Annotated in this window: 50 protein-coding genes (2 of these 50 only partly in view); 34 read left to right on the top strand and 16 right to left on the bottom strand. The window is 71.8% G+C overall.

Annotation, left to right across the window (positions count from 1 at the left end; genetic code table 11):
* The 7 genes from BUE44_RS10230 to BUE44_RS10205 all read left to right on the top strand — a co-directional run.
* Positions 1-1,207, top strand: partial view of a tryptophanase gene (locus BUE44_RS10230; RefSeq protein ID WP_073496405.1) — the 3' portion only. 167 nt of this gene lie to the left of the window's left edge; 1,207 of the gene's 1,374 nt are visible here — the last part of the coding sequence; the start codon falls outside the window, past its left edge; the stop codon is at positions 1,205-1,207.
* 243 nt (positions 1,208-1,450) lie between these two features.
* Complete coding sequence (locus BUE44_RS10225) at positions 1,451-2,416, top strand: NAD(P)H-quinone oxidoreductase (RefSeq protein WP_073496403.1); 966 nt, start codon at positions 1,451-1,453, stop codon at positions 2,414-2,416.
* Positions 2,417-3,293: 877 nt separating this feature from the next.
* A complete protein-coding gene (locus BUE44_RS37415) occupies positions 3,294-3,533 on the top strand; it encodes a hypothetical protein (protein WP_159450240.1) in 240 nt (79 codons plus the stop codon).
* 259 nt (positions 3,534-3,792) lie between these two features.
* On the top strand, positions 3,793-4,497 hold the full coding sequence (locus tag BUE44_RS10220) for a PadR family transcriptional regulator (RefSeq protein WP_073496401.1): 705 nt from the start codon (positions 3,793-3,795) through the stop codon (positions 4,495-4,497).
* Positions 4,498-4,756: 259 nt separating this feature from the next.
* A complete protein-coding gene (locus BUE44_RS10215) occupies positions 4,757-5,596 on the top strand; it encodes an ABC transporter ATP-binding protein (RefSeq protein ID WP_079189639.1) in 840 nt (279 codons plus the stop codon).
* Positions 5,593-8,514 carry an FtsX-like permease family protein gene (locus BUE44_RS10210; protein ID WP_073496399.1) on the top strand — a complete coding sequence of 974 codons (2,922 nt, stop codon included), beginning with the start codon at positions 5,593-5,595 and terminating at the stop codon, positions 8,512-8,514. The genes BUE44_RS10215 and BUE44_RS10210 overlap by 4 nt, the downstream gene beginning before the upstream one ends.
* Before the next feature lie 45 nt (positions 8,515-8,559).
* Positions 8,560-9,120 (top strand): bacterial proteasome activator family protein, encoded by a 561-nt coding sequence (locus tag BUE44_RS10205; protein ID WP_073496397.1) that lies wholly within the window; start codon positions 8,560-8,562, stop codon positions 9,118-9,120.
* 186 nt (positions 9,121-9,306) lie between these two features.
* On the opposite strand, the gene BUE44_RS10200 is transcribed toward BUE44_RS10205, so the two are convergent.
* Positions 9,307-11,019 carry a Stk1 family PASTA domain-containing Ser/Thr kinase gene (locus BUE44_RS10200; RefSeq protein ID WP_073496395.1) on the bottom strand — a complete coding sequence of 571 codons (1,713 nt, stop codon included), beginning with the start codon at positions 11,017-11,019 and terminating at the stop codon, positions 9,307-9,309.
* Positions 11,020-11,294: 275 nt separating this feature from the next.
* On the opposite strand from BUE44_RS10200, the gene BUE44_RS10195 reads away from it, so the two are divergent.
* Entirely contained in the window at positions 11,295-12,890 is a 1,596-nt protein-coding gene (locus BUE44_RS10195) for a protein kinase domain-containing protein (protein ID WP_079189638.1), read from the top strand.
* A 7-nt stretch (positions 12,891-12,897) separates the two neighbouring features.
* On the opposite strand, the gene BUE44_RS10190 is transcribed toward BUE44_RS10195, so the two are convergent.
* Both BUE44_RS10190 and BUE44_RS10185 read right to left on the bottom strand, forming a co-directional pair.
* Positions 12,898-13,932 carry a phosphotransferase gene (locus BUE44_RS10190; protein ID WP_073496393.1) on the bottom strand — a complete coding sequence of 345 codons (1,035 nt, stop codon included), beginning with the start codon at positions 13,930-13,932 and terminating at the stop codon, positions 12,898-12,900.
* 211 nt (positions 13,933-14,143) lie between these two features.
* Positions 14,144-14,806, bottom strand: a complete 663-nt coding sequence (locus tag BUE44_RS10185) for a response regulator transcription factor (protein ID WP_073496391.1) — start codon at positions 14,804-14,806, stop codon at positions 14,144-14,146.
* 429 nt (positions 14,807-15,235) lie between these two features.
* Here BUE44_RS10185 and pdhA point away from each other — a divergent pair, with 429 nt between their 5' ends.
* From pdhA to BUE44_RS10150, 7 genes are all read left to right on the top strand, one after another.
* On the top strand, positions 15,236-16,420 hold the full coding sequence (pdhA, locus tag BUE44_RS10180) for a pyruvate dehydrogenase (acetyl-transferring) E1 component subunit alpha (protein WP_073496389.1): 1,185 nt from the start codon (positions 15,236-15,238) through the stop codon (positions 16,418-16,420).
* 2 nt (positions 16,421-16,422) lie between these two features.
* The gene (locus tag BUE44_RS10175; protein WP_073496387.1) at positions 16,423-17,400 is read left to right on the top strand and encodes an alpha-ketoacid dehydrogenase subunit beta; all 978 of its coding nucleotides are present in this window, start codon (positions 16,423-16,425) and stop codon (positions 17,398-17,400) included.
* A gap of 20 nt (positions 17,401-17,420) precedes the next feature.
* Positions 17,421-18,827, top strand: coding sequence for a dihydrolipoamide acetyltransferase family protein (locus tag BUE44_RS10170; protein WP_073496385.1), 1,407 nt, complete (start codon positions 17,421-17,423; stop codon positions 18,825-18,827).
* Positions 18,828-18,969: 142 nt separating this feature from the next.
* Positions 18,970-19,164 carry a hypothetical protein gene (locus BUE44_RS10165; RefSeq protein WP_073496382.1) on the top strand — a complete coding sequence of 65 codons (195 nt, stop codon included), beginning with the start codon at positions 18,970-18,972 and terminating at the stop codon, positions 19,162-19,164.
* A 36-nt stretch (positions 19,165-19,200) separates the two neighbouring features.
* A complete protein-coding gene (locus tag BUE44_RS10160) occupies positions 19,201-19,740 on the top strand; it encodes a GNAT family N-acetyltransferase (RefSeq protein WP_073496380.1) in 540 nt (179 codons plus the stop codon).
* A gap of 85 nt (positions 19,741-19,825) precedes the next feature.
* Positions 19,826-20,497 (top strand): GntR family transcriptional regulator, encoded by a 672-nt coding sequence (locus BUE44_RS10155; RefSeq protein ID WP_073496378.1) that lies wholly within the window; start codon positions 19,826-19,828, stop codon positions 20,495-20,497.
* Positions 20,494-21,810, top strand: a complete 1,317-nt coding sequence (locus tag BUE44_RS10150; RefSeq protein ID WP_073496375.1) for an MFS transporter — start codon at positions 20,494-20,496, stop codon at positions 21,808-21,810. The genes BUE44_RS10155 and BUE44_RS10150 overlap by 4 nt, the downstream gene beginning before the upstream one ends.
* A gap of 181 nt (positions 21,811-21,991) precedes the next feature.
* On the opposite strand, the gene BUE44_RS10145 is transcribed toward BUE44_RS10150, so the two are convergent.
* Positions 21,992-22,816 carry a maleylpyruvate isomerase family mycothiol-dependent enzyme gene (locus tag BUE44_RS10145; RefSeq protein WP_073496373.1) on the bottom strand — a complete coding sequence of 275 codons (825 nt, stop codon included), beginning with the start codon at positions 22,814-22,816 and terminating at the stop codon, positions 21,992-21,994.
* Between the two features lie 134 nt (positions 22,817-22,950).
* On the opposite strand from BUE44_RS10145, the gene BUE44_RS10140 reads away from it, so the two are divergent.
* A complete protein-coding gene (locus BUE44_RS10140) occupies positions 22,951-23,748 on the top strand; it encodes a carbon-nitrogen family hydrolase (protein ID WP_073496838.1) in 798 nt (265 codons plus the stop codon).
* 9 nt (positions 23,749-23,757) lie between these two features.
* Here the strand turns inward: BUE44_RS10140 and BUE44_RS10135 are convergent, their stop codons facing one another.
* The gene (locus BUE44_RS10135; RefSeq protein WP_073496371.1) at positions 23,758-24,237 is read right to left on the bottom strand and encodes an LURP-one-related/scramblase family protein; all 480 of its coding nucleotides are present in this window, start codon (positions 24,235-24,237) and stop codon (positions 23,758-23,760) included.
* A gap of 40 nt (positions 24,238-24,277) precedes the next feature.
* Here BUE44_RS10135 and BUE44_RS10130 point away from each other — a divergent pair, with 40 nt between their 5' ends.
* Positions 24,278-26,113, top strand: a complete 1,836-nt coding sequence (locus BUE44_RS10130; protein WP_073496369.1) for an NHL domain-containing thioredoxin family protein — start codon at positions 24,278-24,280, stop codon at positions 26,111-26,113.
* 40 nt (positions 26,114-26,153) lie between these two features.
* Here BUE44_RS10130 and BUE44_RS10125 read toward each other — a convergent pair whose 3' ends face one another.
* From BUE44_RS10125 to BUE44_RS10110, 4 genes are all read right to left on the bottom strand, one after another.
* Complete coding sequence (locus BUE44_RS10125; RefSeq protein ID WP_073496367.1) at positions 26,154-26,390, bottom strand: hypothetical protein; 237 nt, start codon at positions 26,388-26,390, stop codon at positions 26,154-26,156.
* Between the two features lie 45 nt (positions 26,391-26,435).
* A complete protein-coding gene (locus BUE44_RS10120) occupies positions 26,436-27,419 on the bottom strand; it encodes an AraC-like ligand-binding domain-containing protein (protein WP_073496836.1) in 984 nt (327 codons plus the stop codon).
* A 51-nt stretch (positions 27,420-27,470) separates the two neighbouring features.
* Complete coding sequence (locus BUE44_RS10115; protein WP_073496833.1) at positions 27,471-28,766, bottom strand: M18 family aminopeptidase; 1,296 nt, start codon at positions 28,764-28,766, stop codon at positions 27,471-27,473.
* Between the two features lie 100 nt (positions 28,767-28,866).
* Positions 28,867-30,693, bottom strand: coding sequence for an acyl-CoA dehydrogenase (locus tag BUE44_RS10110; protein ID WP_073496365.1), 1,827 nt, complete (start codon positions 30,691-30,693; stop codon positions 28,867-28,869).
* A gap of 187 nt (positions 30,694-30,880) precedes the next feature.
* On the opposite strand from BUE44_RS10110, the gene BUE44_RS10105 reads away from it, so the two are divergent.
* Both BUE44_RS10105 and BUE44_RS10100 read left to right on the top strand, forming a co-directional pair.
* The gene (locus tag BUE44_RS10105) at positions 30,881-31,324 is read left to right on the top strand and encodes an SseB family protein (RefSeq protein WP_073496363.1); all 444 of its coding nucleotides are present in this window, start codon (positions 30,881-30,883) and stop codon (positions 31,322-31,324) included.
* A gap of 126 nt (positions 31,325-31,450) precedes the next feature.
* On the top strand, positions 31,451-32,413 hold the full coding sequence (locus BUE44_RS10100; protein ID WP_073496361.1) for a pirin family protein: 963 nt from the start codon (positions 31,451-31,453) through the stop codon (positions 32,411-32,413).
* Positions 32,414-32,520: 107 nt separating this feature from the next.
* Here the strand turns inward: BUE44_RS10100 and BUE44_RS10095 are convergent, their stop codons facing one another.
* Entirely contained in the window at positions 32,521-34,941 is a 2,421-nt protein-coding gene (locus BUE44_RS10095; RefSeq protein ID WP_073496358.1) for a tetratricopeptide repeat protein, read from the bottom strand.
* Between the two features lie 174 nt (positions 34,942-35,115).
* On the opposite strand from BUE44_RS10095, the gene BUE44_RS10090 reads away from it, so the two are divergent.
* The gene (locus tag BUE44_RS10090) at positions 35,116-35,655 is read left to right on the top strand and encodes a CYTH domain-containing protein (protein WP_073496356.1); all 540 of its coding nucleotides are present in this window, start codon (positions 35,116-35,118) and stop codon (positions 35,653-35,655) included.
* Between the two features lie 26 nt (positions 35,656-35,681).
* Here BUE44_RS10090 and BUE44_RS10085 read toward each other — a convergent pair whose 3' ends face one another.
* Entirely contained in the window at positions 35,682-35,873 is a 192-nt protein-coding gene (locus tag BUE44_RS10085; RefSeq protein WP_073496354.1) for a hypothetical protein, read from the bottom strand.
* 11 nt (positions 35,874-35,884) lie between these two features.
* A complete protein-coding gene (locus tag BUE44_RS10080) occupies positions 35,885-36,736 on the bottom strand; it encodes a helix-turn-helix domain-containing protein (protein ID WP_073496352.1) in 852 nt (283 codons plus the stop codon).
* A gap of 243 nt (positions 36,737-36,979) precedes the next feature.
* On the opposite strand from BUE44_RS10080, the gene BUE44_RS10075 reads away from it, so the two are divergent.
* On the top strand, positions 36,980-37,396 hold the full coding sequence (locus BUE44_RS10075) for an ATP-binding protein (protein ID WP_073496350.1): 417 nt from the start codon (positions 36,980-36,982) through the stop codon (positions 37,394-37,396).
* Positions 37,397-37,432: 36 nt separating this feature from the next.
* Here BUE44_RS10075 and BUE44_RS10070 read toward each other — a convergent pair whose 3' ends face one another.
* Positions 37,433-39,484 carry a SpoIIE family protein phosphatase gene (locus BUE44_RS10070; RefSeq protein WP_073496348.1) on the bottom strand — a complete coding sequence of 684 codons (2,052 nt, stop codon included), beginning with the start codon at positions 39,482-39,484 and terminating at the stop codon, positions 37,433-37,435.
* A 149-nt stretch (positions 39,485-39,633) separates the two neighbouring features.
* Between BUE44_RS10070 and aspS the strand changes: the two genes are divergently transcribed.
* From aspS to BUE44_RS10055, 3 genes are all read left to right on the top strand, one after another.
* Positions 39,634-41,388 (top strand): aspartate--tRNA ligase, encoded by a 1,755-nt coding sequence (gene aspS, locus BUE44_RS10065; RefSeq protein ID WP_073496831.1) that lies wholly within the window; start codon positions 39,634-39,636, stop codon positions 41,386-41,388.
* A gap of 460 nt (positions 41,389-41,848) precedes the next feature.
* Positions 41,849-42,373 carry a SigE family RNA polymerase sigma factor gene (locus BUE44_RS10060; protein ID WP_073496346.1) on the top strand — a complete coding sequence of 175 codons (525 nt, stop codon included), beginning with the start codon at positions 41,849-41,851 and terminating at the stop codon, positions 42,371-42,373.
* Positions 42,370-43,113, top strand: coding sequence for a hypothetical protein (locus BUE44_RS10055; protein ID WP_073496344.1), 744 nt, complete (start codon positions 42,370-42,372; stop codon positions 43,111-43,113). The genes BUE44_RS10060 and BUE44_RS10055 overlap by 4 nt, the downstream gene beginning before the upstream one ends.
* A gap of 174 nt (positions 43,114-43,287) precedes the next feature.
* Here the strand turns inward: BUE44_RS10055 and metG are convergent, their stop codons facing one another.
* Complete coding sequence (metG, locus tag BUE44_RS10050; protein ID WP_073496342.1) at positions 43,288-45,018, bottom strand: methionine--tRNA ligase; 1,731 nt, start codon at positions 45,016-45,018, stop codon at positions 43,288-43,290.
* Positions 45,019-45,251: 233 nt separating this feature from the next.
* On the opposite strand from metG, the gene BUE44_RS10045 reads away from it, so the two are divergent.
* A complete protein-coding gene (locus BUE44_RS10045; protein WP_073496340.1) occupies positions 45,252-45,503 on the top strand; it encodes a DUF397 domain-containing protein in 252 nt (83 codons plus the stop codon).
* Between the two features lie 20 nt (positions 45,504-45,523).
* Here BUE44_RS10045 and BUE44_RS10040 read toward each other — a convergent pair whose 3' ends face one another.
* Positions 45,524-46,006 carry an ATP-binding protein gene (locus tag BUE44_RS10040; RefSeq protein ID WP_107415668.1) on the bottom strand — a complete coding sequence of 161 codons (483 nt, stop codon included), beginning with the start codon at positions 46,004-46,006 and terminating at the stop codon, positions 45,524-45,526.
* Between the two features lie 180 nt (positions 46,007-46,186).
* Between BUE44_RS10040 and BUE44_RS10035 the strand changes: the two genes are divergently transcribed.
* From BUE44_RS10035 to BUE44_RS10025, 3 genes are all read left to right on the top strand, one after another.
* On the top strand, positions 46,187-47,053 hold the full coding sequence (locus BUE44_RS10035; RefSeq protein ID WP_073496336.1) for a helix-turn-helix domain-containing protein: 867 nt from the start codon (positions 46,187-46,189) through the stop codon (positions 47,051-47,053).
* A 133-nt stretch (positions 47,054-47,186) separates the two neighbouring features.
* Positions 47,187-47,615, top strand: coding sequence for an anti-sigma factor antagonist (locus BUE44_RS10030; RefSeq protein ID WP_235002008.1), 429 nt, complete (start codon positions 47,187-47,189; stop codon positions 47,613-47,615).
* A 246-nt stretch (positions 47,616-47,861) separates the two neighbouring features.
* The gene (locus BUE44_RS10025) at positions 47,862-49,349 is read left to right on the top strand and encodes an LCP family protein (RefSeq protein WP_073496334.1); all 1,488 of its coding nucleotides are present in this window, start codon (positions 47,862-47,864) and stop codon (positions 49,347-49,349) included.
* Positions 49,350-49,735: 386 nt separating this feature from the next.
* On the opposite strand, the gene BUE44_RS37410 is transcribed toward BUE44_RS10025, so the two are convergent.
* The gene (locus BUE44_RS37410; RefSeq protein WP_073496332.1) at positions 49,736-50,362 is read right to left on the bottom strand and encodes a hypothetical protein; all 627 of its coding nucleotides are present in this window, start codon (positions 50,360-50,362) and stop codon (positions 49,736-49,738) included.
* A 302-nt stretch (positions 50,363-50,664) separates the two neighbouring features.
* Between BUE44_RS37410 and BUE44_RS10015 the strand changes: the two genes are divergently transcribed.
* From BUE44_RS10015 to BUE44_RS09990, 6 genes are all read left to right on the top strand, one after another.
* Complete coding sequence (locus BUE44_RS10015; protein ID WP_073496827.1) at positions 50,665-52,026, top strand: efflux RND transporter periplasmic adaptor subunit; 1,362 nt, start codon at positions 50,665-50,667, stop codon at positions 52,024-52,026.
* Complete coding sequence (locus BUE44_RS10010) at positions 52,023-52,919, top strand: ABC transporter ATP-binding protein (RefSeq protein WP_079189635.1); 897 nt, start codon at positions 52,023-52,025, stop codon at positions 52,917-52,919. Before BUE44_RS10015 ends, BUE44_RS10010 begins: the two co-directional genes overlap by 4 nt.
* Entirely contained in the window at positions 52,916-54,142 is a 1,227-nt protein-coding gene (locus BUE44_RS10005; protein ID WP_073496330.1) for an ABC transporter permease, read from the top strand. The genes BUE44_RS10010 and BUE44_RS10005 overlap by 4 nt, the downstream gene beginning before the upstream one ends.
* A gap of 32 nt (positions 54,143-54,174) precedes the next feature.
* Positions 54,175-54,936 (top strand): hypothetical protein, encoded by a 762-nt coding sequence (locus BUE44_RS10000; protein ID WP_073496327.1) that lies wholly within the window; start codon positions 54,175-54,177, stop codon positions 54,934-54,936.
* 95 nt (positions 54,937-55,031) lie between these two features.
* On the top strand, positions 55,032-55,763 hold the full coding sequence (locus BUE44_RS09995) for a response regulator transcription factor (RefSeq protein ID WP_073496325.1): 732 nt from the start codon (positions 55,032-55,034) through the stop codon (positions 55,761-55,763).
* A gap of 9 nt (positions 55,764-55,772) precedes the next feature.
* Positions 55,773-56,737, top strand: partial view of a sensor histidine kinase gene (locus BUE44_RS09990; RefSeq protein WP_073496322.1) — the 5' portion only. The gene runs 514 nt beyond the window's last position; the window shows 965 of its 1,479 coding nt (coding positions 1-965); the start codon lies at positions 55,773-55,775; its stop codon lies off the right edge, out of view.

The raw sequence follows: 56,737 nt of genomic DNA, 5'->3' as shown, positions 1-56,737 counted from the left end.
ACTCGCCGCAGGCATGGCGGGCGACGAGTCCTACTCCGGCTCCCGCTCCTTCTACCGCTTCCACGAGACCGTGACCGAGCTGACCGGATACGCGCATATCCTGCCGGCCCACCAGGGGCGCGCCGCCGAACGCATCCTCTTCAACACCCTGCTGGAACCCGGCCGCCTCGTGCTGGCCAACACGCACTTCGACACCACCCGGGCGAACGTCGAACTGTCCGGTGCCGAGGCACGCGACCTCCCCTGCGCCGAGGCCAGGAACCTGGACAGCACCGAGCCCTTCAAGGGCAACATAGACCTGGAGGAGCTCAGCCGGACGCTGACCGGCCCCGACGGCTCGCGGGTCGCCATGGTGGTCATGACCATCACCAACAACGGCGGCGGCGGCCAGCCCGTCTCCATGGACAACCTCAAGCGGACCTCCGCCCTCTGCCGCGAGCACGGCGTCCCCTTCTTCCTGGACGCCGCCCGCTTCGCCGAGAACGCCTGGCTGGTCACCCGGCACGAGGCCGCCTACCGCGACCGCACCCCCCGCCAGGTCGCCGAGGAGGCCTTCCGGCTGGCGGACGGCTGCATGATGAGCGCCAAGAAGGACGGCATCGTCCACATCGGCGGATTCATCGGGCTCAACGACGGCGAACTCGCCCAGCGCTGCGAGCTGCTGCTCATCGCCACCGAGGGCTTCGCCACCTACGGCGGCCTGGCCGGGCGCGACCTCGACATGATGGCCCAGGGCCTGAAGGAGGTCACCGAGCCGGCCTACCTCGCCGAGCGGGCCGACGTCGCCGCCCACCTCGCCCACCGGGTGCGCTCGGCCGGGGTCGACATCATCGAACCGCCCGGCATGCACGCCCTCTACCTCAACGCCGGCCGCCTGCTGCCGCACATACCGCCCCACCACTTCCCCGGCCACGCCCTCGCCTGCCAGCTCTACCTGGAGGGAGGCATCCGCTCGGCCGAACTGGGCTCCCTCTACCTCGGCGAGGAGGACGAGCAGGGGAACCCGATCAAGAGCGCGCCCTACGAGCTGGTCAGGCTCGCGCTGCCGCGCCGGGTCTACACCCGCAGCCACTACGACCACGTCGGCGACACCCTGGCGAAGATCGCCAAGCGGGCGGACAGCGTCTACGGCTTCCGCATCGTGGACCAGTCGCCGATCCTGCGCCACTTCCGCGCCACGCTGGAACCGGTGCCCGTCGAGGGGTGACCGTCCCGTGCGGCGTCCCGCCCTCGCCGCCCCGGCCGGCGGGGAGGGCGGGACGCCGCGCCACCACGGCGGGATGTCCCGCGACCGGACGTCCCGCGACGGGACGACCCACGGCGGGATGTCCCGCGACCGGACGTCCCGCGGAAACCGGGCGCACCGCGTGACCTCGCCACCTCGCGCACTCCGGTGGTGTGAGCGCATGGCGACGCGGGCCCCTACGAGCGCGTCCCATAAGGTCGTGCCATGCGTGCGATCACCATTGCCGAACCGGGCGGCCCGGATGCGCTGGTCCTGGCCGACGTCCCCGATCCCGTGCCGGGCGCGGGTGAAGTGCTGGTCGAGGTCGTCGCCTCGGCCGTGAACCGCGCCGACGTTCTCCAGCGGCAGGGCTTCTACGAGCCGCCGCCCGACGCCTCCCGCTATCCCGGGCTCGAATGCTCCGGACGGATCGCGGCCCTCGGCCCCGGCGTGACCGGTTGGGCGGTGGGCGACGAGGTCTGCGCGCTGCTCGTCGGCGGCGGTTACGCGGAGAAGGTCGCCGTCCCCGTCGGCCAACTCCTTCCCGTGCCCAAGGGCGTCGACCTCGTGACGGCCGCGGCACTGCCCGAGGTGACCGCCACCGTGTGGTCCAACGTCTTCCAGATCGCCCACCTGCGGCCGGCCGAGACGCTTCTGGTGCACGGCGGGTCCAGCGGCATCGGGACCATGGCCATCCAGCTCGGCAAGGCGGTCGGCGCGAGGGTGGTGACGACCGCGGGCAGCGCGCAGAAGCTGGCGGCCTGCCGTGACCTGGGTGCCGACGTCCTGGTCAACTACCGGGAGCAGGACTTCGTCGCGGAGCTGGGCGACCACGGCGCGGACGTCATCCTCGACGTGGTCGGCGCCGCCTACCTGGCCCGCAACGTCGACGCCCTGGCCGTCAACGGCCGGCTCGTCATCATCGGCATGCAGGGCGGAGCGAAGGCCGAACTCAACCTCGGCCGGCTGCTCGCCAAGCGCGGCGCCGTCATCGCGACCACCCTGCGGGCCCGGCCGACGGAGGAGAAGGCGGCGATCATCGCCGCTGTCCGCGAACACGTCTGGCCGCTGATCGAGGCCGGCACCGTCCGCCCGGTCGTGGACCGTACGCTGCCGCTGGCGTCGGCCCCGGAAGCCCACCGCCTGATGGAGAGCAGCGAGCACATCGGCAAGATCCTGCTCACGATCTGACCATTCCGGCTTTCCCGCGGGATGCGGCGGCGGATCACTCCGCTCCCGTGTCCGGCGGGGCGCCGCCAGGGCGTCCGCTTCCGGTTCGCGCGGCCGGGCGGGCCCATTACCCGTGACGCAGGCGGCCGCCGCATCGGCGTGCCATCTGCCAGGATGCCGGAAATGTCGCTTCATGTGACGCTGAAACCACCGAGAGTCCGGCGGAGAGGCGGCACGGATGAGGTGGGAATCCGACAGGTGGGCCAGACTGCGGGCCGCCGCACATCCGAGCCGACCGACCCTCATCGCGACCGCCGCCAACCGCGCCGCGGCCACCCTGCTCCTCGCGGCGGCACTGCTCGCGCCGGCCGGTCCCGCCGGAGCGGCCGAGCCGCCCGCCGCTCCGGCCGCGTCCATACCGCGGGCGGCCGCCGGCGCTCCTGCCCCCGGCGAGGCCGCCGCTCCCGGCGCGGCCCGGCCGCCGCAACCCCCGCCGGGGCGTGACCCCCAGCCCGGCGGCCCGTTGCCACCCGGGCCGGGAGCCGTGATCCCGCCAGGGCCCGACCGGCCGGGCGGACCCGCGGGATCCCTACCGCCCAAGCCGTCCGCTACCGCGCCCGCCGCCCCTGCCGTGCCCCGTTCACCTGTCGTCCCCGGCATGCCTGCCATGCCGTCACCTCCCTCGTCGCATTCGCCTGTTTCTTCCCGGCCGCCCGTCCAGAAGCCGGCCGACCCCGCGCGGCCGGCCGCACCGACCCGGGACCCGGACCGTCCGGCGTCCGGGCCTGCGCCGTCCGCCTCCGCGAACTCGCCGCTGCGCCCGCCGGCCCGCCCGACCGCGACGCCGACCGCCGGCAGCGGGCACCCCTCCGGGCACGCCTTCTCGCAGCGGCGCCCCGTGCGCCACCACGGCCGCGACTACCCCGACCGGGCACCCTCGTTGTTGCCCGACGCCGAGGAGACGGGACCGACCCCGGCGCCGTCGGCATCTGTCGCCCCCGGGGTGGGACAGCAGGAGCCGTCGGCCTCCTCCTTCGCGTCCGGCCGACGCGTGGTCAGAGTGCTGCCGCTCGGTGCGGGGATGCTGATGGTCGGCCTGGGACTCGGCTTTCTCGGCCTGCGCCTCCGCCGCCCCTGACCGCCGCTCCGCCCCCGCACCCCTTCTTCTGCGCGCTCGCCCGCGCTCACGCGCGTCGCGCCCGTGGGCACCCGCACGCACGCGCGAGGTGACCTCTCGCGGTCTCTGTAACTCTCAGTGACTGCCTTATGGACATGATTGCCTGCCGCGAGCCGGATCGAACCTGAAAGACGAATCGACCACCCGTTCGAGTGAAGTAGTCCGCGATCCCGCCGATCGGCCTTGCGGTGCCCGACCTTACTGGGTATACATACTGAGTATGTCAATCCGTCACGGCCTGCTGGCCCTCCTCGAACGGGGTCCGCGCTACGGCTATCAGCTGCGCACCGAGTTCGAGTCGCGCACCGGTTCCACCTGGCCGCTCAACGTCGGGCAGGTCTATACGACCGTCGCCCGGCTGGAGCGGGACGGCCTGGTCGTCCCCGCGGGTGAGGACGAAGCGGGCCACGCCCTCTACGCCATCACCGAGGACGGGAGGGACGAGCTGCGGCAGTGGTTCACCACCCCTGTCGACCGGGCCAACCCGCCGCGGAACGAACTGGCCATCAAGCTCGCGATGGCGGTCGGTTCACCCGAGGTCGACGTGCGTGCGGTCATCCAGGCCCAGCGCGCCCACACCATCCGGGCGATGCAGGACTACACGAGGTTGAAGGGACAGGCCCTGGAGGCGGCATCCCGTCGGCCGGGGGTGTTCGACCCGGACGACGTGGCGTGGCAGCTGGTCATCGACCAGTTGATCTTCCAGGCGGAGGCGGAAGCGCGCTGGCTCGACCACTGCGAGACCAGGCTCGTGCGGCTGGCCCCGCAGGCCGCGGCCGCCGCCCCCGCGGTCGTCCCGGCCGACCCGACCGACCCGGCCGAGTCAGCCGAGCCGGCCGAGTCGGCCGACCGCGGACAGCAGCCAGGTGCCGCGCAGGACGGGGGGCTGCGCGGCGCCATCAGACGGACCCGGCCTCGGCGCTGACCTGCCGGGGCCGGCCATCCCGGCTTGTTCGCCCGAGCGGTACGGGCCCGCACCGCCCGCACCGCCCGCACGAGAAGAAGACGAAAGAGCGCACCGCTGAATCCGCCGGAACGCCGGAATCCAGCACGCACAGCACGAGCAGCACGAGCAGCGACACCTAACAGATCAACACGAACAACACGAACAACACGAGCCGCACGAGCAGCGAGGACAGCCCGGACCGATCGGCCTGGGCCTGAATCAGGGGGAAGCAGTTCCGATGTCCAGTCAGCCCACACCACCGGCCGAGCCGCGCGACCCGTCGCACCCGGCCGCCGGCGGCCCCAGCACCACCGGGCCCACCGCGAGCACCGCGTCCACAGCGCCCGACCGCGCTGTCGAACCCGTCCTCAGTCTTCAGGAGTTGACCCGGGTCCACGGCACGGGCGCGGCCCAGGTGCACGCGTTGCGCGGTATCGACCTGGACGTGTATCCGGGTGAGCTTGTCGCGGTGATGGGACCGTCGGGGTCGGGGAAGTCCACTCTGCTGACCATCGCCGGCGGCCTCGACCTGCCGACGTCGGGGCGGGTCGTGGTCGAGGGCACCGATCTGACCATGGCGAGGCGCAAGGACATAGCGGCATTGCGTCGGCGGAGCATCGGCTATGTCTTCCAGGACTACAACCTGATCCCGGCACTCACCGCGGCGGAGAACGTCGCACTCCCCCGCGAGCTGGACGGCGTCAGCAGCCGGCGGGGGCGCAAGGAAGCGCTTGCCGCACTGGAGGAGTTCGGGTTGCAGGAGCTGGCGGACCGCTTCCCCGACGAGATGTCGGGCGGCCAGCAGCAGCGGGTGGCGATCGCCCGGGCACTGGTCGGCGACCGCCGCCTGGTGCTCGCCGACGAGCCGACCGGTGCGCTGGACTCGGAGACCGGTGACGCGGTGCTCGCCCTGCTGCGGTCCCGCTGCGACGCGGGGGCGGCCGGCATTCTGGTCACCCATGAGCCGCGGTTCGCGGCCTGGGCGGACCGGGTGGTCTTCCTGCGGGACGGCTCGGTGGTCGACATGACGCTGCGCTCCTCCGCGGAGTCGCTGCTCGCGGGCGGAGCGGCCCAATGACCGGGCGGGCGCAGGCCGGTGTGCCCGGCGTCGGGCGCCTGCACACCTGGCGCGCGGCGATCAGGATCGCCCGCAGGGACGCCATGCGCTTCAAGGGCCGCAGCCTGCTGGTGCTGGCGATGATCGCGTTGCCGATCATGGGCGTGAGCGCGGTCGATGTGACCATCCGCAGCTCGCAGTTGACGACCGCTGAGACGGCCACCAGGGAACTGGGTGCCGCCGACGCCCGGATCAGTGACGCGGGGCACGGGCCGCAGCCGGTCTACCAGGAGGCGGTGCCCGGCGGTGTCGTGCCGGTGCAGCAGAATCCCGGGGGGAAGGCGGCTGCCAAGGAGGTCACCGTCACGGAACCCGACGGCTCGGTGGCCGTGGCCGGCGAGATCACTCCGCCGGTCGATCCGCTGGTCGCACTGCCGGCCGGGGCGCACCGGTTGAGCGACGCGTTCATCTACGCGCCGGTCAGGACGAGGTTCGGGCTGCTGAACGTCGAGATAAGAGAGTTGAAGGCGGCTGACCCGATCGCCGCGGGTATCGCCGAGTTGGACCGGGGCCGGTTCCCCGCGGCGGCGGACGAGATGGCGGCGACCAACGGGTTCCTCAAGTCCAGCGGACTGCATGTGGGTTCACAGGTCAGGGTGCGCGGACTCGACCGGTCCTATCGGATCGTGGGTGCCTACGACCTGCCGAGCCAGTTGGACGCCGAGCAGCTCAACGCGCTGCCGGGGGCCTTCATCCCGCCCTACGAGGCGACGCGGAGCACGGCGGAAAGAGCGATGGATCCGAGCGGTGTGCCGACCTATCTGGTCTCGGTGCGGGGCGACTTCACCTGGGACATGGTCAAGCGCGCCAACACCCTGGGCGTCCAGGTCGATTCGCGGGCGGTGCGGCTGCACCCGCCGGCCAGGGCGGATGTCCCGATCTACCGGACCGACTTCGGCGACCCGGTGCTGTACGACTCGGGGGACGTCCGGCCCAAGGCCGTCGCCGCGGGGGTGACGATAGCGGGGCTGAGCATGCTGGAGATCTGCCTGCTGGCCGGCCCGGCGTTCGCGGTCGGGGCCCGTCGTTCGCGGCGCCAGTTGGGTCTGGTGGGCGCCAACGGCGGCGACCGCAGGCACATCAGGGCGATCGTGCTCTCCAGCGGGCTGGTGCTCGGCGCGGCGGCAGCCGTGGTGGGCACGCTGCTCGGCGTGGTCGCCACCATGCTGCTGCGCGGGACGCTGGAGGGCTATGTCGGGCAGCGGTTCGGAGGGCTGACCTTGCGGCCGACGGAGTTGGCGGGGGTCGGCGGGCTCGCGGTGCTCACCGGGCTGCTGGCGTCGGTGGTGCCCGCGGTCGGCGCCGCACGGCAGAGCGTGCTGGCCTCGCTCACCGGTCGGCGCGGCGTGCGGCGGGCCAATCGCTTCCTGCCGGTCGCGGGCCTGCTCCTGCTGGGCCTCGGCGTGGCCGTGGTCTTCTGCGCGACGATGCTCACCGACAGCACGTACTCGGCGGTGCTCGGCGCGGCGCTGGCGGAGGCCGGGCTGGTGATGCTGACCTCGGCGATCATCGGGGCCTTCGGCAGGCTCGGCCGGTGGCTGCCGCTGGCACCGCGGCTGGCGCTGCGGGACGCGGTGCGCAACCGCGGGCGGACGGCTCCGGCGGTGGCGGCGGTGCTTGCCGCGGTGGCCGGGTCCGTGGCCGTCGCGTCCTACGCGGCCAGCCAGGCGCAGGAGGATCGGCAGGCGTATGTGGCGCGGTTGCCGCACGGGGAGGTTGCGGTCGGGGCGAACGGCGAGGCGGCCGGCGATCTGGCGCAGGTGCGTGCCGCGGTCGAGAAGAACTATCCGGTCACGGGCCGGGTGGACGTGTCCCGGGTGTACGTGGGGGGCGCGTCCTGCCTCAAGGACGAGGGTCTGCCCGGGTGCGGCAGGATCGAGATGCGCATGCCGCCGGCCAACGTGTGCCCGTCGTCGGGGCCGACGGGTGCCCACCGGCTGACCGTGGCGCAGCGCGAGGCTCTGGTTCACGACTGGCGGTGCGCCCTCCGATGGGGGCCGTCGGCGATCTCGGCCTCCGACGGTGTGCTGGTGGGCGGACCCGCGGTGCTGCATGCGCTCGGGGTGCGCGACGGTGCCGCAGAGCAGGCGCTGGCGCGCGGCGAGACGGTGCTGTTCGACCGGGCGTATGCCGATCACGGCAGCGTGAAGTTCACGGTGATAGCCGATGTGACGAAGGAGTCGCAGGACGGCACGGAGCCGGCCGGGGCGGTGAAGTCGCTGCCGGTGCACCTGGCTGCCGAGGAGGAGCCGTACGGAGTGGTGGCCGTCGTGCCGCGGCGGGCGGCGGACGCGGCGGGCTTCACGACCACACCGCTGGGTTCCTACTACACGACGTCGCAGATGCCGAGCGGGGCGCAGCGGCAGGCGCTGAACAGCGACGTGGCCAAGATCGGCACGCGCGCGGAGGTGTACCTGGAGCGCGGCTACATCGGCCACGGCAATCTGGTGCTGGTGGCGCTGACGCTGTTCGCGGGGGTGATCACGATCGGTGCCGCCGGGATAGCGACGGGGCTGGCGCAGACCGACGCGGAGCCGGACCTCAGGACTCTGGCGGCGATCGGTGCGCCAGGTCAGGTGCGGCGTACATTGACCGGTTTCCAGTGCGGGGTCGTCGCGGTGATGGGAGTGGTGCTGGGCTCGGCGGCGGGGGTGCTGCCCGCGATCGCGCTGCGGCGCGGCGACCAGCACCGGCGCTGGGACGAATACCGCCGGGAGCTCGACGAGGGCTGGGGTGCGGTGACCCCGCCGAAGGTGCCGTTGGTGGTGCCCTGGGCGACCCTGGCACTGCTGGTCGTGGTGGTGCCGCTGGGTGCGGGACTGCTGGCGGCGCTGGTCACCAGGTCCCGTCCCGACCTGGGTCGGCGGGCCGAGGGATGAGGGGGCACGGGCCCGCCCGGCGCGGGGGTGCGGGACAATGGACACATGGAGATGCCGAGGAACGAACGGTCGCCGGATAGCTCGCAGAATCAGCAGGTCCTGGTCGTCGGACCGGACGGATTGACCCTGGGAGGGTCACCCGGCGGTGATGGTAACGAGGGCCGCGAGATTCCGGTGACGGAGATGGTCGAGCAGCCGGCGAAGGTGATGCGGATCGGCAGCATGATCAAGCAGCTCCTGGAGGAAGTGCGGGCGGCACCTCTCGACGAGGCCAGCCGGGTGCGGCTCAAGGAGATCCACGCCAGTTCGGTGAAGGAGCTGGAGGCGGGTCTCGCGCCGGAGCTGGTCGAGGAGCTGGATCGGCTGTCGCTGCCGTTCACCGACGACAGTGTGCCGAGCGAGGCGGAGCTGCGTATTGCCCAGGCGCAGCTGGTGGGCTGGCTGGAAGGGCTCTTCCACGGGATCCAGACCGCGCTGTTCGCCCAGCAGATGGCGGCTCGCGCCCAGCTCGAGCAGATGCGGCGGGCGCTTCCGCCGGGGGCGCTCGGCAATGACGAGGAGCAGGAGGCGGGCCACCCGGGTTCCCGCTCGGGCCCGTATCTGTAGATCAGACCGTCTGTGGACCGGACCGGACCGGACCGGACCGGATCGGACCATCTGTAGACCGGACCATCCGCAGGTGGTGACCATCCCCAGGTCACCATCCGCAGATCAGAACACGCGGGTCAGGACCTGCGGGTCACGTGAACGCGGGGTCGGCCGCCACCCGGCGGCCGCCCGCGGCACGGTCGCTCAGCTGGCGCCCTTGCCGGTGGAGACCCAGATGGTGATCTTCTGGCCGGACTTGACGTCGAAGTCATCGAGGGACTTGGGCGACTGGTTGGTGATGGTGCCCTTGCCCCACTGCTGCTCGTCCATGTCCTTGATCTCGTAGGGCCAGTTGGCGGCCTTCATGCAGGCCACCGCGGAGTCCACGTAGATCGAGGTGAAGTCGGGCATCGTCATGAGGTTGGGCTTGCCGGGGTTGATCAGCTCGTTGTGCGCCTTGGTGCACTCGGTCGACTCGATGGTGCGGCTCTGGTCGCCCTGGATGACGGAGTCGGTAGCGCTGGCGGTGGCAGTGGGGGAGCCGGAGCCGGACGCGGTGACGCTCGTGCTGGCGGTCGGGTCGGAGGCCGGGTCGCCGCTACCGCCGGACATCGCGATGAGGACGGAGACGATGACGATCACGGCCACCGCGGCGACCGCGGCGCCGATGATCAGCGGGGTGTTGCGCTTGCGGCCGCCGCCTCCGCCGGGGCCCGCGCCCGTGCCGCCGCCGGGCGGTCGGCCGCCCATGTGCTGGTGCGGCACGGACTGCAGGGAGGGGGGCGCGCTCATGCCGTACGCGGGGCTGGGCGGCGGGGTCGAGGCGGGGCCCTGCTGCGGGTAGCCGTAGGCGGAGGGCGGCGGGGTGGACGGGCCGAAACCCTGCGGCTGCGGTGTCGGGGCGTACGGGGTGTGCAGCTGCGGCGGCGAGGTGTGGACCGGGCCCTGCGCGGACGGGAAGACGGAGGCGGCGATGCCTTCGCCGCGGTTGCCGGCTGCCGGGCCGCCGGCGATCAGCGGCATCGTGTTGCGGGCGGTGGCGGCGAGCACCCGGTCGGCCTCGTCGTGCATGGTGTCGGCGGTCGGGAAGCGCTCGGCCGGGTTCTTGCGCAGGGCGCGGGCGATCAGGGCGTCGACGGCCGGGGTGAGGGCGCGGTTGAAGGAGGACGGCGCCGGGGGCGTCTCCTGCACGTGCTGATACGCCATCGCCAGCGGCGAGTCGGCGTCGAAGGGCAGCCGCCCGGTGAGCAGTTCGAAGAGCATGCAGCCGACCGAGTAGAGGTCGGAGCGCTCGTCGACGCCCCGCCCCAGGGCCTGCTCGGGCGACAGGTACTGGGGGGTGCCGACGACCATGCCGGTCTGGGTCATCGAGGTGACCCCGGACTGCATGGCGCGCGCGATGCCGAAGTCCATGACCTTGACGACGCCGCGCCGGGTGATCATCACGTTGCCGGGCTTGATGTCCCGGTGGACCAGGCCCATCTCGTGGCTGACGGCGAGTGCCGCCAGCACGTCGCCGACGATTTTCAGCGCCCGGTCGGCCTGCATCGCGCCGTACTGGGCGATGTCGGCGGCCAGGACGTCGCCGAGCGGTTTGCCCTCGACGTACTCCATGACGATGTAGGGGACGACCTGGCCGTCGATCGTGTCCTCGCCGGAGTCGAAGACGGACACGATGTTGGTGTGGTTGAGCTTGGCGACGGACTGGGCCTCGCGGCGGAAGCGCTCCCGGAAGGACTGCTCGTGGCCGAGATTGGTATGGAGGGTCTTGACGGCCACCGGACGGTCGAGCACGGTGTCGTGTGCCAGGTGCACCGACGCCATGCCACCCTGGCCGAGCAGGTCGCGCAGTACGTACCGGCCCCCGCCGACCGAGCGCCCCGTGTACCCGCCGCCCTGCGTGGCGTCCCCGCTCATCAGTACCGCTACCCCCATGAAGGTCCAACGGGAAGCCACTTGTCCCCGGGCTTGCCCGCCAAGTCTGGCCGATCGCGCGTGCACGTCAAGCTCGTTGACCATCTCGTCACCTGACGCCCATCGGGCGCGCACACAACCCGGAAGTTCGGCAAGTATCGGGGTCGGCCCGTCAAAGCCGGGTAAGCGGTGGACGGACGCCGTGGACGACGGCCGAAAAGCGGTACGGTGGCGCACCAGACGAAGCACGAAGCGATGGCGAACGACGGCGAGGACTGATGGTCGACCCGAACGAGACGGCCGACGGCAGCAAGGCGTCCACCGGTGCACGGGAGGCGTCAGGCGAGTCCTCGGGACAGTGGGGCATCGGCTCCTTCGTCGGCGAGGGCCGCTACCGGCTGACCGGGCGGCTGGGCCGTGGCGGCATGGCCGAGGTCTTCGCTGCCGAGGACGTGCGGCTGGGCCGGATCGTGGCGGTGAAGCTGCTGCGCGGCGACCTCGCCGAGGACCCGGTCTCCAAGGCCCGCTTCGCCCGCGAGGCGCAGGCCGTCGCGGGCCTGAACCACCATGCCGTGGTGGCCGTCTACGACTCCGGTGAGGACAGCACGCCGACCGGCACCGTCCCCTACATCGTGATGGAGCTGGTCGAGGGCCACACGATCAAGGACCTGCTGACCGGCCCGACCCCGCCGCCGGTCGACCAGGCGCTGCTGATCGTCTCGGGTGTGCTGGACGCGCTCGCGTACAGCCACCAGCACGGGATCGTGCACCGGGACATCAAACCGGCCAATGTGATCATCACCACGGGCGGCGCGGTCAAGGTCATGGACTTCGGCATCGCGCGCGCCCTGCACGGCGCCGCCAGCACCATGACGCAGACCGGCATGGTCATGGGCACCCCGCAGTACCTGTCGCCCGAGCAGGCGCTCGGCAAGTCCGTCGACCACCGCAGCGACCTCTACGCCACCGGCTGCCTGCTCTACGAGCTGCTGGCGCTGCGGCCGCCCTTCGTCGGCGAGACCCCGCTGTCGGTGGTCTACCAGCACGTGCAGGACGAGCCGCGGGTCCCCTCGCAGGTCAGCGACCGGGTGCCGCCCGAGCTCGACGGCATGGTGCTGCGCGCGCTGGCCAAGCAGCCGGAGGACCGCTTCCAGAGCGCCGAGGAGATGCGCGGCGTCGTCGGCTACGCGCACCAGGCGCTGACCCAGCAGGGCGGCTGGACCGGCGGCATGTGGAACACCGGCGCGGTGACCGCGGTGCTCCCGCAGCGCTCGGGCGGCGCGGCGGGCGGCACCTACCACCCCGACGGTCGCAGCGGCAGCACCGCCGAGCTGGGACTGCCCCTGGTCCCCGGCGTCGTCGGCGGGAAGGACGGCAGAGGCAGCGGTTACGAGGACGCCGGCTACGACGGCGGGAGCGGTTCTGGTGGCGGCCAGGGCGGCAACCGCTGGCTCAAGCCGGTGCTCTTCGCGGTCGCCGCGGTGCTGGCCGTCGTGCTCGGCGTCTACCTGGCGACCCAGAGTTCGAGCGGCGGCGGTGGCGACAACCCCGCCGGCACCAAGCCGTCCGCCTCCGTGGGACAGTCCGACCAGCCGTCGGCCGAGCAGCCGCCGTCGCAGGACCCGACGACCGACTCGTCGGGCGCCGGCGAGCCGAACACCGGGCCGGCCAAGCCGTCGACCACCCCGACGTCCAGCACGCCGACGCCGACCCAGACGTCCGGCACGCCGTCGCCGACCGCGACCAAGCCGACGCCGTCGGCGACCGCGAGCAAGCCGACGCCGTCGGCGACGGTGCCCAAGCCGACGACGACGCCGCCGACGGTCGATCCGACCGACACCAGCTCTCCCGGCACGACCGACGGAACCGGCTGACCGGCCGCTAACCCGCGAAGGCGTCGAGCACCGACTCGTACTCCCCCGTCCACCACACGGCCAGCGCCGAGGCGGCGGGGAAGAGCGGGTCGGAGCGGGGGTCGCGGCGCTCGTAGCGCCAGTGCAGCATCCAGAAGTCGTTGAGCCGCTCCCACCACACCCGGTGGACGGCGGCGGCGATCTCCGCCTCGCCGACGCCCGAGGCGAGCCGGTACGCCCGTGCGTAGGCCCGTACCTTGCGCAGGTCGAGGCGGCCGTCGACCGGGTGGACGAAGAAGATGGCGGCGGCCCTGACCGCCTCCTCGGCGCGCGGCTGGACGCCGAGCCGGTCCCAGTCGACGATCGCGGCGGGTTCGTCGCCGCGGTAGAGCAGGTTCAGCGGGTGGAAGTCGCCGTGCACCCAGCCCTGGGCGCGGCCGTCGGGCGCCGGGTCGGGCGGGCGGCGGTGGGCGTGCCGCCGCAGCAGGTCGCTGCGCTCGACCAGCCGGTGTTCCGCGAGGCCGTCGAAGTCGTCGTAGGGGCGGTGGGCGCGGACCAGGGTGAGCAGCCGGGCGATGTCGGCGTGGGTGCGGCCCGGGTCGGCGCTGGGCTGCGGGCCGGCGGCGGGCGGCGGCTGGACGCGGGCCAGGCCGGTGTGGACGCGGCCGAGCAGGGTGCCGAGCCGCCGGGACTGCCCGGCGGTCAGTTCGGTGCCCTCGCGGTGGGTGCCGTCGATCCACGGGAAGAGCGCGTAGCCGTCGCCGCCGAGCAGCGCGACGGTGCGGCCGTCGGCGTCGGGGAGCGGGGCCGCGGCGGGTAAGCCGAGCCGGGCCAGTCCCCGGGTGGCGCGGTGCTGGCGCGCGATGAGCGCGGGCTCGGCGGTGTCGGCGGCGACGTACTGCTTGAGGAAGTAGCGGCCCGTGGTGGTGGTCACCCGCCACCCGCGGTTGAGCAGTCCCCGGGGGACGGCCTCGCAGGTCAGCGGCTCGCCCGCCTCCTCGTACCGGTGCAGCAGGGCGGTCAGCGAAGCCCGCGCGTGCGGCTCCGTCGCCGTGCCTTTCACGAGCCACAGCGTAGATCACCAAAGGGGGCCGTCCGGGCGGGGTGGCGCCACCCCGCCCGGACCTGCTAAGGGCCCCTCACCCGACCTGCCAACGGCCCCCTCACCCCGGGCCGGTCGAGGCCACCCTCACCCCGGGCCGGTCGAGGCCACCCTCACCCCGGGCCGGTCGAGGCCACCCTCACCCCGGGCCGGTCGAGGGCAGGCCGTGACGCTACGGGAGCGGCCTGGTCAGCCGTGCCGCGTACGCCTCGGCCTGCGTCCGCCGCTCCATGCCCAGCTTGGCGAGCATCCCTGTCACGTGCTTCCTGACGGTCTTCTCGCCGAGCCCGGTGTGCTCGCCGATCTGCCGGTTGGTGAGGCCTTCGCCGATCAGGTCGAGCAGCCGCCGCTCCTGGTCGGTCAGCTCGCCGAGGCGCTCCTCGTGCTCGCTGCGGGCGCCACCCTCCTTGAGGCGTTCGATCACCTGGGCGGTGGCGGCCGGGTCGAGCAGCGAGTGGCCGGCGGCGACCTCGCGTACCGCGCTGATCAGGTCGTCGCCCCTGATGACCTTGGGGACGTAGCCGGCGGCGCCGGCCATGACGGCGTCGAAGAGGGCTTCGTCGTCCGCGAAGGAGGTGAGCATCAGGCACCTCACCGACTGGTCCTGGGAGCGGATCTCCCGGCAGGCCTCGACGCCGCTGCCGTCCGGCAGCCTGACGTCCAGGACGGCGACGTCCGGGTGCGCCGCGGGCACCCGGTCCATGGCCTCGCTCGCGCTGGCGGCCTCCCCGACGATCTCGATTGAGGGATCCACCGAGAGCAGGTCGTTGACGCCGCGCCGGACCACTTCGTGGTCATCAAGTACGAATACCCGTATATGCCCGTTTTCGCTCACGTGCCCAGCGTCGCACCCCGCGCACGCTTCTGCCTCCCGCGTTCCCGCCGAACCCCCGGGCGGCCCCTTACGTATGTCCGGCATTCGAGATACGGTGCCGTTGTCCCGGTGGCCTGCGACAACAGGCGACAGCACAGACCCGGCAGGGCGACGAACGGCCGCCTCGGCCGCCCGGAAAGCGCCGCGCCCGCGCACTTACTAGGAAATCCAAGCAAAACCGCAGGTCGGACGGCTTCGCGCGAATGCGGGACTTCTGGGTAACGTCTGTATTGCAGGCCACTCGCCGGGACACTGTCACGCCTGGCTCGGCCATGCCGCACACACCCCGTGCGTCCCGCCGGACCAGGTGCGCCGCCCCTCGAACACGTGGGGGCGGCCCGATCCTGCTCCCCGGCAGATCCCGGGGGCCGGACAGACGGAGGAGCGAACGTGAGCGTGAAGAGCACTGCCGCTGGGGGTCCCCCCGCCAAAGGCAGGGGGCGGACGAGCCCCCGCGGCCACGCGGCGAAGCCCCGTACCGGCGAACCCGGGCTCGTACAGCTGCTGACCCCCGAGGGTGAACGGGTCGAGCACGCGGACTACGCGATCGACCTGACGCCGGAAGAGCTGCGCGGCCTGTACCGCGACATGGTGCTGACCCGCCGTTTCGACGCCGAGGCGATCACCTTGCAGCGGCAGGGCGAGCTGGGCCTGTGGGCCTCGCTGCTCGGCCAGGAGGCCGCCCAGATCGGCTCGGGCCGGGCCACCCGCCCCGACGACTACGTCTTCCCGACGTATCGCGAGCACGGCGTGGCGTGGACGCGGGACGTGGACCCGCTCAACCTGCTGGGGATGTTCCGCGGCGTGAACCACGGCGGCTGGGACCCCAACGAGAACAACTTCCAGCTCTACACCATCGTGATCGGCTCGCAGACGCTGCACGCCACGGGTTACGCCATGGGGGTGGCCAAGGACGGCGCCGACGCGGCCGTCATCGCCTACTTCGGCGACGGGGCCTCCAGCCAGGGCGACGTCGCCGAGGCCTTCACCTTCGCCGCGGTCTACAACGCGCCGGTCGTCTTCTTCTGCCAGAACAACCAGTGGGCCATCTCCGAGCCGACCGAGAAGCAGTCCCGGGTACCGATCTACCAGCGCGCCGCCGGCTACGGCTTCCCCGGCGTCCGGGTCGACGGCAACGACGTGCTCGCGGTGCTCGCCGTCACCAGGGCCGCCCTGGAGCACGCCCGCAGCGGGCAGGGGCCGATGCTGGTCGAGGCGTTCACCTACCGGATGGGCGCGCACACCACGACCGACGACCCGACGCGCTACCGGCGCGACGAGGAGCGCGAGGAGTGGGCGTCCAAGGACCCCATCGCCCGCCTGAAGACCTACCTGGAGCGCGAGGGCTTCGCCGACGAGGACTTCTACGCCGGGATCGACGCGGAGAGCGACGCGCTCGCCAAGCGGGTGCGCGAGGGCGTACGGAACATGCCGAACCCCGGCACCATGGCGATCTTCGAGAACGTCTACGCGGACGGCAGCGCGCTCGTCGACGAGGAGCGCGCGCAGTTCGCCGCATACCAGGCGTCCTTCGAGGACGCCGCAGCAGGCAGCAGCGCGGGAACGGGGCACTGATCATGACGCAGACGATGGCAGTGGCCAAGGCGCTCAACGAGTCCCTGCGCAAGGCGCTGGAGAACGACCCCAAGGTCCTCATCATGGGTGAGGACGTCGGCAAGCTCGGCGGTGTCTTCCGCATCACCGACGGCCTGCACAAGGACTTCGGTGAGGGGCGGGTCATCGACACCCCGCTCGCCGAGTCCGGCATCGTCGGCACCGCGATCGGGCTGGCGCTGCGCGGCTACCGGCCGGTGGTGGAGATCCAGTTCGACGGTTTCGTCTTCCCCGCCTACGACCAGATCGTCACCCAGCTGGCCAAGATGCACGCCCGCGCGCTCGGCAAGATCAAGCTGCCGGTCGTCATCCGCATCCCCTACGGCGGCGGCATCGGCGCGGTCGAGCACCACAGCGAGTCGCCCGAGGCGCTGTTCGCGCACATCCCCGGGCTCAAGGTGGTCTCGCCGTCCAACCCCTCCGACGCGTACTGGATGCTCCAGCAGGCCATCGAGTGCGACGACCCGGTGATCTTCTTCGAGCCGAAGCGGCGCTACTGGGACAAGGGCGAGGTCGACGTCTCGGCGCTGCCCGGCGACCTGCACCGGGCGGTCGTCGCCCAGCAGGGCACGGACATCACGCTCGCCGCCTACGGGCCGATGGTGAAGGTGTGCCTGGAGGCGGCCGCGGCGGCCGCGAACGAGGGCCGTAGCCTTGAGGTCGTGGACCTGCGCTCGCTCTCACCGATCGACTTCGACACGATCCAGGCGTCGGTGGAGCGCACCGGCCGGCTGGTCGTCGTCCACGAGGCCCCGGTCTTCTACGGAGCCGGCGCCGAGATCGCCGCCCGGATCACCGAGCGCTGCTTCTACCACCTCGAGGCGCCCGTGCTGCGGGTCGGCGGCTTCCACGCCCCCTACCCGCCGGCCCGCCTGGAGGAGGAGTACCTGCCGGGCCTGGACCGCGTACTCGACGCCGTCGACCGCGCACTGGCGTTCTGAGGGAGAGGGTTGTGACGACGATGACGCCACAGGCACAGCGCTTCCGGGAATTCCGGATGCCGGACGTCGGCGAAGGCCTCACGGAGGCCGAGATCCTCAAGTGGTACGTGGCGGTGGGCGACACCGTCACCGACGGCCAGGTGGTCTGCGAGGTCGAGACGGCGAAGGCGGCCGTCGAACTGCCCATCCCCTACGACGGGGTGGTCAGCGAGATCCGCTTCGACGAGGGCTCGACGGTGGATGTCGGTACGCCGATCATCGTGGTCGACGCCGGGTCCTCGGGAGAGGCGGACGGCGGGGTGGAGACCGCCGCGGCGGCCGCGCCCGCCGCGGTCGAGGAGCCGAAGCCGGCCAAGCGCGAGGCGGTGCTGGTGGGTTACGGGGTCGCCCCGTCCTCGACCTCCCGCCGGCCGCGCAAGCCGGCGTCCACGGCTCCGCTGAACGGTACGAGTACGGCTCCGGCCGCACCCCCGGCCCCGGTCTCGGTCCCGGCCCCCGCGCCCGCCGAGCGGTCGGAGCGGCCGCTGGCCAAGCCGCCGGTGCGCAAGCTCGCCAAGGACCTCGGCATCGACCTGGCCACCGTGGTGCCGACGGGCGCGAACGGTGTCGTGACCCGGGAGGACATCCGGGCCGCGGCGGCGCCCCCCGCGACCCTCCCGCGGGCCGCCGCGCAGGTCCCGGCGCCCGGTTCCGCATCCGGCTCCGCGCCCGCCTTCGCACCCGGCGAGCGGGAGACCCGCACCCCCATCAAGGGCGTGCGCAAGGCCACCGCACAGGCCATGGTGGCGAGCGCCTTCACGGCCCCGCACGTCACGGAGTTCGTGACCTTCGACATCACCAGGACCATGAAGCTGGTCCAGGAGCTGAAGGAGGACCGCGCCTTCACCGGTCTCAAGGTCAGCCCGCTGCTGCTGGTCGCCAAGGCCCTGCTGGTCGCGATCCGGCGCCACCCCCAGGTGAACGCGGCCTGGGACGAGGCGGCGCAGGAGATCGTCCACAAGTCCTACGTCAACCTGGGCATCGCCGCGGCCACCCCGCGCGGCCTGATCGTGCCCAACATCAAGGACGCGCAGGACAAGACGCTGCCCGAACTGGCGTCCGCGCTGGGCGACCTGGTCGCGACCGCCCGCGAGGGCAGGACGTCACCGGCCGACATGCAGGCGGGGACGGTGACCATCACCAATGTCGGCGTCTTCGGCGTGGACACCGGCACGCCCATCCTGAACCCCGGGGAGTCGGCGATCCTCGCCTTCGGCGCGGTCAGGCTCCAGCCGTGGGTCCACAAGGGCAAGGTCAAGCCGCGCCATGTCACCACGCTGGCGCTGTCCTTCGACCACCGGCTGGTCGACGGCGAGCTGGGCTCGAAGGTCCTGGCGGACGTGGCCGCGATCCTGGAGCAGCCCAAGCGGCTGATCACCTGGGCGTAGCCCGTACGGGCGGCCCGCGGACCCGGCGAGCACCGGGCGCAGCAGGTACACCCAGCGGAGGTTCCCGGCGGACAAACGTCCGGGAGCCTCCGCTTCCGCGTGTTGACCGCACACTGCGGGTGAATTGTGCTGCTATCACCGTATGGTCGTCTCTGTCTCCGTCGTCCTGCTGCTGTTCGTCATCGCGGCACTCCTGATGCGCAGCAAGAACCTCAAGGTCAGCCACGCGCTCGTGTGCGGCCTGCTCGGCTTCTTCCTGGCCGGTTCCAGCCTGGCGCCCACCATCCAGTCCACCGTGGCCTCGACCGCCGACCTGGTCAGCACGATCCGCCCGTAGCGCCGGTCCCGCAGAGTCGGTCGTTACGATGATCGGATGAGCGACGTCGACGATGTGCTGTTGCGGCCGGTAGGCGAGGGTGACCTCCCGACGCTGACCGGCATGCTGAACAGCCCCGAGGCCAGGGCGCCCTTCCAGTGGTTCGGCTGGCTGGACCCGGCCAGAACGGCCCGCGGCTGGGCGGAGAACGGCCTGCTCGGCCCGGACAACGGCCTGCTCATGGTGGCCACCGCCACCGAGCCACTCGGCTTCGTGTCCTGGCGGAAGATCGACGCCTCGGGCTACTCCTACTTCTGGAACATCGGCATCCTGCTGCTCCCCGACGCCCGCGGCCGCGGTGTCGGCACCCGCGCCCAGCGCCTGCTGGTCGACTACCTCTTCGCCCACACCCCCGTGGTCCGGATCGAGGCGGACACCGAGGCGACCAACTTCCCCGAGCAGCGCGCCCTGGAGAAGGCCGGGTTCACCCGCGAGGGCGTCCTGCGCAGCGTCGTCTTCCGCGACGGGCGGTGGCGCGACGCCATGCTCTACAGCATCATCCGCGACGACGTCGACGTCGCTGCCGCCGGAGCCTAGGCCGGGGGGCCGGGGGCGGGGCGGATCGTCCGGATCGCGGACGACGTCACGGGTGGCGGCCTGTTGTATCTATGATGTGCGCATCATGGATGCAGCAACCGTCACGACCCCGGTCGCCGTCAAGTCGCCGCCCGCCGCCGAGCGGGTGTATCTGCACGTCAAGGCAGGAGTGCTGGACCGCAGCTACGAAGGGGGGACGCTGCTGACCGAGGGCGACCTCGCCGAGGCCGTCGGGGTGTCGCGCACCCCGGTGCGGGAGGCGCTGCTGCGGCTGGAGGCGGAGGGGCTGCTCAAGCTCTATCCGAAGAAGGGCGCCCTGGTGCTGCCGGTCTCCGCGCAGGAGATCGCCGACGTCGTCGAGACCCGGCTGCTGGTCGAGCAGCACGCGGTCGCCAAGCTGGTGGGCGCGCTGCCGGAGCGGCTGGTCGCGCGTCTGGAGGAGCTGCTGGCCGAGCAGCGCCGGCACGCGGCCGCCGGCGACCTGGCGGCCTTCGCGGTCGCCGACCGCTGCTTCCACGCGGAGATCGTGCGCGCGGCCGGCAACCGTATCCTCGCCCAGCTCTACGACCAGCTGCGGGACCGCCAGTTGCGGATGGGGGTGGCCACGATGCACGCCGAGCCCAGCCGGGTCGCGAAGAACATCGAGGAGCACACCGAGATCCTGGACGCGCTGCGCCACGGCGGCGCGCGGCAGGCGGAGGGCGCCGTCCGCCGGCACCTGTCGCGGGTCAACACCCTGGCCCGGGGCGAGTCGTGACCGCGAAAACCCTGCCGGGCGACCCACCGGGCGGCCGGCGTGCCGTCCTGGTCTGGGGAGTCGGCACCCTGGTCTACCTGGTCGCGGTGGTGCACCGCACCAGCCTCGGCGTGGCCGGCATCGACGCCGCCGACCGCTTCCACATCGGCGCGTCCGCGCTGTCGTCCTTCTCGATACTCCAGGTCCTGGTCTACGCCGGCATGCAGATACCCGTCGGCCTGATGGTGGACCGTCTCGGCACCAAGCGGGTGCTGATGCTGGGCGCGGTGCTCTTCACCAGCGGCCAGCTGGCCTTCGCGCTGTCGCACTCGTACGGCATGGCGCTGGCCGCCCGCGCGGTGCTGGGCTGCGGTGACGCGATGACCTTCGTGAGCGTGCTGCGGCTCGGCTCGCGCTGGTTCCCGGCCCGCCGCGGGCCGATGATCGCGCAGGGCGCGGCCCTCTTCGGGGTGGCGGGCAACCTGGTCTCGACGGTCGCGCTGTCCCGGCTGCTGCACTCGGCGGGCTGGACGCCGACCTTCCTGGGCACGGCGATCGGCGGCGCCTTCGTGCTGCTGCTGGTGGCGCTCTTCCTGCAGGACCACCCCGAGGGCCACGAGCCCGCGCCGGCCGAACACGCGGGACCGGCGTACGTACGGCGGCAGATCGCGGCGTCCTGGGCGGAGCCGGGCACCCGGCTGGGGATGTGGACGCACTTCACCACGCAGTTCTCCGGCATGGTCTTCCTGCTGCTGTGGGGCCTGCCCTTCCTGGTCGAGGACCAGGGCCTGTCCCGCGGCACGGCGGGCAGCCTGCTGACCTTGGTGGTGCTGTCCAACATGGTCTTCGGGATGGTCTTCGGCCAGCTGATCTCCCGCCACCACGGGGCCAGGATGCCGCTGACGCTGGGCGTCATCGCGGCGACCGCGGGGGCCTGGGCGGCGGTTCTGGGCTGGCCCGGCGGGCAGGACCCGATGTGGCTGCTGGCGCTGCTGTGTGTGGTGCTGGGCGCCTGCGGTCCCGGCTCGATGATCGGCTTCGACTTCGCGCGCCCCGCCAACCCGCCGGAGCGCTTCGGCACGGCGTCGGGCATCGTCAACATCGGCGGCTTCACGGCGTCGATGCTGACCCTGCTGGCCATCGGCGTGCTGCTGGACGCCACCGGCGACAACTACCGGGTGGCCTGGAGCAGCGTCTTCGTCCTGCAGGCGATCGGCACCACCCAGATCCTGCGGCTGCACCGGCACAGCGAGCGCCTGGAGCGCGAGCGGATCGCCGTCAGCCGGGTGGAGAGCGTCCACCGCTCGTCGGCCGCCGCGGTCCGCGGGGAGTGAGCAGCCGCCCGCGCTCTGCCCATCGGGGCTCCGACTCGCTGATCCGACCGGTCGGTCGACCGGTCGGTTGACTCGGTCGGCTCCGTTGACGTCCCGCGAGGGGGCGGAAGTCTGTGCAAAGGGGCCGGTGCCGACGGGTGGGAACCCGTCGGTACCGGCCCCTGCGGGGTCCGGGAGCGTCTCAGCGCGTCACGGCGATGTGCTGCAGGATCGCCTCGGCCAGCGCCGTGTCACCCTCGATCTTCAGCCGGTCGGCGACCACGGCGGGCCGCACCCGGCCGGTCAGCAGCCGCAGGAAGGTCTCCCAGTCCAGCGCGAAGGTCACCGCGGGGCCGAGCGAGACCGCCGAGTCGATGGACCCGCGGCCCTCCGCGTTCACCCGCACCGTCCGCATGAACTCCAGCGGCCCGTGCACGTCGAAGACCACCGCGGACCCGGGCTTGGCGCCCGCGTCGTGCGCGACCAGCTTCGGCAGCGCCCGCAGCACGTAGTCGCGGGCCAGCACCGCCGCAGCCGAGGCGAGGTTGCCCGGGGTGTTCAGCGCCCTGCGCAGGTCCTGCTCGTGGGCCCACACGTCGAAGACGCGGCTCCACAGCTGCTCCTCCAGGGTGATCTCGCCGCCGCCGATCGCCCGTACCTCCTGGTCGGGCTGCCGCGACTCGTTGCGCAGCTGCCGCGACCTGCGGATGATCGTGTACTCCAGTTCGGAGGTCATCTCGGGGGCCGTGTGGTGCCGCCGGATGTCGACCGGCACCTCCGTGTAGCGGGCGGCCTCGCTGGTGATGTGCCGCAGGTCGCTGGGAAGGGTGTGGATCGGGCGCGGATCGCCGAGCAGTTCGCACTCGAAGCCGATGACGTGCGAGACGATGTCGCGCACCGACCAGTAGGGGCACTCCGTGGCGCGGTTCCACTCCCCCTCGGCCAGTGGGGACACCAGTTCGTTGATGGATTCTATGGAGTGGGTCCAGGCGTCGATGTACGGCTGGAGCTTGCTGTGGACGGTCACGGGACCCCTCGACGGATCGGTGCGCGGTCGTGGTGGTTGGCGCCTAAGTTACGCTGCGCGCGGGCGCCCACGCAGTGCTTTCGAGTGACGATGGTAGGCCCGGCTTGACGACCCAACGTATGGGCGGTGTCCAGGTGCGCGCAACGCTTCTCCAGATCGAGGTCGACCCGGCCGAGACGGCCGCCGACCGGCGGCGCCGTGCGGCCGCCCTCGTCCGCGCCCAGGCGGGCGCGGATCTTGTCGTGCTGCCCGAATTGTGGCCCGTCGGGGCCTTCGCCTCCGACGACTTCGCGGCCGGCGCCGAGCGCCTCGACGGCGGGCCCACCGCCGAGGCGATGAGCGCCGCCGCGCGGGACGCCGGGGTGTGGCTGCACGCCGGCTCCGTCGTCGAGCGCGACCCGTGGCCCGACGGGCCGCTCTACAACACCTCGCTGCTCTTCGCGCCCGACGGCACGCTGCACACCGCCTACCGCAAGATCCACCGCTTCGGCTTCGACCGGGGCGAGGCGGTGCTGATGGCGGGTGGCTCGCGGATCGTCACCGCCGCCCTCCCGCAGGGCGTGCTCGGGCTGGCCACCTGCTACGACCTGCGCTTCCCGGAGCAGTTCCGGCTGCTGGTGGACGCCGGCGCCGAGATGCTGGTCATCCCGGCGGGGTGGCCCGCCCGGCGCCTCGCGCACTGGCGGGTCCTCCTGCAGGCCCGGGCCATCGAGAACCAGGTCTTCGTCCTGGCCTGCGGCACTGCCGGTACGCACGCGGACGTGCCGCAGGCCGGCCACAGCATGGTCATCGACCCGTGGGGGGCCGTGCTGGCCGAGGCCGGCGCCGCCGAGGAGGTCCTCACCGTCGAGCTGGACCCCTCCCGGGTCGCGGCCACCCGCTCCGACTTCCCGGTCCTGCGCGACCGCGTCCTCGGGGCGCCGCCCCGGTAGCCGGGCGGGCTACTCCTTGGTGACCATGCGGTCGACGCAGACGGCCACGGCGATCAGCATCGCCGCGTCCGCGTCGTCGCGCTCCACGTCGATCGCGTAGCTGTCCCGGAGCGAGAACCAGCGGCGGGAGACGCGGGCGAGGCGCTCGCCCTCGTACTCGATGTCGAACTCCTTGCCGATGAGGTCGCCGCGGATCTCCAGTTCCTCCCCGGAGGCGAGGTCGGCGCGGTAGACCTCGTGCAGCAGGGCGTGCTTCTTGCGGACGGTGACCAGGACGTCGCCGTCGCGCTCGATGGTCATCGCGTCCCGCAGGGAGACCAGCTTCTTGTGGATGACGGCGACCACCGCGCCGGAGGGGTCCTGGAGCTCCAGGGTCTCCCTGATCCTGAGGACCTTGCCGTCGACGTAGAAGGCCCTGCGGCCGTTCTCGTCCTCGATCCAGTAGTCGTCGCCGATGGCGAACATCTTCTCCTGCACCACGTATTTCATGCGGGAATGCCTACCCCCCGTGATGCTGTTGGATGGGTGCATGACTGCACGTGCACGCGTCCGGGCGCCCGAGCTGGTCGGCAAGGGCGGCTGGCTGAATACGGGCGAGGCCACCCCCACCCTCGCCGACCTGCGCGGATCCATCGTGATCCTGGATTTCTGGACCTTCTGCTGCGTCAACTGCCTGCATGTCCTCGATGAGCTGCGGGCGCTGGAGGAGCGGCACCGTGACACCGTGGTGATCGTCGGTGTGCACTCTCCGAAGTTCGTGCACGAGGCGGAGCACCAGGCCGTGGTGGACGCCGTCGAGCGGTACGAGGTGCACCACCCGGTGCTCGACGACCCGGAGCTGGCGACGTGGCGGCAGTACGCGGTCCGCGCGTGGCCGACGCTGGTGGTGATCGACCCGGAGGGCTACGTGGTCGCGCAGCACGCCGGCGAGGGCCACGCCCACGCGCTGGAGCAGCTGGTCACGGAGCTGGAGGTCGAGCACGGGGCGAAGGGCACCCTGCGGCGCGGCGACGGCGTGTACGTGCCGCCGGAGCCGGTGGCCACCGACCTGCGCTTTCCGGGGAAGATGCTGGCGCTGCCCGGCTCGGGGCACTACCTGGTGTCGGACTCGACGCGGCATGCCCTGGTGGAGCTGGCGGCGGACGGCGAGAGCGTCGTACGCCGGATCGGCACCGGTGAGCGCGGCTTCGCCGACGGGGACGCGGCGACCGCGCGGTTCAGCGAGCCGCAGGGACTGGCGATGCTGCCCGACGGCGGCGTGATCGTGGCGGACACCGTCAACCACGCGCTGCGGCGGCTCGACCTGGAGAGCGGCCGGGTCACGACGGTGGCCGGCACCGGGCGCCAGTGGTGGCAGGGTTCGCCGACCAGTGGCAAGGCGCGCGAGGTGGACCTGTCGTCACCGTGGGACGTGGCCTGGTTCGAGGACCGGGTGTGGATCGCGATGGCCGGTGTGCACCAGCTGTGGGCGTACGACCCGGCGACCGGCCGGGTCGAGGTCGCGGCGGGCACAACCAACGAGGGCCTGGTCGACGGCCGCGCCGCCGACGCCTGGTTCGCGCAGCCGTCGGGGCTGGCGGCGGCCGGGGCCCGGCTGTGGGTCGCGGACTCGGAGACGTCGGCACTGCGCTGGGTGGAACGGGCCACCGACGGCGAGGGGTACGTCATCCGTACGGCCGTCGGCACCGGCCTGTTCGACTTCGGCCACCGCGACGGCCCGGCCGGGCAGGCGCTGCTCCAGCACCCGCTCGGGGTGACCGGGCTGCCCGACGGCTCGGTCGCGATCAGCGACACGTACAACAACGCGCTGCGCCGCTACGACCCGGACAGCGGCGAGGTCAGCACGCTGGCGACCGACCTGCGCGAGCCGTCGGACGCCGCCGTGGTGGACGGGGACATCGTGGTGGTGGAGTCGGCCCGGCACCGGCTGACCCGGATGCGCCTGCCGGAAGAGGCGGTACGGGTCGAGGCGGTCGCCCACCGCACGCAGCGGGCCGCCACCGATGTCGCAGCCGGGCCTTTCCGCCTCGACGTGGTCTTCTCGGCGCCCGCCGGCCAGAAGCTGGACGAGCGCTACGGCCCCTCGACCCGGCTGCTGGTCAGCGCGACCCCGCCGGAACTGCTCGCGGACGGTGCGGGCAAGGGCACGGATCTCTTCCGTGACCTGGTGCTCGACCCGTCCGTGAGCGAGGGGGTCCTGCATGTCTCGGCCATGGCGGCGTCCTGCGACGACGACCCGGCCAACGAATACCCGGCCTGCCATGTGCACCAGCAGGACTGGGGTGTCCCGGTCCGGCTGACCGACACCGGCGGGAGCCGGCTCGCACTGGTCCTGGCAGGGATGGACGCGCCGTCCGACCAGTAGTGCCGGTCGTGCCGGTCGTGCCGGTCGTGCCCGTCAGCGCTCAGTAGCGCCGGTCGGTGTAGTAGCGCTCCTCGACCACGGGCGGCACGTCGCCGTCCGCGGTCGGCGGGATCCTGCGCCGCTTGAAGATGCTCACATAGGCGGCCATACCGATCACGCCGACGGCCATCATGATCAGGCCGAGCAGGTCCATGTTGACGCCCTTGGCGTGCCAGTCCGTCGCGAAGGTGATGATCGCACCTATCGCGATCAGGATGATGCACCCTCCGATACCCACGATGTCCGCCTCCAGAGGTGGAGTTGAATGCTCCTCAGGAGCCGCCTACCCCGCGTCGAGCGCTGAAACGTCGGCCCCGTGGCGGTAGTCGGTGGGAGCGGCGCCGTAGGCGGCGCGGAAGGCGCGGGTGAAGGTGGCGTGGTCCCTGAAGCCCCAGCGGACCGCGATGACGTGCACCGGTGTGGCCGCCAGCGCCGGGTCGCCGAGGTCGCGCAGGGCGGACCGGAGCCGCTGGGCGCGGATGAAGGCGGCCACGGTGGTGCCCTCGGTCCTGAAGAGCCGGTGCAGGTGGCTGCGGGAGATGTAGTGCGCGGCGGCGATGCAGCCGGGGTTCAGGTCGGGGTCGTTCAGGTGCTCGCGGATGAAGGCCTGCACGGCGAGCAGCAGGGTGCGGTGGCGGGTCTCCGGCTGGAGGGCGGCGTCCGCCTCCGCCACGTGCGCGAACATCGCGGTGACCAGGTCGCACAGGACCCCGCCGAGGCGGTGGGCGTCGGCCGGCCCGTAGGCACCGCTGTCGGAGGAGACCTGGGTGGCGAACTGCGCCACCAGCGCGCCGATCCCCTCCCGCCCCGAGATCGGGCGGCCGATGGCCTGCCGGGCCTTGTCCCACGGCAAGCCCAGCCGCGCTTTGGGCACCTCGATGCCGATCGAGGTGATCGGCCCGGCGCCGGTCGCGATCTCGTAGGGCACCGAGGTGTCGTTGGTGAAGATGTCGTACGTGCCGTACTCGGCCTCCGCCTTGCCCCAGGTCACCACCGCGTCGCCGCGCAGGACGAGCGAGAGGTGGCAGTGCTCCGGGTCGGACTGCCGGATCAGCCTCGGGGTGCGCAGGAAGACCAGCTGCTGGTAGGTGGCCGGCCAGAGCGTCACCTCGCCGAGGGTGATCAGCCGCAAGTGCGCCTGGTAGTCGGCCGCGTGATCGCTGGTGAGGTGCATGGGCGAGTTGGTCCGGCTCATCACCGCCTCCCAGGCGTCGAATCTCTCCGACGCCGGCAGGTCGTCGCTCCGGAAGATCGTCTCGCTCAGCATCTCGCCCACCCCGGGGGACTCGGCCGTCAGATGGTCGTGGCCGCTACGTGGTCATGCGGTCAGGAAGGCGGTCAGCGCGGCCGCCAGGTATGCCGGGTCGTCCGCGCCGCACAGCTCGCGGGCGGAGTGCATCGACAGGATCGGCACACCGATGTCGACCGTCTTGATGCCGTGGCGGGCCGCGGTGATGGGGCCGATCGTCGTCCCGCACGGCATCGCGTTGTGGGACACGAAGTGCTGAAAGGGTACGCCCGCGGCCTCGCACGCCGCCGCGAAGACGGCGCGGCCGACGCCGTCGGTGGAGTAGCGCTGGTTGACGTTGGTCTTGAGGATCGGGCCGCCGTTGGCGCGGGGGTGGTGCGTCGGGTCGTGCTTCTCGGCGTAGTTGGGGTGCACGGCGTGGCCGACGTCGGAGGAGACGTGGACGGTGCCGGCCAGCGCCCGCAGCCGGTCCTCGTAGGCGCCGCCGCGGGCGTGGACCGAGCGCTTCATGACGTTGCCGAGCAGCGGCCCCTGCGCGCCGGTGTCGGACCCGCTGCCGTTCTCCTCGTGGTCGAACGCGGCGAGCACCGGGATGAAGTCGAGGTCGCCGGACTCGACGGCGGCCAGCAGCGCCGCGGTGCAGGCGTGCACGGACAGCTGGTTGTCCAGCCGCGGGCAGGCGAGCAGTTCGCGGTCGCGGCCCAGGTAGGCGGGGGGCTGCACGTCGTAGGCCATGAGGTCCCAGCCCGCGACGTCGTCGGCGTCCAGGCCCGCCTCGGCGGCGAGGAAGTCGATGAGGTCGCCGTCGTGCGCGTCGCCGAGGCCCCACAGCGGCTGGAGGTGCCGCTGGCGGTCGAGGTTGAGCCCGGTGTCGTTGACGCCGCGGTCGAGGTGCACGGCGAGCTGGGCGACCCGCAGCAGCGGGCGGTCGACGTCGACCAGGGCGGTGGAGCCGTCGCGCAGCGACAGCCGGCCGGCCAGGCCCAGGTCGCGGTCCAGCCAGCTGTTGAGCAGCGGGCCGCCGTAGATCTCGACGGCGACCTGCCGCCAGCCGGCCGTGCCCATGTCGGGGCGCGGCTTGACCCGCAGGTTGGGGGAGTCGGTGTGGGCGCCGATCACCCGGAAGGGCGTCTCGGGGGGCGCGCCCTCGGGGACGTACCAGGCGATGACGGCGCCGCCGCGCAGCACGTACTTCCCGCCGGCCTCCGCGTCCCAGGCGTCGGTCTCGGTGACCCGGCGGAATCCGGCCTTCTCCAGCCGGGCCGCGACCGCGGCGACCACGTGGTACGGGGACGGTGCCGCCTGGACGAACGCGGCGAGGTCGTCGGTGTGGGTGCGGTCGAAAGTGCGCGGTGGCTTGCTCATACCGGCCAGCATAGGAAACGCCGGGCGCCGTCACCTCGTCGGTGGCGGCACCCGGCGCGAAGCCGGTACGAACCCGGTACGGGCCCGGTACGGGCCTTGGTCAGAAGGCCTCTTCCGGCAGGTCCATCACGTCGAGCGTGACGGCCTCCGCCATCGCGCGCTGCACCCCGACGCCCGGCAGGATGTTCGTCGCGAAGAACTTCGCCGCGGCGACCTTGCCGGTGTAGAAGGCGGTGTCCTTCTGCGACGCGGACGGCAGCTTGTCCAGCGCCACCCCCGCGCCCCGCAGCAGCAGGTAGGCAACCACTACGTCACCGGAGGCCAGCAGCAGCCGGGTGGTGTTCAGGCCGACCTTGTAGATCGAGCGGACGTCCTGCTCGGTGGCCGCCAGGTCGGCCAGCATGGTGCCGACGATGGCCTCCAGGTCGGCGGCGGCCTTCGCGAGCTGGTCGCGCGCGTCGGCCAGCTCCGCCCCGCCGGTGGCCTCGGCCAGGAACTTCTTGATCTCCTCGCTCAGCGCGGTCAGCGCCTGCCCCTGGTCGCGGACGATCTTCCGGAAGAAGTAGTCCTGGCCCTGGATCGCGGTGGTGCCCTCGTAGAGGGTGTCGATCTTGGCGTCCCTGATGTACTGCTCGACCGGGTACTCCTGGAGGTAGCCGGAGCCGCCGTAGGTCTGCAGGGACTGGGCGAGCTGCTCGTAGGACTTCTCCGAGCCGTAGCCCTTGACGATCGGCAGCAGCAGGTCGTTCAGCCCGTTCAGCTGCTTGGTGTCGGCGCCGGTGGCCTCGGCGACCTGGATCGCGTCCTGGACGGAGGCGGTGTAGAGGACCAGGGCGCGCATGCCCTCGGCGTACGCCTTCTGCGTCATCAGCGAGCGGCGCACGTCGGGGTGGTGGGTGATGGTGACCTTGGGCGCGGTCTTGTCCATGAACTGCGCCAGGTCGGGGCCCTGGACCCGCTCCTTGGCATACTCCAGCGCGTTCAGATACCCGGTCGACAGGGTGGCTATGGCCTTCGTGCCGACCATCATCCGGGCGAACTCGATGATCCGGAACATCTGCCGGATGCCGTCGTGCTTGTCGCCGATCAGCCAGCCCTTGGCGGGGTGCTTGTCGCCGAAGGTCATCTCGCAGGTGTTGGACGCCTTCAGGCCCATCTTGTGCTCGACGTTGGTGGCGTAGACGCCGTTGCGCGCGCCCAGCTCGCCGGTCTCCGGGTCGAACTCGTACTTCGGGACCATGAACAGCGACAGGCCCTTGGTGCCCGGTCCCGCGCCCTCGGGGCGCGCCAGCACGTAGTGGATGATGTTCTCGGACATGTCGTGCTCGCCCGAGGTGATAAAGCGCTTGACGCCCTCGATGTGCCAGCTGCCGTCGTCCTGCTTGACGGCCTTCGTACGGCCCGCGCCGACGTCGGAGCCCGCGTCGGGCTCGGTGAGGACCATGGTCGAGCCCCACTGCTTCTCGACCGCGAGGGCGGCGATCTTCTTCTGCTCCTCGGTGCCCTCGTCGTAGAGGATGCCGGCGAAGGCCGGGCCGGACGAATACATCCAGATCGCCGGGTTCGAGCCGAGCACCAGCTCGGCGTACGACCAGATCAGGGAGCGGGGCGCGGTGGTGCCGCCGATCTCCTCGGGCAGGCCGAGCCGCCAGTATTCGGCGTCCATGAAGGCCGCGTAGCTCTTCTTGAACGTGTCGGGTATCGGCGCGGTGTTGGTGTCGGGGTCGAAGACCGGCGGATTGCGGTCGGTGTCCGCGAAGGACTCGGCCAGCTCGTTCTCCGCCAGCCGGGTCAGCTCGGCCAGCACGTCCCTGGCCGTGTCGGCGTCCATGTCGGCGAAGGGACCCGTGCCGTAGAGCTGGTCGCGGCCGAGCACCTCGAAGAGGTTGAACTCGATGTCGCGGAGGTTCGACTTGTAGTGGCCCATGACGACGGCTCCGTATCGCTGCTGCAGGCACTCTGCTGATGTCACAAAAGCTGTATCCACATGATGCTACCCGTCAGTAATAAGAAGCAACCCCCGACGGGTGGATGTGACGGGTTCCTCGTTCCCCGGCGGCCGGTTCGCGACCGTTCCCCGATAGGCCCCGCCTGTCCCCGTTACGCTAGGGCCCGTGTACGGCTACGACCAGAGCGTGAATCCCGGCCAAGGCGCGGCCCCCGGCGGACCTGCGCCCATGTCCGGCTACCCTGAGCCCTCGCCGCCGTCCCTGGCCGACGCCGTACGCGCCTTCACTACCGGCTCGCTGTCCGCCGAGGACTTCCAGGCGATCTTCGCCACCTCCAAGGTCTACTGCCCGCGCGGCGAGAACCCCGGCTTCCTGGCGCTGCACGACACGCAGCAGCCGGTGATCCCGATGTTCAGCTCCCTCAAGGAGCTGCGGCGCTACGCCGGCAAGGAGTCGAAGTATTTCGTGATCACCGGCGCCGAGGTGCTCGACCTGCTGCCGACCGGCTACGGCTTCGTGCTCGACATCGACGGCCAGCACCGGATGGTCTTCGACGCGAAGGCGGTCGAGCAGATGGTCGACTTCACCATGCGCCGGATGTACGGCTAGGTACGCTTTCCTCCCCGTTCGTCCATCTCTTCGCATCTCCCTGACGGGTGAGGGAATGGTCACGCGTTGCTAGATGTTCAGTCTTCAACTACATTGGATGCGGAACATCCCCCCAAGGAGGCCCCCATGCCCGCCGTGACCGTTGAGAACCCGTTGACCCTGCCGCGCGTCACCGCCCCCGCCGACGGCCGGCCCCGCCAGGCCCTCGCCGTCAGCACCGCGCCCAGCGGGCTCGAAGGGGAGGGCTTCCCGGTCCGCCGCGCCTTCGCCGGCATCGACTACCGCCAGCTCGACCCGTTCATCATGATGGACCAGATGGGCGAGGTGGATTACGCGGCCGGCGAGCCCAAGGGCACCCCCTGGCACCCGCACCGCGGCTTCGAGACCGTCACCTACATCATGGACGGCACCTTCATCCACCAGGACTCGCACGGCGGTGGCGGCACCATCACCAACGGCGACACCCAGTGGATGACCGCCGGGTCCGGGCTGCTGCACATCGAGACCCCGCCGGAGTCGCTCGTCCTCAGCGGCGGGCTCTTCCACGGCCTCCAGCTGTGGGTGAACCTCCCGAAGGCCGACAAGATGATGCCCCCGAAGTACCAGGACATCAGGGCCGGCGGCCTGAAGCTGCTCACCTCCGCGGACGGCGGCGCCCTCATCCGGCTGATCGCCGGCGACATCGGCGGCCACACGGGACCCGGCTCCACCCACACGCCGATCACCATGACCCACGTGTCCCTCAACGCCGGTGCCTCGGTCACCCTCCCGTGGCGCCCCGACTTCAACGCCCTCGCCTACGGCCTGGCCGGCACCGGTTTCGCCGGCCCGCAGGGCCGCCCCTTCGCCATGGGGCAGGCGGTCGTCTTCGGCCCCGGCGACACGCTGACCGTGCGCGCCGCCGAGACCCAGGACTCCCGCTCGGCGAACTTCGAGTTCGTCCTGCTCGGCGGGCTCCCCATCCGCGAGCCGATGATGCAGTACGGCCCGTTCGTGATGAACACCCACGCCGAGCTGGCGCAGGCTTTCGACGACTTCCAGGCCGGGCGCCTCGGCACGATCCCGGCGGACTCGCCCTACGGGCGGTGAGTTTCCGGGGGCTCGGCCGTCGGGGGCTCAGCCTTCTGGGCTGAGCCCCCGGGCTGCGCTTCCCGGGCTCGGGGTGAGCTTTCGCGGTACGACGGCCAGGCGGCTTGCTACGCCTGGCCGTCGTGCTGCTGCTGCCGTACCTCTTCGAGGATGGCCAGCGTCTCGTCCGCCTTCCGGGGATCGTCGGTCTGGCGGAAGATGTCGGCGGCGACGGTGAAGGCGGTGACGGCTTCGTCGAACCGGCGTAGCTCTTGGAGGATGAGGCCCAGGTTTTTCAGGGCTTGGCCCTCGCCGTAGCGGTTGTCGGTCTCCCGGCAGATTTCCAGGTCCTGCTGGAGGGCGATGATGGCTTCGTCGTACCTGTCGAGTAAGCGTAGGGCGAGGCCGAGGTTGTTGAGGGCTGTGCCTTCGTGGTGGCGATCGCCGGTCCGGTGGAACGCGTCCGCCGCCTGGGCGGCGAGGACGGACCAGTCGTCGAAGTGGCGGCGGAAGTTGAGGTAACGCGCGAGGGCGAAGCTCAGTGCGGTGTGGGCTTCGTGGTCGGCCGGTCCGGCGGTGGCCGCCGCGGTGAGGTTGGTGCGCTCCGCGTCCAGCCACGCCAAGGCCTGCTCGCGCCCGGTGAACAGGTCGGAGACGGGCTCGCCGGCGCGGGTCTCCATATAGGTGTCGGCCGCCTGGGCGGTGCTGAGGTAGTGGTCCAGCAGGCGGCCGAGCGCCGCCTCGCGGTCGTCGTCCGCCGCATGGCGCCGGCCGTGCTCGTCGGCGTGCAGCCGCAGCAGGTCGTGGAAGCGCCAGCGGCCCCAGACCGGGGCGGGCTCGATGAGATGGGCCGCCGCCAGGTCGCTGAGCAGGTGCTCGGTGGTGGCCTCGTCGCCGTCGCCCGTCAGGTGGTGGGCCGCCGTGGTGGAGATGTCGGGGCCGGAATTCAGCGGCAGCAGGCGGAAGAGGCGCTGCTGGGCGGGCGTCAGGTGGTGGTACGACAGGTCGAAGGCGCCGCGCACCGCGCGGTCCGCGCGGCTGAGGTGGTCGAGCCGGGAGTGCCCGGCGCGCAGGGCGGCGGTGAGCGAGGCGATCGGGCGGCGTGGGGTGTCGACCAGGAGTGCGGCGGTGATCCGCAGGGCCAGCGGCAGGCCCCCGCACAGCCGGCCCAGGTCCATGGTGGCGTCGGGGTCGTCGGCGGCGCGGGTGTCGGACGGGCCTAGGGCCTGGTGCAGCTCCTGGCGGATGAGGTCGGCCGCGGCCTCGGCGTCGAGGACGTCGAGGCTGTGCACGCGGGCGCCCAGAGCGAGGGTGTTGCGCGAGGTGATCAGGGCGGGCGTGGTGCCGTCGCCCGGCAGCAGCGGCAGCAGCGGCAGCACCTGCTCCTCGCTGCTCGCGTTGTCGATGACCAGGAGCGTCCGCTCGCCCCGGCTGGTGCGGGCGGTCAGGGCCGAGCGCAGCAGCGCGGAGCGTGCGGGGACCCCGGGCGGGATGTCGTCGGCGGAGGTACCGAGGGTGCGCAGGAAGCCGTCGAGGGCGTCGGCGGCGCCGACCCGCCGGCCGGGGTCGGGGTCGTAGCCGTTGAGGTCGGCGAACAGCGCGCCGCCCGGGAACCAGCCGGGTTCCAGCAGCGCGCGCTCAGCGCTCTGGAGGGCCAGTTCCGTCTTGCCGACACCGCCCATCCCCGCCACGGCCTGCACCAGCACCGGCCGCTGCCCGCCGCCGCCGGGGGCGAGCAGCGCGAGCAGCGCCCGTACGTCCTCCTCGCGGCCGGTGAACGTACGCGACCGCGGCGGCAGGCCCGCCAGCGCCTCGGTGGGCTCGACGGATAACGAGCGGTCCACGCCCTCGGCGGCCAGCAGGAGGCGGCGCAGCGTGGTGAAGGTCCGGTGATCGGCCGTAGTGGCCTTGAGGATGGTGGCGTGGTCACCGGGCAGCGCCGCCGCGTCCGGGAAGACGCTCTGCGCGGACGCGGGGCGTACGACGCCGTCGCTCTCCCCGGCATAGACCGAGAAGGGGATCGGGCAGGTGCGGTCGGTGACCCCGGTGGCGTTCACCGCGTCCCGCAGCACCGTGCGCAGGGTGTGCGTCACCTGCTCGTTCAGCGGCCGCAGCTGGCTCTCCTGCGGATGGCCGGACCCGAGCACAGTGCGGCGCAGCGAAAGGTACAGCTCTGAACCGTTGTTGGGGCAGGCCAGCATGACCACCCGCCGGACGCGGGCCAGTTCGCGCCCCCGCCCGTCCCCGAGCATCCGCGCGAGGCAGCGCTGCACGACAAGGCCGCCCTGGCTGTGCGACACGAGCACCAGGTGTTCGTACGCGCCCGCCTCGGTGGCCAGGTACTCCCTGAGGCTGTCCGCGGCGGTGTCGATCCCCGGGAAGACCCGCAGCGGATGCACCCGCTTCAGCCCGGTCGCGTACGAGAAGGCCAGCGTGCTGGCAAAGCCGAGCCCCTTGTCGGCCGCGATCAGCTTCCGCAGCGGGTCCCATGCCTTCGGTCCGGACCTGATCCCGTGCACCAGCACCACGCCCAGCCGGTTCTCGCGCACCTGGCCACCCCCTGCCCCGAACCCGCGGAGCCCCACGTTAAGCCTCCCGGCCCGCCCTGCGTGCGGACTCCCGCAAACCGCCATCTCCCGGATGTACGGGGGCGTGTGCGCGCCTCAGCGCAGTGCGGGAAGATGCTCGCCGATCACCCACCGGAAGCTGGGAGGCCATGTCCCATGGCGCAGGTCGAGTTCGAAATGCGAGCACTTGAGGTCGACACCGCCGACATCGCCCGGCGCATCGCGGCGGCGGGCGGCGAGCACGTGGCCGACCGGCTGATGCGCCGCTTCGTCTACGACATCCGCCCCGGCGAGCAGGGCCGCTGGATGCGGCTTCGCGACACGGGCAGCGAGGTGACGCTGTGCGTCAAGGAGATCAGCGATGACGCCGTCGACGGCACCCGAGAGACAGAGACGACGGTCGGCGACTTCGACGTGACCCACGAACTCCTCGGCCTCCTGGGCTTCCAGCCCAAGGCGTACCAGGAGAACCGCCGGTCGTCCTGGCTGCTGGACGGCGTCCGCCTGGAGATCGACTCGTGGCCGCGGATTCCGCCCTACCTGGAGATCGAGGCCGACGACGCCGATCAGGTGTGGGCGACCGCGGACCGCCTGGCCCTCCCCCGTCACGCGCTGACGGGTGCGAACACCACGGCCCTGTACGCCAGCTACGGCATCGACCTGGCGGGCATCAGCGATCTGCGGTTCGCCGACTGATCGGCTGGCGCCGGCGTGACCAGGCCCTAGAGCAGGTGGTCGGCCTTGCCGGCCTTGATCTCGGCGATCAGCGCTTGCAGCGCTTCGCGCGAGTCGGTGAGGTAGCGGTCCTCCTGGCCCGCGACGGCTATGTACGCGTTGCCGTCCGCGTCCGTACCGATGCGGAAGCAGTTGCTGCCGTCCTGGCAGAAGGGGGCTTCCCAGGTGATGTCGGACACGGTGGACTCTCCTAGAGCTGGGACGCGATGGCGTGCATGAGGTCGAGGGTCTTCTCCGGCGGGAGGGCAATGCGTTGCATCTCGTCGAGTTGCAGCCGGTACTTGCTCAACTGCGCCTCGGGGTGGATGAATTCCACGACCGTGGCGCGGTCCAGCTCGACGGTGTCCAGGCGGGGGAGCTGGGCGCGGGCGTACAGGATGGACTGGCCCGAGCCGGGGAAGGCGCCCGCCGAGAACGGGATGGCCTGGATCGTGACGTTGGCGCGGTCGGCGGCGGCCATGAGGTGCGCGAGCTGGTTGCGCAGTACCGTACGGCCGCCCACCTCGGTACGTAGCGCTCCCTCGTGGATGACGAGTTCGTACGGCGGGGCGTCCGGGCGGTCGATGGCCTGGTGGCGTTGCACGCGGTGGGCGACCCTGGCCTCGAACTCCGCCTCGGGGAGCGGCGGGATGGCGGCGCGGAAGAGAGCGCGCGCGTAGGCCTCGGTCTGGAACTGGCCCGGCATGTGGGTCATCGTGCTGACCCGCAGGCCGTAGGCGTGCCACTCCAGTTCGGCGATGTCCAGGAAGGTCGAGGGAAGCACGTCCCGGTAGTCCTCCCACCAGCCGTGCACGCGGTCGCCGCACATCGCGACCAGTGCGTCGACCAGCGCCTGGTCGGTGCATTCGTAGGCGAAGGCGATCCGCCGCACGCGCTCGGAGCTGACCCCGTGGCGTCCGGCCTCGGTGCTGGAGATGACGGTCCGGTTGGTGTCCAACAGGGCGGCTGCCTGTTCGGTGGACAGTCCGGCGTCCTCCCGCAGTTTGCGGAGTTCCGCACCCAGGCGCTGTTGGCGCGCGCTCGGGTTGCTTCTCGGCGGCATGTGGGTCCCCTCCCGCGTGTGCTCAGTCTGTCGTGCCAGGCCGGGGCTGGTCCAACGATCCGTCAGGAATCGGTAGCACATGTAACCCGGATGCCCTACCGTAGTACGCACGCTACTACGCGTCACTCGCCGGAAGCGCACCGCGTGAGCCTGCCCATCCGCCCTGGAAGGGGTGGGCTCACGACCAGGGCGGCATGCCACCGGCGGCGGCGCCGAAAACTCACCCTCACAACGGAGTTCGCCATGCCCGAAATCCCCGTCGTGCCCGCCCTCTGGCGGTTCCCGGCTCATCCCGCCTCGGTGGGCCGTGCCCGGCACGCGGTAATGGAGGCGTTGCCGTACGGGCTGCCGCCCCAACTGCACGCCGAGCTGGGGTTCATCACCAGCGAGCTGGTCACCAACGCCATCCGGCACGGCGCGTGCGCCGACGCGGACGAGGTGGTCGAACTCGTGCTGTGGCCCACAGACGGCCACTACTGGCTGGCGGTCTCCGACCCGGGGCCGGGCAAGCCCGCGGTGGACCACCGTCCTTCGCCCGACACCGAGTCGGGCCGCGGGCTGCTGCTCGTGGACGCGCTCGCCGACGCCTGGGCGGTCGTGCCGCGCCCGTACCGCGGGAAGTCGGTCGTCGCCGGGCTGGCCCTGCCCTCGCCCGGGTGACGCACCACCGCAGGCGGCCCCGCGCGTCCGGGAAAGCTACGGCGTCCGCGCCGCCTCGTACAGCTCGAACCAGGTGGACTTGCCGTCGCCGCGGGGATCGACTCCCCAGGCGTCGGCCAGCTCCTCCATCAGGAGGAGGCCGCGGCCCGAGGAGGCCATCTCGCCGGGGGAGCGGAGGTGCGGCATGTCGTCCGAGGGGTCGCCGACGGCGACGTGGAGGCGCCGGGTGCCGGGCATGCCGGTCACCTGGGCCAGGAGGAGGGCGTCGCCCTCGGTGTGGACCAGGACGTTCGTGACCAGCTCGGAGGTCAGCAGGACGGCGGACTCGACCTGATCGGGCGAGGCCCAGTCGTGGAGCAGCGCGCGGATGTCCTCGCGGCAGGAGCGGATCTGGCCGGGGTCGTCCTGGGAGACGGTCTGGACGGTGCGGCGGACCGGGACCGCGCAACTCGGGCCGTCGGCGTTGCGGCGCAGCAGGACCAGGGCGATGTCGTCCTCGCGGCGGTCGGTGAGCGGGCCCGGGGCGTGGTGCGAGGCGGGGCCGTGGACGGCGCCGACCAGGGAGTCGGCGAGGACCTCCAGGTCGTTCGCGGGACCGGCGGCAAGCGCCTGGGACAGCCTGCGCCAGCCGGTCTCCAGGTCGTGGCCGCCGGTCTCGATCAGGCCGTCGGTGCACATCAGCAGCACTTCTCCGGGCTCCAGGACCATCTTGGTGGTGGGGTAGTCGGTGTCCGGCTCGATGCCGAGCGGCAGGCCCACGGCGGTGCGCCGCACGATCGTGGTGCCGTCGCCGAGGCGGATCGCCGGTTCGGGATGGCCGGCGCGGACCATGTCCAGAGTGCCGGTGAGCGGGTCGATCTCGACGTACAGGCAGGTCGCGAAGCGGACGTCGGAGGGGGCGTGGTGCTCGTCGCCGAGCCCGGCCAGGAACCGGGACGTCCGCGACAGCACCGCGTCGGGCCCGTGGCCCTCGGCGGCGTACGCCCGCAGCGCGACCCGCAGCTGTCCCATCAGGCCCGCGGCCCTGATGTCGTGGCCCTGGACGTCGCCGATGACGATCGCCGTACGGCCCGAGGGCAGGTCGATCACGTCGTACCAGTCGCCGCCGACCTGGAGGCCGCCGCCGGTGGGAACGTAGCGGGCGGCCACCGCCATCCCGCTGACGCCGGGCTTGCGCGTGGGCAGCATCGTGCGCTGGATGCCGTCGGTCAGCGCCCGCTCCGACTCGTGCAGGCCCGCCCTGGACAGGGCCTGGCCGAGCAGCCGGGCGACGGTGGTGAGCACCGAGCGCTCGTCGGGGGTGAAGGCGACGGGTTCGCGGAAGGCCGCCAGCCAGGCGCCGATCGTGGTCCCGGCGACGATCAGCGGCAGATACGCCCACGACACCCGCCCGTACGGCTCGACCAGCGGCCAGGTCGTCGGGAAACGCCGCGCGTATTCCTCCGGCGAGGTCACGTAGACCGCACGGCCGGTACGGGCCACCAGCGCCGCCGGGTAGTCGGTGGACAGCGGCATGTCGAGGAGGGCGGCGTCGGCGATCTCCTGCCCGTGGTGGCCGATCATCTCCAGCCGGTCGCCCTCCACCCCGAAGACGGCGAGGCCGTCGGGGGAGAAGCCGGGCATCGACAGGGTCGCCGCGACCCGCAGGACGTCGCCGGTGGAGTCCGCCTCGGCGAGCGCCCGGCCCGCGTCCAGCAGGAAGGCCTCCCTGGCCCGCCGCCAGTCCCCGCTCGCCGTGCCCGTCCGGCGCTGCGCGCTGCGCACCTCGTGCAGGGTGCCGCTGATCATGTCCCCGCGCGGCGCGACCCGGGCGCGCAGCGTGCGCAGCACGGAGCCGTCGTCGCCGACCACCCGCACCAGGGACTCCGCGACCGTGCCCTCGGCCGCGGCCAGCGAGACCGCGGCGTTCAGCGACACGTAGTCGCCCGCGTGGAGGCAGGCCCTCACCGCGCTGGAGCGGTGCGTGGCGGCGCCCCCCGACAGACCGAGCAGGCGCGCCGCACAACCGTCCACCGTGACATTGCCGGTGCCCTCGTCCCACTGCCAGAGGCCGGAGCCGACCGCGGCGAGGACCTCCTCGGAGTGCATTGCCCCAGTTTATGGGTTCTCGGATGCTATGGGCCAATGTGCACCACTTGCTCATGCCGCGTATACGCGGATGAGGAGGCGCCTCCGGCGCCGGTAGGCTGTGCGGGACCCCACCCTCGCGACGACCTGACGACTTGGACGAGACCACGATGCACCGGTACCGGTCACACACCTGCGGAGAGCTGCGCGCCACCGACGTCGACACCGACGTCCGCCTGTCCGGCTGGCTGCACAATCGGCGTGACCTGGGCGGCATCCTCTTCGTCGACCTTCGCGACCACTACGGCTTCACCCAGCTGGTGGTCCGCCCGGGATCGCCCGTCTACGACGAGCTGAGCAGCCTGTCCAAGGAGTCCGTGGTCCGCGTCGACGGCCGCGTCCTGGCCCGCTCGGCCGACAACGTCAACCCCGAGCTGCCGACCGGCGGCATCGAGGTCGACGTGACGTCGCTCGAGGTGCTCGGCGCCGCCGACCCGCTGCCCTTCCCGGTCTTCCCCGAGGACAACGCCAACGAGGAGATGCGGCTCACCAACCGCTTCCTGGACCTGCGCCGCCAGCGCATGCACCGCAACATCATGCTGCGCACCCAGGTCATCTCCTTCCTGCGCCGCGAGATGACCGCGCTGGGCTTCAACGAGATGGCCACCCCGATCCTGTCGGCCACCTCCCCCGAGGGCGCCCGCGACTTCCTGGTGCCCTCCCGCGTGCACCCCGGCCGCTTCTACGCGCTGCCGCAGGCCCCGCAGCAGTTCAAGCAGCTGCTGATGATCTCCGGCTTCGACCGCTACTTCCAGATCGCGCCCTGCTTCCGCGACGAGGACTCGCGCGCCGACCGCTCGCCCGGCGAGTTCTACCAGCTCGACGTCGAGATGAGCTTCGTCGAGCAGGAGGACGTCTTCGGCGTCATCGAGAAGGTGATGACCGACCTGTTCACCGAGCTGGGCGGCGGCCGCACCGTCACCTCGCCCTTCCCGCGCATCCCCTTCCGCACGTCGATGCTCAAGTACGGCAACGACAAGCCGGATCTGCGCACCGCGCTCGAACTGGTCGACGTCTCCGACATCTTCGCCGGCTCCGGCTTCAAGGCCTTCGCCGGCAAGCACGTCCGCGCCCTCGCGGTGCCGAACACCGCCGACCAGCCGCGCAAGTTCTTCGACCAGCTCGGCGAATACGCCGTCTCGCTCGGCGCGCAGGGCCTGGCGTGGGTCCGGGTCGGCGAGGAGAACGCGCTGACCGGGCCGATCGCCAAGTTCCTCACCGAGGAGGACGTGGCCGCGCTCGTCACCGCGGTCGGCGCCGAGCCGGGCACCGCGATCTTCTTCGGCGCCGGCGACTTCGACGAGGTCTCGAAGATCATGGGCCCCGTCCGCGTCGAGGCCGCCAAGCGTGCCGGGCAGTACGACGAGGGCGTCTTCCGCTTCTGCTGGATCGTCGACTTCCCGATGTTCGAGCGCAACGAGGACACCGGGGCGGTCGAGTTCTCGCACAACCCGTTCTCGATGCCGCAGGGCGGCCTCGAAGCGCTGGAGACCAAGGACCCGCTGGACATCCTCGCCTGGCAGTACGACATCGTCTGCAACGGCATCGAGCTGTCCTCCGGCGCGATCCGCAACCACGAACCCGACGTCATGTACAAGGCGTTCGAGATCGCCGGCTACTCCCGCGAGACCGTCGAGGCGGAATTCGGCGGAATGCTGCGCGCTTTCCACTTCGGCGCGCCCCCGCACGGCGGCATCGCGCCGGGCGTCGACCGCATGGTCATGCTCCTCGCGGACGAGCCCAACATCCGCGAGACCATTGCGTTCCCGCTCAACCAGCACGCGCAGGACCTGCTCATGGGGGCGCCGTCGGAGGTGTCCGAGTCCCGCCTACGCGAGCTGCACATCCAGCTCCGCGCCAAATAACCCCGGGCGCCCCCGGACCCCTTCACGCAAGGCTGCGCCTTGCAGGGCAGCCTTTGACGGGCTGCACGTCGCCACCGTGCGAAAGGGGCTGTTCGGTTGTCCCCGGACCACCGGCCGGTTGCGGGTTGCGCGCGCAGTTCTCCCCCAGAGCTTCGCATGGGGGTACTCCCACGCGCCCCTGAGGTGGTGGCGGTCGTCGCCACACGACGGCCGGTGGCGGGTTGCGCAGGGGGCGCCATACAGGGGCGCGGGGAACTGCGCGCTCAGCCGTTGACGGGCTGAACGTCGCCACCGTCCGGAAGGGGCTGTTTCGGCCCTCCCCCCAGAGCTTCGCCCGGGGGTGCCCCCGCGCGCCCCTGGGGCGGTGGCGGTCCGTCACCACGGGACTGTCGTGGGGTGTGCGGCCACGCCGCAACGGGGCCGCGGGGCAACCGGATGGGGGGGCCGCGGCGTTGTAGAGGTGTGGGAGGGACCATTCGTGGGCGAGGGCGGGTTCGAGGGGTTTGTTGCGGCGCGTGGGCAACGACTGTTGCGTGTCGCGTGGCTGCTCACCGGGGACGCCCACCTCGCAGAGGACCTGCTGCAGACCGTGCTGGCCAAGGTGTGGCCGAAGTGGCACCGGATCGCCGAGGAGGACCCGGAGGCGTACGTACGCCGAGCGTTGGTGCACACGCATGCCTCGTGGTGGCGCCGGCGGTGGCGGGGGGAGGTGCCGCACGGGGACCTGCCGGACCGGGCGCTGGCTCAGGACGCGTACGCCGGGGTGGATCTGGAGCAGGCGCTGGCCGCCGCGGTGCGGGCGCTGCCGCTGCGGCAGCGGGCCGTGGTCGTGCTGCGCTACTTCGAGGACCTGAGCGTGACCGAGACTGCGGAGGTGCTGGGGTGTTCGGAGGGCACGGTGAAGAGCCAGGCGGCCAAGGCGCTGCGGACGCTGCGCGGGCGGCTGCCGGTCGCGGTGACGGCGGACGGCGGTGAGTCACCGTGACTGAGGAGGACGACCTGCGGGTGCTGCTGGAGCGGGTGGTGCCCCAGCCGGCCGCCTCCGCGCAGCGGCTCGACCGTATCCACGAGCGGGTCCGGCGGCGCCGACGGCGTATGGCCGCGGTCACCGGAAGCGTGGTGGTCGCCTTCGCGGCGAGCCTGCTGGCGGTGCCCGGCCTGCTCCGGCCGGAGGGCGGCGCGGCTCCCGTGGCGGTGGCGACCAGCGGGCAGGCGCAGCTGCCGAGCAGCCCGCCGGCGAGCGCCCGGGGCGAGGAGCCGACCACCCCGGGCTCGACACCGGGCCGCGGCTACTTGCCGCCCGGCATGGCCGGGTTGCGGCTGCGGCCGCCGCCGGGCTGGAAGGTCCTGGCGGACCAGGACACCGACACCGTCTTCCTGTCGTCGCAGAAGCTGGTCCTGCCCCAGGGCGGTTGCGCGCATGCCCTGGACGGCTTCTGCACGCCGCTGGCCCGTGTGCTGGCCGAGGACGGGGCGCTGGTGATGTTCCACCTCGCGCAGAGCAAGGCCCCGGCGGCCAAGTTCGGCGGCTACGAGCTGCCGCTCACGGACGAGGACCCGTACTCGTCCTGCCGTGCGGTCACCGGCACCCGGCAGATGGGGCGGACGATGGTCGGCTCCGCGGCGACGGGCGCCGTGGTGTGGGCGGTGGCCTGCCTGTCGCACCCCTCGGCCGCCCAACTGACCCGGGTCAGGGGCCTGCTGGCGTCGGCCGACTTCGGATGAGCGGTCAGATACCGATAGGCCGCAGGGGCGCGGTGTTCGGGCTGGCCGCGGCGCTGGTCGCCGCGTGCAACCCCGGTACGGGAGCCCGGCGGTCGCGGCTGCCGGAGGAGGGGCCGCTGCGCCCGGTGCCGCTCGGTGACTCGGCGGCACACGGGCGCGCGGCGGCGCCCGACCCTAGGCGGCGGCGTCCGGGTCGCCGCCGAAACGCTCGACGTAACCGGCCAGGTCGTCGTCGGTGATCTTCGCGAAGAGCACCGGCGGCACGGTGAAGGGCGTACCGGCGGGGACCGAGGCCAGGGTGCGGGCCTCGTGCGCGGTGACCCAGCGCGCGTCGTCCTCGGGCAGCGCGAAGGCGGCCCGCATGGCGGCGGCCGAGGCCGGGATGAAGGGCTCGGAGACGACGGCGTAGAGGTGGATCAGGTTCATCGCGGTACGCAGGGTCAGGGCGGCGCCGTCCTGGTCGGTCTTGACCTGCGTCCAGGGGGCCTTTTCCTCCAGGTAGGAGTTGCCCGCGCTCCACAGCGCCCGCAGCGACTGGGCCGCCTTGCGGAACTGGAGGGTCTCCATGTGGCCCTCGTACTCCGCGAGCAGACCGGCGATCTGCTCGCCGAGCCTGGCCTCCGCCTCGCCGGCCGGCGCACCGGCCGGCACCTCGTCGCCGAAGCGCTTGCGGGAGAAGGACAGCACCCGGTTGACGAAATTGCCGAGGGTGTCGGCGAGATCCTTGTTGACCCCGGCCGCGAACAGCTCCCAGGTGAAGGACGTGTCGTCGGACTCGGGCGCATTGGCCATCAGGAAGTAGCGCCAGTAGTCGGCGGGCAGCACTTCGAGCGCGGCTTCGGTGAAGACGCCGCGGCGCTGGGAGGTGGAGAACTTCCCCCCGTAGTAGTTCAGCCAGTTGAAGGCCTTGACGAAGTCGACCTTCTTCCACGGCTCCCTGGTGCCCAGTTGGGTCGCCGGGAACATCACGGTGTGGAAGGGCACGTTGTCCTTGCCCATGAACTGCGTGTAGCGCACCGTCTCGTCGGCTTCGTACCACCACGACTGCCAGTCGCGCGATTCGCCTTCCGGGGCCGCGTCGGACCATTCCTTGGTGGAACCGATGTACTCGATCGGGGCGTCGAACCAGACGTAGAAGACTTTGCCCTCGGCGGCAAGCTCCGGCCAGGTGTCGGCGGGCACCGGCACACCCCAGTCGAGATCGCGGGTGATCGCCCGGTCGCGCAGGCCCTCCGTGAGCCACTTGCGGGCGATCGAGGACGCCAGGGTCGGCCAGTCGTCGCTGTTCGCGTCGAGCCAGGCCTCCACCTCGGCGGCCAGCTTGGACTGGAGGAGGAACAGGTGCTTGGTCTCCCTGATCTCCAGTGCGCTGCTGCCGCTGATCGCCGAGCGCGGCTCGATCAGGTCGGTGGGGTCCAGCACCCGGGTGCAGTTCTCGCACTGGTCGCCGCGAGCCTTGTCGTAGCCGCAGTGCGGGCAGGTGCCGACGATGTAGCGGTCGGGCAGGAAGCGCTCGTCGGCCAGCGAGTAGACCTGGCGGATCGCGCGTTCCTCGATGAAGCCGTTCTCGTTCAGCCGGCGGGCGAAGCGCTGGGTGATGTCCACGTTCTGCGCCGAGGAACTGCGGCCGAAGTAGTCAAAGGACAGTGCGTATCCGTCGTAGACCGCCTTTTGGGCGTCGTGCGCGCGGGCGCAGAAGACGTCGACCGGAAGGCCGGCCTCCTTGGCGCCCAGTTCCGCCGGGGTGCCGTGTTCGTCGGTGGCGCAGATGTAGAGCACCTCGTGCCCGCGCTGCCGCAGATAGCGGGCGTAGACGTCCGCAGGGAGCATGGACCCCACCATGTTGCCCAGGTGCTTGATCCCGTTGATATAGGGCAGGGCCGAGGTGATGAGGTGACGAGCCATTGCAGGCTGCTCCCAATTCGTAGCGCGGAGTGAGGAATTCATCTACGGATCGTCAATCGTATCGGACCGTAGCCGGATTACCGCCGTCGCATTCACATTCCGGTCAGATTCAGGTCAGAGCGCTCTCCGTGATGACGCGCTGTGACTGCACGTGCACTTGCACGTGCACATGCACGTGCTCGCGCCACGAGTTATCATCTCCTGTACCACACGGCACTTTTGGGGAGTGGCTGATGCGCCGGACGCACAACGGAATGGCCGCAGAAGACCTTGCGGGCGTGGTCTGGCAGAAGAGCAGACACAGCAATGCCAATGGCACCTGTGTGGAGTTCGCGGCACTGCCCGACGGCGACGTGGCCGTACGCAATTCGCGCTATCCGGACGGTCCCGCGCTCATTTACACCAGGGCGGAGATCGAGTCGATGATCATCGGTGTGAAGGCGGGCGAGTTCGACCATCTGATGCCGCTGGTGCCGGGGCCGTGACGCGCTGACGCGTCACGGCCCTACCCGCGCTGGCCGGCCGGTGCGACCAGGAACAGCGCCCAGACGACCTTCCCCGTACCGCTCAGCGGGTGCCATCCCCAGTTCTCGCTGAAGGAGTCCACCAGGTGCAGTCCGCGACCGGTCTCGGCCACGAAGTCAGGGTCTTTCGTGATCGGCGCCACGCCGCTGGGGTCGCGGACGGCGCAGACCACCCGGCTGGTCCAGCGCACCAGGCTCAGCCGCACCGGGGCGCCGGGCGTGCCCGCCGGCACCGCGTAGCGCAGCGCGTTGGTGACCAGCTCGGAGGCCACCAGCTCCATGGAGTCGAGCAGTGCGGCCAGATCCCAGTGCTGAAGGGTCGTACGTGTGAAGTGGCGTGCCTCACGCACCGACTCCAGGGCGGCGGGCAACTCGCACGTGGCGCCGTGACCCGCGGCAAGTCGCTCGGGTGCGAGCACGCCTTGCCATAACGGGTCGAGCACAGGTGCGGCCTCTGCCTTCATGCGTGCCCCCGGAGTTTCTGCACGTTCCCATGCTCAGGGATTCCACCCGGGGGATGCAAGAGCGTCTGCACGTGCATCTGCAAGGAATTGATGCACGTGACGATCCAGAGTGACCGGACGGGTACTGCGCGCAAGCCATTAGTGGCAGACTGCTGATGAACCAAGGGCGGAGCGTGACCTATGAGCGCAGGGCAGCCGGGAGGCGGGTCCATCGTGCGACGAATGCTGCTCGGAGCGCAGCTGCGGCGGCTGCGTGAGTCGCGGGGGATCAGCCGGGAGGACGCCGGGTATTCCATCCGGGCGTCGGAGTCGAAGATCAGCCGCATGGAGCTGGGAAGAGTCAGCTTCAAGGAGCGGGATGTCGCCGATCTGCTGACGCTGTACGGCGTCACCGAGGAGGGTGAACGGCTCGCCATGCTCGGACTCGTGAGAGAGGCCAACGCGGCCGGATGGTGGCACGGATACGGCGAGGTGATGCCCACCTGGTTCCAGACCTACGTCGGTCTGGAGGAGTCGGCGGCCCTCATCCGCACCTTCGAGGTGCAGTTCGTGCACGGCCTGCTGCAGACCGAGGACTACATAAGGCAGGTGATCCGGCTCGGTCACCCCGAAGGAGCCGACTCCTGGGTGGAAAGACGAGTCGGCCTACGCCTGGAACGGCAGAAGCTCCTCGTATCGGAGCGGGCACCCCACTTCGTCGCCGTGATGGACGAGGGCGCGCTGCGCCGCCCCTTCGGCACCCGGCAGGTGATGCGCGACCAGATCCAGCACGTGCTGGAGGCCGCCGAGGCGCCCAACGTGGACGTCCGCGTCCTGCCCTTCGCCACCGGAGGCCACGCGGCCGGCGGCGGCGCCTTCACGCTGCTCAGCTTCCCCGAGTCCGACCTGCCCGACCTGGTGTATCTGGAGCAGCTGACCGGTGCGCTCTACATCGACAAGCACGACGAGGTCGTCGAATACGACAAGGCCATGACCGCGCTGGGACGGCTCGCGCTGAGCCCGGCCGACTCGCTGGACTGGCTGAACACATTCCAGCGGGAGTTGTGACCTTTAGGTCGTTTTTGGCAGATCTTCACCCCTCCGGGTGAATATCGGCATGGTTTCCCCCCGTCGCCCTCCCCGGCGGCACCGCGTCACCGCTACGGTTACGCAGGTCACGCCAGGGGGATGGGGGGCACGGGTGCACGAGGGGGTCAACGGCGACCGCGCCGCCGGGAACCGCGAGGGCCGGCCGCCGTTCGGCTGCCCGCTCGGCGACATCCTCCCGGCCCCGACGCCCTACGCCCGCACCTACCGCGTCCGGCAGACCACCGTCGTGGAGCTGTCCGGCGAGATCGACCTGGGCAGCGCGCAGGACGTCCACCCCCACCTCGACGCGGCCGCCCTGTGGCCACTGCCGCTGCTGGTGGTCTTCGACCTCGGGCCGCTGGAATTCATCGACTGCTTCGGCCTGGCGCTGCTCGTACGCGCCCGCCGCCGGGTACTCGACCGCGGCGGCAGGACCGCGATGGCGTGCGCCCACCCGCCGACCCGCAAACTGCTGGTCATGACCGGCCTCGACGCGGTCTTCCTCCCGGCCCCCACCCTCGACGAGGCGCTGCGGGCCTGAGCCCGCCCCCTCAAGGACCTGAGCCCGTCTCCCCGGGGATCCGAGCCTGCCCCCGCGGACCGGAACCCGTCACTCCACGCTGCCTTTACGTCACCCAAATGTTGACGCCGTACAGTGTCTCGCTGGACAGTCGTCCTCCCCGGGCGCCCATGTGACCGGCGTCATACGGCAACACCGGGTGAGCTGATAAACGTTGGGGCTTCGTCGTGATCCGTGCGGGTGCCACCGGACCGAAGGTGTAAGGGAATGGGCGTTCGTGGGCGCAAGCCGGAACGTAAGCACAGCCGCAAACGCTGGATCATCGCGGTTGTCGTGTCGTGCGCGGTGCTGCTCGTCGCTGGTGCGGGAGCGATCTACCTCAAGCTGAACGCCAACATCGCGACCTTCGACTCCGCGGGCCTGAGCAAGAACCGCCCCGCGGCCGCCCAGGCCGACGCCAACGGCCACAAGGCCGTCAACGTCCTGCTCATCGGCTCCGACACCCGCGCCGGCGCGAACGCCAAGCTCGGCGGGGCCAAGTCCGGCCCCGTGGGCCGCTCGGACACCACGATCCTCCTGCACGTCTACCCCGACCACAAACACGCGGTGGGCATATCCATACCCCGCGACTCGCTGGTCGACATACCCCCCTGCCTGCTGCCCGACGGCACGTGGTCGAAGGACCAGCCCGCCGCGATGTTCAACTCCGCCTTCTCCATGGGGGACACGGCCAAGGGCAACCCGGCCTGCACCCAGAACACCGTCGAGAAGCTGTCGGGGCTGCGGATCGACCACACGATGGTGGTCGACTTCGCCGGATTCGCCTCCATGACCTCCGCCGTCCACGGCGTCGAGGTCTGCGTCCCGAACGACATCTACCAGGGCGACATGAACCCCAACCTCGGCCACAAGGGCAAGGTCGTCCTCAAGGCCGGGATGCAGAACCTCCAGGGCCAGCAGGCCCTCGACTACGTCCGGGTCAGGCACGGAGTCGGCGACAACTCCGACGTCGGCCGCATGCTGCGGCAGCAGGCCTTCCTGTCCGCCCTGATCAGCAAGGTCAAGGGCCAGGGCATGAACCCGACGACGCTGCTGCCGCTGGCCAACGCGGCCACCAAGTCGCTCACCGTCGACCCCGGCCTCGGCAGCGCCGCGAAACTGATGTCCTTCGGGCTGTCGCTCAAGGGCATCGACCTGAAGAACATCCAGTTCATCACCGCGCCCTGGAAATACTCCGGCTCCCGCATAGACCTCGTCCACCCCGCCGTGGACGACCTCTTCGCCGAACTGCGCGCCGACCGCACCCTCGAAGGCGTCAACGCCTCCGGCAAGACCACCCCCACCCCGACCCCCAGCGCCACGGTCGACGGCACCGGGATCATGGTCTCCGTCTACAACGGCACCTACACCGTGGGCCTCGCCGGCAAGGCGGCCGACCTGCTCAAGGCCGACGGCTTCACCGTCATGAACTCCACGAACGCCAAGACCAAGGACCACACGGTCACCCGCATCGAGTACGGCTCCGGCGCCGGCGCGAAGGCGCAGGCGGACACCGTCGCGAAGCTCTTCCCCGGGGCGCAGCTGGTGCCGCTCGACACGACCGGCGTGAACGTCGTGCTCGGCACGGATTTCGCGGCTGCCGCCGCGAAGTCGGGTACGTCGGCGTCCACGACGCCGAAGCCGTCCACGACGGACCTCGGCAAGCAGGCGCGGAGCGCCGACGCGGACCCCTGCTCGAAGCTCAGCTACGGCTGAGCCCGCCCTGCGGGCTGCCTTTGGGGGTGACCCTGCCCCTCGCGGCGCGTCGCTTGGCCGCGGCCGCCGTCGTGGTTCCGCGGCCCCCAGGTGATTGCCCCTTGCGGTGCGTGGCTTTCTTTCCCGCCTTTTCGGCGGGCGCGCAGTTCTCCCCCAGGGCTTCGCCTGGGGGTACCCCCACGCGCCCCTTTGGGGCCTGCGTCCTCCTACGCCCAGCGTTAGCCCCTGCCAAGGGCTCGGCCTCTACGCAGGAGGGCACGCGTTTTCAGGGGTGCGTGGGGGTACCCCACGCGAAGCTCCGGGGGAGAACGGAGCGACACGCCACGACGCGGCCCGCGGGCAAGCAACGCACCGCGAGGGGCAGGGTGGCGAGCCGAGGGGGAGGGTCAGGTCGTGGAAGGGGTGGGGCGCTGGGGGAGGAGGGCCTTGCACGTGGTGTAGGCCTTGGCGATCTTCGGGTCGGACGTGTTGAGGGCGCCGGCGCCGAACATCCCGCCGCGGGGGCGGTTCGTGGCGCCCGGGGACGCGGAGGACGTCGGGAGGGTGACCCCGTGGTCCTTGAGGCAGCTCGTGAAGGCCTGGTAGGCACTGGAGTCGGCGCCACCGGCGCCACCGGCGCCCCCGCGCCCGGAGAACTGCGGCCGCAGCGACTCGCAGGCCTGCATCGCCGCCTGCGTCTTGGGATCGGCGGACGCGCCCCCGAAACCGCCCCCGAAGCCGCCGCCCCCGAAGCCGCCGCCCCCGGTGGGGCGCCCGGACGGGCGCCCGGTCCCGCCCGTGCGGGGCGAGAAGCTGGGCAGCTGCACGCCGTGCTGCGACAGGCAGTCGCGGTACGCCGTCATCGAGCCCGACGCGGACGCGTTCGCGGAGGCCGACGCCGAGCCGGACGACTTCGCGTCGGCGGCCGGCGAGCCCGACGCACCCGACGAGCACGCGGCAAGCAGAAGCGCCGCCGACGCGAAGACGGCGACGGACGCGCCGGCCCGTTGCGCGGTGGTGGGGGTCCAGGTCATGGCCGGGTCTCCTCGGGCGAAGGCGAAAGGCGAAAGGCGAAAGCGGTGGGCCGCCCTGCGCGTGCGCGCGGGGATGACGAGGGCCAACACAGGGCGGCAGCCCATGACTGAACCCCACGGAGGTAGGCGCCGCCCGGGGGCCGCCTGTGAGTTCCCGGGGAACACATCGCCCGTCGGTGACCGAACCGGTCACGGCCGTGCCCGGAATGCGGCCTGGGTCCGTAAAAAAGCGCTTCGCGCTCCCAGGGAACTCCCAGTTTCCTCCCAGGGCTTCAAAGGAGTGGGCGGCCAGGATGCGGGCCATGAAGGTGCTCCCACGGCGGCACAGGGCCGCCCTGATCAACTCGGTGCTCGGAGTGGTCGTCCTCGCGGGCATCGGCGGCGCGTACGCCGCCGTGCACGACGACGGCAGCAAGTCCACCGGCAGCGGCACCGCGCGGGTGGCGACCGTCACCAAGGGCACGGTCCTCGCCACGGTGTCCGGCTCGGGTTCGCTCGCCTCGCCCAGCGACGCGGGACTGAACTTCACCACCGGCGGCACGCTCACTCAGGTGGACGTCAAGCCGGGTGACAAGGTCAAGAAGGGCCAGGTGCTGGCCAAGGTCGACGCCACGGACGCGAAGGAGACGCTCCAGCAGGACGAGGCCTCGCTGACCGCGGCCGAGGCGAATCTGACGAAGGTCGAGGCGGGCGAACTCCCCGCGTCGAGCGGCAGTTCGGGAAGCAGCAGCAGCTCCGGCCGCGACGGCTCCGTCGCCGCCAGCCCCACCCCGTCGCCCACCCCGACCGTCGATGCCGCCCAGCTGGCCCAGGCGCAAGCCCAGTTGACGCAGGCGCAGAACGCCGTGGACGCCGCCCAGCGCGCGGTCGACGGCACCACGCTCAAGGCCCCGGTGGCCGGCACGGTGGCCTCGGTGGCCTCGGCCAAGGGCGACACGGTGTCCGGCACCGGCGGCAGCGGCTCGGGATCGGGCGGCAGCGCTAGCGGCAGCAGCTCGTCCACCAACTCCTCGTCCACCTCGTCCGGTTCGCTCAGCGGCTTCATCGTGCTGACCAACCCGGCCGGCATGCAGGTCACCGCGGACTTCTCCGAGGCCGACTCGCTGAAGGTCAAGGCGGGCCAGTCCGCCACGGTCACGCTCAACGCCGAGTCCGGCACGGTCCTCGACGCCAAGGTGCTTTCGGTGAGTTCGCTGCCGGTCAGCAGCAGCTCCGGGTCCGGGTCCGGCTCTGGCTCGTCGGGCAGCGCGGTGCAGTACGCGGCCACGCTGCAGATCACCAGCGACACGTCGAATCTGCGCACCGGCCTGAGCGCGAGCATCCAGGTCACCACGGGTTCGGCCGACAACGCGCTGAGCGTGCCGACCGCCGCCGTGACCGGAACCGGCGCCAACCGCACGGTCCTGCTGGTCAACCCCGACGGGTCCACCACCCGTACCGCCGTGACGGTCGGCATCGAGGGCGACTCCACCGACCAGATCACCAGCGGCCTGACCGAGGGCCAGCAGGTGCAGATCCCGACGGTCGCCTCGGCCGGCAGCAACGGCTTCCCGAGCGGCGCCTTCCCCGGCGGCCTCGGCGGCGGCACCAGCCGCTTCGGCGGTGCGGCCGGCACGGCGGGCGGCGCCTTCCGCGGCACAGGCACCGGCGGAGCACGCGGATGAGGCTCGGCCTGGGCGGCAGGGCCGGCGCCCACCGCAGAGGAAGCCCGCCCGAGGCGCCGCTGGAGGAGGGCCCGTGGGGTCCGCCGCCGGTCATCGAGGTGCGGTCGCTGCTCAAGACGTACGGCCACGGCGACGCGACCGTACGGGCGCTCGGCGGGCCGCCCGACCCGGCGACCGGCGCGTCACCCGGGGTCGACCTGCTGGTCGAACAGGGCGACATGGTCGCGGTGATGGGCAGTTCGGGGTCGGGCAAGTCGACCCTGATGAACATCCTCGGCTGCCTCGACGTGCCGACCTCCGGCCGTTATCTGCTGGACGGCATCGACGTCGGCGGCCTCGACGAGCACCAGCTGTCGCTGGTCCGCAACCGCAAGATCGGCTTCGTCTTCCAGTCGTTCAACCTGGTGCCGCGCACCCCCGCGCTGGCCCAGGTCGAACTCCCGCTGGCCTACGCGGGCGTGCGGACCGCCGAGCGCCGGCGGCGCGCGCTGGCCGCGCTCGCCCTGGTCGGCCTCGCCGACCGGGTCGACCACCGCCCCAACGAGCTGTCCGGCGGCCAGCAGCAGCGGGTCGCGGTGGCCAGGGCGCTGGTCACCGCGCCCGCGATGCTGCTCGCCGACGAGCCGACCGGCAACCTGGACAGCCACAGCACGGAGGAAGTGCTCTCGATCGTGGACCGGCTCAACGCGTCCGGGCGCACCGTCGTCCTGATCACCCACGAGGACGAGGTCGCCCGGCACGCCAAGCGTGTCGTGCGGCTGGTCGACGGGCAGGTGGTCGCCGACGTACGGCAGGCACCGGCCGACGGGCCGCCGCCCGCGCTGCGCGACCCCGCGGTCTTCGCCGCGCTCTCCCCGCACGCGCTCACCGAGGCGGGGGGTGGCTCGCGGTGAACCCCTTCGAGACGCTGCGCTTCGCCGTCGGCGGCCTGTCCGCCAACAAGGTGCGCTCGGCGCTGACCATGCTGGGCGTGCTGATCGGCGTCGCCGCCGTGATCATCCTGCTGGCGGTCGGCAACGGCTCGTCGCAGTCGGTCAAGGACTCCATCGAGAAGCTGGGCACCAACTCGCTGACCATCTCCTCGGGTTCGGGCGGAGCCTTCGGCGGCGGCCGCTCGACGAGCGGCAGCACCGGCACCAAGCCGCTGACCGTGGACGACGCCCGGGCGCTCGCCGACCCGGCCTCGGCGCCCGACGTCAAGTCGGTCGCGCCCGAGGTCAGTACGTCCCAGACGGCGATCTACCAGGGCGCCTCGCACACCGTCAGCCAGGTCGTCGGCACCTACCCGGCGTACTTCGAGGCGTCCAACAGCAAGGTGGACAAGGGCGACTACTTCTCCGCCGACGACGTGCTCAACTCCCGCAAGGTCGCGGTGATCGGCTCGACCACCGCCACCGACCTGTTCGGGACGGTGAGCCCGGTCGGCAGGAAGGTCGTCATCGGCGGCACCCCCTTCACCGTGGTCGGCGTGCTCGCCACGAAGGGCGGCACCGGCTTCCAGGACCCGGACGACACGGTGATCGCACCGCTGCCGACCGTGCAGAACGCCTTCACCGGCTTCGGCCCGGTCAGCCAGATCCTGGTCGAGGCGAAATCCGCGGACGCCACCACGCCCGCGCAGAACGAGATCACCACCGTGCTGATGGGCACGCACGGCATCAAGGACGCCAACTCGCTGGACTTCCGGGTCAGCAGCCAGGAGTCCCTGCTGAGCACCCAGTCCGACACCAACAAGACCTTCACGGTGCTGCTCGGGGCGGTCGCCGCGATCTCGCTGCTGGTCGGCGGGATCGGCATCACCAACATCATGCTGGTGACGGTGACCGAGCGGACCAGGGAGATCGGCATCCGCAAGGCGATCGGCGCCCCCAAGGGCGTCATCCTCGGGCAGTTCCTCGCCGAGTCGACGCTGCTGTCGCTGATCGGCGGCGGGCTCGGGGTGGTGGCCGGGCTGATCGGCTCGCACTTCAGAATCGTCGGCATCAAACCGGTCGTCATACCGGCCTCGGTGTGGGGCGCCTTCGCCATCGCGGTGGCCATCGGGCTGTTCTTCGGCAGCTACCCGGCCAACCGGGCGGCGAGCCTGCGGCCCATCGAGGCCCTGCGGCACGAGTGACCACACTTTTCAGACACAAGGGAGAAGCCGAGATGGCGCGACGCCGTTCCGAGCTGGTCAAGGCGGACGACTCCGGCACGGATCTGCTGCCGCTCGTCCCTGAGCAGGGCGCCGGCGGGATCGAGATCCTGCGCGGTTCCGACATCATCCAGGGCCACGGCGGCCTGCCGGGCGAGCGGCCCGAGGACGTACTGGCGGAGCCGCCGGACGCCCGCGACATCTCCGCCGAGCTGGCCGCCCCGCCCCGCCGCAAGCTGCCGTGGCTGACGCTGCTGCTGTCGGCCGGGGTCGTCGCGGCCGCCGCCTTCGCGGGCGGCGCGCTGGTCGAGAAGCACCACATGAACGGCTCGGCGTCCGCCGGCAACCCCTTCGCCGGGCTCAGCGGCCGCGGCACCGCGGGCGGTACGGGCACCAGCCGCTTCGGCGGCGGCGCCACGGCCGGCACGGGCACCACGACGGGCGCGGGCGGCACCGCCGCTGCCGGGCTGACCTTCGGCACCGTCAAGCTGGTCGACGGCAGCACCCTCTACGTCACCGACGCCCAGGGCAACATCGTCAAGGTCACCACCGGCGCGTCCACCAAGGTCACCGAGTCCAAGGACGGCAAGGTCAGCGACCTCAAGCCCGGCCAGACGGTGACCGTACGCGGCAGCAAGGGCGCGTCCGGCGACGTCGCCGCCACCACCGTCACCGAGGGCGCCACCTCGCCGACCGGCTTCAGCGGATTCGCAGGCGGATTCGCAGGCGGCTTCGCGGGCGGCGGCGCGGGCGGCGGCGCGGGCGGGGGGAACTGACCCTCGGCCCGCTCACAGCTCCGAGGCGTACGGTGCCCGGCGACAGCGCGTCGCGGCACCGTACGTCCGCACACTCAGGGCCGGGAGGTCGCTCGATGGACACGCCCGAGGCCAGCCTGCTGGTGGTGGACGACGAACCGAACATCAGGGAGCTGCTGTCGGCGTCCCTGCGTTTCGTCGGCTTCAAGGTCGTCTCCGCCGCGACCGGCGCCGACGCGCTGGCCGCGGTCGCCCGTGAGCGGCCCGACCTGGTCGTGCTCGACGTGATGCTGCCCGACATGAACGGCTTCGCCGTCGTCAGGCGGCTGCGCGAGGCGGCGGGCCCGCACCCGCGCGCCGGGACCGACGACCGGCTGCCGGTGCTCTTCCTCACCGCCAAGGACGGCGTCGAGGACAAGATCAGCGGCCTGACGGCCGGCGGCGACGACTACGTCACCAAGCCCTTCAGCCTGGAGGAGCTGATCGCCCGCATCCGGGCGATCCTGCGCCGCACCGGCGGCGGCACCGACGACGGACGGCTGGTCGCCGGCGACCTGGAGCTGGACACCGTCGGCCACCAGGTGCTGCGGGCGGGCCGGCCGGTGTCGCTGTCCCCCACCGAGTTCAAGCTGCTCGCCTACCTGATGTCCAACGCCGACCGGGTCGTCTCCAAGCCGCAGATCCTCGACCACGTGTGGGCGTACGACTTCGGCGGCGACCTGAGCATCGTCGAGTCGTACATCTCGTACGTGCGGCGCAAGGTCGACTCGGGCGCGGACGGCGCCGCCAAGCTCATCCACACGGTCCGGGGCGTCGGCTACGTGCTGCGCCGCCCCGTCCAGGCGTGAGCGCCCCGCATGGCCCGCCTCCGGCTCAGGTCCTTCCGGCCCTCCGCGCTGTCGCTGCGCTCCCGGCTCGTGCTGCTGTCGCTGGTGCTGGTGCTGCTGGGCCTCGCGGTCAGCGACACCGTGGTGCTCGGCTCGGTGCGCAGCCAGCTGGTGCAGCGGGTCGACCAGCAGTTGCAGCGCTACGGCGGCCCGCTCGCGCAGCGGCTCGGCACCGAGGGCATCCCGGCGCCGCGCAACGTCCGCCCGGGCAACCGGTCGTGGCTGCCCAGCCAGTTCGTGGTGGCCTTCGCCGCGGCCGACGGGCGGGTCTCCGACCAGTTCCGGCTGCCGGTGGCCGCCGGCGACCCGCGCCCGCTGTGGCCCGCCATGGACGCGGCCGCGCTGACCGCGCACATGAACACGCCCTTCAGCGTGGCCAGCGACCACGGCGGCGGGCGCTGGCGGGTGCTGATCGTGCCGGTCACCGCCACCTCGCCGACCCGTACGCTGCCCGCCGGCGTCGTCGTCGCCGCCTCGCTGGACGAGGTGTCCTCCACCACCGACGGCCTGAGCACCGCCTTCGTGCTGATCGGCGCGGTGGTCGTGGCGCTGCTCGGGGTGGCGGGCTGGTTCGCGGTACGGGCCGGGTTGCGGCCGCTGCGGCAGATCGAGGCGACCGCGGCCGAGATCGCCGCGGGCCGCCCGCTGTCCCACCGCATGCCCGCCGCCTCACCGCGTACCGAGGCGGGCCGGCTGTCCCTCGCCCTCAACGGCATGCTCGCCCAGATCGAGTCGGCCTTCGCCGCCCGCGCCGAGTCCGAGGACCAGATGCGGCGCTTCGTCGCCGACGCCAGCCACGAGCTGCGCACCCCGCTGGCCGGCATCCGCGGCTTCGCCGAGCTCCACCGGATGGGCGCGCTGCCCGACGACGCCGACGTCAAGCGGACCATGGCCCGTATCGAGAGCGAGGCCGTACGCCTCGGTGGCCTGGTCGA

Source organism: Actinacidiphila paucisporea (assembly GCF_900142575.1).
Lineage (GTDB): Bacteria > Actinomycetota > Actinomycetes > Streptomycetales > Streptomycetaceae > Actinacidiphila > Actinacidiphila paucisporea.
The sequence above is the reverse complement of the archived record's forward strand: the minus strand, read 5'-3'. Positions and strand labels throughout refer to the sequence as shown.

Bases quoted from the DNA above. Each gene is read 5' to 3' on its own strand.
- BUE44_RS10225 (WP_073496403.1), top strand. From the start codon at position 1,451: ATGCGTGCGATCACCATTGCCGAACCGGGCGGCCCGGATGCGCTGGTC.
- BUE44_RS10220 (WP_073496401.1), top strand. From the start codon at position 3,793: ATGTCAATCCGTCACGGCCTGCTGGCCCTCCTCGAACGGGGTCCGCGC.
- BUE44_RS10215 (WP_079189639.1), top strand. From the start codon at position 4,757: ATGTCCAGTCAGCCCACACCACCGGCCGAGCCGCGCGACCCGTCGCAC.
- BUE44_RS10210 (WP_073496399.1), top strand. From the start codon at position 5,593: ATGACCGGGCGGGCGCAGGCCGGTGTGCCCGGCGTCGGGCGCCTGCAC.
- BUE44_RS10205 (WP_073496397.1), top strand. From the start codon at position 8,560: ATGGAGATGCCGAGGAACGAACGGTCGCCGGATAGCTCGCAGAATCAG.
- BUE44_RS10200 (WP_073496395.1), bottom strand. From the start codon at position 11,019: ATGAGCGGGGACGCCACGCAGGGCGGCGGGTACACGGGGCGCTCGGTC.
- BUE44_RS10195 (WP_079189638.1), top strand. From the start codon at position 11,295: ATGGTCGACCCGAACGAGACGGCCGACGGCAGCAAGGCGTCCACCGGT.
- BUE44_RS10175 (WP_073496387.1), top strand. From the start codon at position 16,423: ATGACGCAGACGATGGCAGTGGCCAAGGCGCTCAACGAGTCCCTGCGC.
- BUE44_RS10170 (WP_073496385.1), top strand. From the start codon at position 17,421: ATGACGCCACAGGCACAGCGCTTCCGGGAATTCCGGATGCCGGACGTC.
- BUE44_RS10165 (WP_073496382.1), top strand. From the start codon at position 18,970: ATGGTCGTCTCTGTCTCCGTCGTCCTGCTGCTGTTCGTCATCGCGGCA.
- BUE44_RS10160 (WP_073496380.1), top strand. From the start codon at position 19,201: ATGAGCGACGTCGACGATGTGCTGTTGCGGCCGGTAGGCGAGGGTGAC.
- BUE44_RS10155 (WP_073496378.1), top strand. From the start codon at position 19,826: ATGGATGCAGCAACCGTCACGACCCCGGTCGCCGTCAAGTCGCCGCCC.
- BUE44_RS10135 (WP_073496371.1), bottom strand. From the start codon at position 24,237: ATGAAATACGTGGTGCAGGAGAAGATGTTCGCCATCGGCGACGACTAC.
- BUE44_RS10130 (WP_073496369.1), top strand. From the start codon at position 24,278: ATGACTGCACGTGCACGCGTCCGGGCGCCCGAGCTGGTCGGCAAGGGC.
- BUE44_RS10120 (WP_073496836.1), bottom strand. From the start codon at position 27,419: ATGCTGAGCGAGACGATCTTCCGGAGCGACGACCTGCCGGCGTCGGAG.
- BUE44_RS10115 (WP_073496833.1), bottom strand. From the start codon at position 28,766: ATGAGCAAGCCACCGCGCACTTTCGACCGCACCCACACCGACGACCTC.
- BUE44_RS10110 (WP_073496365.1), bottom strand. From the start codon at position 30,693: ATGGGCCACTACAAGTCGAACCTCCGCGACATCGAGTTCAACCTCTTC.
- BUE44_RS10100 (WP_073496361.1), top strand. From the start codon at position 31,451: ATGCCCGCCGTGACCGTTGAGAACCCGTTGACCCTGCCGCGCGTCACC.
- BUE44_RS10090 (WP_073496356.1), top strand. From the start codon at position 35,116: ATGGCGCAGGTCGAGTTCGAAATGCGAGCACTTGAGGTCGACACCGCC.
- BUE44_RS10080 (WP_073496352.1), bottom strand. From the start codon at position 36,736: ATGCCGCCGAGAAGCAACCCGAGCGCGCGCCAACAGCGCCTGGGTGCG.
- BUE44_RS10075 (WP_073496350.1), top strand. From the start codon at position 36,980: ATGCCCGAAATCCCCGTCGTGCCCGCCCTCTGGCGGTTCCCGGCTCAT.
- BUE44_RS10070 (WP_073496348.1), bottom strand. From the start codon at position 39,484: ATGCACTCCGAGGAGGTCCTCGCCGCGGTCGGCTCCGGCCTCTGGCAG.
- aspS (WP_073496831.1), top strand. From the start codon at position 39,634: ATGCACCGGTACCGGTCACACACCTGCGGAGAGCTGCGCGCCACCGAC.
- metG (WP_073496342.1), bottom strand. From the start codon at position 45,018: ATGGCTCGTCACCTCATCACCTCGGCCCTGCCCTATATCAACGGGATC.
- BUE44_RS10045 (WP_073496340.1), top strand. From the start codon at position 45,252: ATGCGCCGGACGCACAACGGAATGGCCGCAGAAGACCTTGCGGGCGTG.
- BUE44_RS10040 (WP_107415668.1), bottom strand. From the start codon at position 46,006: ATGAAGGCAGAGGCCGCACCTGTGCTCGACCCGTTATGGCAAGGCGTG.
- BUE44_RS10035 (WP_073496336.1), top strand. From the start codon at position 46,187: ATGAGCGCAGGGCAGCCGGGAGGCGGGTCCATCGTGCGACGAATGCTG.
- BUE44_RS10025 (WP_073496334.1), top strand. From the start codon at position 47,862: ATGGGCGTTCGTGGGCGCAAGCCGGAACGTAAGCACAGCCGCAAACGC.
- BUE44_RS37410 (WP_073496332.1), bottom strand. From the start codon at position 50,362: ATGACCTGGACCCCCACCACCGCGCAACGGGCCGGCGCGTCCGTCGCC.
- BUE44_RS10015 (WP_073496827.1), top strand. From the start codon at position 50,665: ATGAAGGTGCTCCCACGGCGGCACAGGGCCGCCCTGATCAACTCGGTG.
- BUE44_RS10010 (WP_079189635.1), top strand. From the start codon at position 52,023: ATGAGGCTCGGCCTGGGCGGCAGGGCCGGCGCCCACCGCAGAGGAAGC.
- BUE44_RS10000 (WP_073496327.1), top strand. From the start codon at position 54,175: ATGGCGCGACGCCGTTCCGAGCTGGTCAAGGCGGACGACTCCGGCACG.
- BUE44_RS09995 (WP_073496325.1), top strand. From the start codon at position 55,032: ATGGACACGCCCGAGGCCAGCCTGCTGGTGGTGGACGACGAACCGAAC.